Annotated in this window: 67 protein-coding genes, 1 pseudogene and 1 other annotated feature (2 of these 69 cut by a window edge); of the genes and pseudogenes, 44 read left to right on the top strand and 24 right to left on the bottom strand. The window is 52.1% G+C overall.

What is annotated here, in order from left to right:
- From oppA to ABIE11_RS03990, 6 genes are all read left to right on the top strand, one after another.
- Positions 1-957, top strand: partial view of an oligopeptide ABC transporter substrate-binding protein OppA gene (oppA, locus tag ABIE11_RS04015; RefSeq protein ID WP_102103882.1) — the 3' portion only. It extends 678 nt beyond the left edge of the window; 957 of the gene's 1635 nt are visible here — the last part of the coding sequence; the start codon falls outside the window, past its left edge; its stop codon occupies positions 955-957.
- A gap of 124 nt (positions 958-1081) precedes the next feature.
- Entirely contained in the window at positions 1082-2002 is a 921-nt protein-coding gene (gene oppB, locus ABIE11_RS04010; protein WP_429184022.1) for an oligopeptide ABC transporter permease OppB, read from the top strand.
- Between the two features lie 14 nt (positions 2003-2016).
- A complete protein-coding gene (gene oppC / locus ABIE11_RS04005) occupies positions 2017-2925 on the top strand; it encodes an oligopeptide ABC transporter permease OppC (RefSeq protein ID WP_102103881.1) in 909 nt (302 codons plus the stop codon).
- A gap of 11 nt (positions 2926-2936) precedes the next feature.
- Positions 2937-3950 carry an ABC transporter ATP-binding protein gene (locus ABIE11_RS04000; RefSeq protein WP_429184021.1) on the top strand — a complete coding sequence of 338 codons (1014 nt, stop codon included), beginning with the start codon at positions 2937-2939 and terminating at the stop codon, positions 3948-3950.
- Positions 3947-4951, top strand: a complete 1005-nt coding sequence (oppF, locus tag ABIE11_RS03995) for a murein tripeptide/oligopeptide ABC transporter ATP binding protein OppF (RefSeq protein ID WP_100779943.1) — start codon at positions 3947-3949, stop codon at positions 4949-4951. Before ABIE11_RS04000 ends, oppF begins: the two co-directional genes overlap by 4 nt.
- Positions 4952-4999: 48 nt before the next feature.
- Entirely contained in the window at positions 5000-5836 is an 837-nt protein-coding gene (locus ABIE11_RS03990) for an ion transporter (protein ID WP_123427706.1), read from the top strand.
- Between the two features lie 30 nt (positions 5837-5866).
- Here the strand turns inward: ABIE11_RS03990 and ABIE11_RS03985 are convergent, their stop codons facing one another.
- Both ABIE11_RS03985 and cls read right to left on the bottom strand, forming a co-directional pair.
- Positions 5867-6196 (bottom strand): HI1450 family dsDNA-mimic protein, encoded by a 330-nt coding sequence (locus ABIE11_RS03985; protein ID WP_100779945.1) that lies wholly within the window; start codon positions 6194-6196, stop codon positions 5867-5869.
- Between the two features lie 34 nt (positions 6197-6230).
- Entirely contained in the window at positions 6231-7691 is a 1461-nt protein-coding gene (gene cls / locus ABIE11_RS03980) for a cardiolipin synthase (RefSeq protein WP_100779946.1), read from the bottom strand.
- Positions 7692-7834: 143 nt separating this feature from the next.
- Here cls and ABIE11_RS03975 point away from each other — a divergent pair, with 143 nt between their 5' ends.
- The 5 genes from ABIE11_RS03975 to ABIE11_RS03955 all read left to right on the top strand — a co-directional run bounded on the left by ABIE11_RS03975 (position 7835) and on the right by ABIE11_RS03955 (position 9839).
- Positions 7835-8008, top strand: coding sequence for a YciY family protein (locus ABIE11_RS03975; protein WP_087892605.1), 174 nt, complete (start codon positions 7835-7837; stop codon positions 8006-8008).
- Positions 8009-8130: 122 nt separating this feature from the next.
- Positions 8131-8259 (top strand): KPN_01571 family protein, encoded by a 129-nt coding sequence (locus ABIE11_RS03970; RefSeq protein ID WP_429184020.1) that lies wholly within the window; start codon positions 8131-8133, stop codon positions 8257-8259.
- A 17-nt stretch (positions 8260-8276) separates the two neighbouring features.
- On the top strand, positions 8277-8687 hold the full coding sequence (locus ABIE11_RS03965) for an Exc2 family lipoprotein (protein ID WP_429184019.1): 411 nt from the start codon (positions 8277-8279) through the stop codon (positions 8685-8687).
- A gap of 66 nt (positions 8688-8753) precedes the next feature.
- Complete coding sequence (gene leuE, locus ABIE11_RS03960) at positions 8754-9389, top strand: leucine efflux protein LeuE (protein WP_100779948.1); 636 nt, start codon at positions 8754-8756, stop codon at positions 9387-9389.
- A 57-nt stretch (positions 9390-9446) separates the two neighbouring features.
- Complete coding sequence (locus ABIE11_RS03955; RefSeq protein ID WP_429184018.1) at positions 9447-9839, top strand: cell envelope integrity TolA C-terminal domain-containing protein; 393 nt, start codon at positions 9447-9449, stop codon at positions 9837-9839.
- Between the two features lie 139 nt (positions 9840-9978).
- On the opposite strand, the gene ABIE11_RS03950 is transcribed toward ABIE11_RS03955, so the two are convergent.
- Positions 9979-10275 (bottom strand): YciI family protein, encoded by a 297-nt coding sequence (locus ABIE11_RS03950; RefSeq protein ID WP_100779949.1) that lies wholly within the window; start codon positions 10273-10275, stop codon positions 9979-9981.
- A 221-nt stretch (positions 10276-10496) separates the two neighbouring features.
- Here ABIE11_RS03950 and tonB point away from each other — a divergent pair, with 221 nt between their 5' ends.
- The gene (tonB, locus tag ABIE11_RS03945; protein ID WP_429184266.1) at positions 10497-11222 is read left to right on the top strand and encodes a TonB system transport protein TonB; all 726 of its coding nucleotides are present in this window, start codon (positions 10497-10499) and stop codon (positions 11220-11222) included.
- 29 nt (positions 11223-11251) lie between these two features.
- Here the strand turns inward: tonB and yciA are convergent, their stop codons facing one another.
- The 4 genes and pseudogenes from yciA to ABIE11_RS03925 all read right to left on the bottom strand — a co-directional run.
- Complete coding sequence (yciA, locus tag ABIE11_RS03940) at positions 11252-11650, bottom strand: acyl-CoA thioester hydrolase YciA (protein ID WP_312068961.1); 399 nt, start codon at positions 11648-11650, stop codon at positions 11252-11254.
- Positions 11651-11777: 127 nt separating this feature from the next.
- The gene (locus tag ABIE11_RS03935; protein WP_100779952.1) at positions 11778-12317 is read right to left on the bottom strand and encodes a septation protein A; all 540 of its coding nucleotides are present in this window, start codon (positions 12315-12317) and stop codon (positions 11778-11780) included.
- A 31-nt stretch (positions 12318-12348) separates the two neighbouring features.
- Positions 12349-13092: a YciC family protein gene (locus ABIE11_RS03930; RefSeq protein ID WP_100779953.1), complete on the bottom strand. Its 744-nt coding sequence runs from the start codon at positions 13090-13092 to the stop codon at positions 12349-12351.
- Between the two features lie 25 nt (positions 13093-13117).
- Positions 13118-13204 (bottom strand): annotated as a pseudogene (locus tag ABIE11_RS03925) (YkgJ family cysteine cluster protein); the annotation flags it as partial.
- A gap of 174 nt (positions 13205-13378) precedes the next feature.
- Here ABIE11_RS03925 and ompW point away from each other — a divergent pair.
- Positions 13379-14014, top strand: a complete 636-nt coding sequence (gene ompW / locus ABIE11_RS03920) for an outer membrane protein OmpW (RefSeq protein ID WP_429184017.1) — start codon at positions 13379-13381, stop codon at positions 14012-14014.
- A 57-nt stretch (positions 14015-14071) separates the two neighbouring features.
- On the opposite strand, the gene ABIE11_RS03915 is transcribed toward ompW, so the two are convergent.
- From ABIE11_RS03915 to ABIE11_RS03900, 4 genes are all read right to left on the bottom strand, one after another.
- Entirely contained in the window at positions 14072-14386 is a 315-nt protein-coding gene (locus tag ABIE11_RS03915) for a PTS sugar transporter subunit IIB (RefSeq protein ID WP_107703440.1), read from the bottom strand.
- A gap of 141 nt (positions 14387-14527) precedes the next feature.
- Positions 14528-14761, bottom strand: a complete 234-nt coding sequence (gene yedF / locus ABIE11_RS03910) for a sulfurtransferase-like selenium metabolism protein YedF (protein ID WP_100779956.1) — start codon at positions 14759-14761, stop codon at positions 14528-14530.
- Complete coding sequence (gene yedE, locus ABIE11_RS03905; protein WP_429184016.1) at positions 14758-15969, bottom strand: selenium metabolism membrane protein YedE/FdhT; 1212 nt, start codon at positions 15967-15969, stop codon at positions 14758-14760. The genes yedF and yedE overlap by 4 nt, the downstream gene beginning before the upstream one ends.
- Positions 15970-16130: 161 nt before the next feature.
- A complete protein-coding gene (locus tag ABIE11_RS03900) occupies positions 16131-17078 on the bottom strand; it encodes a quinone oxidoreductase family protein (protein WP_429184015.1) in 948 nt (315 codons plus the stop codon).
- Between the two features lie 73 nt (positions 17079-17151).
- Here ABIE11_RS03900 and ABIE11_RS03895 point away from each other — a divergent pair, with 73 nt between their 5' ends.
- Entirely contained in the window at positions 17152-17604 is a 453-nt protein-coding gene (locus tag ABIE11_RS03895) for a MarR family winged helix-turn-helix transcriptional regulator (protein WP_100779959.1), read from the top strand.
- Between the two features lie 32 nt (positions 17605-17636).
- On the opposite strand, the gene trpA is transcribed toward ABIE11_RS03895, so the two are convergent.
- The 6 genes from trpA to trpL form a co-directional block, all read right to left on the bottom strand.
- The gene (trpA, locus tag ABIE11_RS03890) at positions 17637-18446 is read right to left on the bottom strand and encodes a tryptophan synthase subunit alpha (protein WP_194512346.1); all 810 of its coding nucleotides are present in this window, start codon (positions 18444-18446) and stop codon (positions 17637-17639) included.
- Positions 18446-19639: a tryptophan synthase subunit beta gene (gene trpB, locus ABIE11_RS03885; protein ID WP_102103873.1), complete on the bottom strand. Its 1194-nt coding sequence runs from the start codon at positions 19637-19639 to the stop codon at positions 18446-18448. The genes trpA and trpB overlap by 1 nt, the downstream gene beginning before the upstream one ends.
- Positions 19640-19649: 10 nt before the next feature.
- Positions 19650-21011: a bifunctional indole-3-glycerol-phosphate synthase TrpC/phosphoribosylanthranilate isomerase TrpF gene (gene trpCF, locus ABIE11_RS03880; RefSeq protein ID WP_429184014.1), complete on the bottom strand. Its 1362-nt coding sequence runs from the start codon at positions 21009-21011 to the stop codon at positions 19650-19652.
- Positions 21012-22607: a bifunctional anthranilate synthase glutamate amidotransferase component TrpG/anthranilate phosphoribosyltransferase TrpD gene (trpD, locus tag ABIE11_RS03875; RefSeq protein WP_100779962.1), complete on the bottom strand. Its 1596-nt coding sequence runs from the start codon at positions 22605-22607 to the stop codon at positions 21012-21014. It lies immediately after the preceding gene.
- Entirely contained in the window at positions 22607-24169 is a 1563-nt protein-coding gene (locus ABIE11_RS03870; RefSeq protein WP_429184265.1) for an anthranilate synthase component 1, read from the bottom strand. Before ABIE11_RS03870 ends, trpD begins: the two co-directional genes overlap by 1 nt.
- A gap of 25 nt (positions 24170-24194) precedes the next feature.
- Positions 24195-24289, bottom strand: a sequence feature (Trp leader region).
- On the bottom strand, positions 24266-24310 hold the full coding sequence (gene trpL / locus ABIE11_RS03865) for a trp operon leader peptide (protein ID WP_107704263.1): 45 nt from the start codon (positions 24308-24310) through the stop codon (positions 24266-24268). It overlaps the preceding feature by 24 nt.
- Before the next feature lie 138 nt (positions 24311-24448).
- Here trpL and rnm point away from each other — a divergent pair, with 138 nt between their 5' ends.
- From rnm to ABIE11_RS03830, 7 genes are all read left to right on the top strand, one after another.
- A complete protein-coding gene (rnm, locus tag ABIE11_RS03860; RefSeq protein ID WP_312154116.1) occupies positions 24449-25333 on the top strand; it encodes an RNase RNM in 885 nt (294 codons plus the stop codon).
- Positions 25330-25950 (top strand): L-threonylcarbamoyladenylate synthase, encoded by a 621-nt coding sequence (locus ABIE11_RS03855; RefSeq protein WP_095282224.1) that lies wholly within the window; start codon positions 25330-25332, stop codon positions 25948-25950. Before rnm ends, ABIE11_RS03855 begins: the two co-directional genes overlap by 4 nt.
- 330 nt (positions 25951-26280) lie before the next feature.
- Positions 26281-26847 carry a hypothetical protein gene (locus ABIE11_RS03850; RefSeq protein ID WP_223537276.1) on the top strand — a complete coding sequence of 189 codons (567 nt, stop codon included), beginning with the start codon at positions 26281-26283 and terminating at the stop codon, positions 26845-26847.
- Positions 26848-26870: 23 nt separating this feature from the next.
- Entirely contained in the window at positions 26871-27368 is a 498-nt protein-coding gene (locus ABIE11_RS03845; RefSeq protein WP_429184013.1) for a hypothetical protein, read from the top strand.
- A gap of 271 nt (positions 27369-27639) precedes the next feature.
- Positions 27640-28062, top strand: a complete 423-nt coding sequence (locus ABIE11_RS03840) for a hypothetical protein (protein ID WP_328705357.1) — start codon at positions 27640-27642, stop codon at positions 28060-28062.
- 49 nt (positions 28063-28111) lie between these two features.
- Positions 28112-28522 carry a hypothetical protein gene (locus tag ABIE11_RS03835; protein WP_248176283.1) on the top strand — a complete coding sequence of 137 codons (411 nt, stop codon included), beginning with the start codon at positions 28112-28114 and terminating at the stop codon, positions 28520-28522.
- A gap of 10 nt (positions 28523-28532) precedes the next feature.
- Positions 28533-28823, top strand: coding sequence for a hypothetical protein (locus ABIE11_RS03830; RefSeq protein WP_248176281.1), 291 nt, complete (start codon positions 28533-28535; stop codon positions 28821-28823).
- A 48-nt stretch (positions 28824-28871) separates the two neighbouring features.
- Here the strand turns inward: ABIE11_RS03830 and ABIE11_RS03825 are convergent, their stop codons facing one another.
- Both ABIE11_RS03825 and ABIE11_RS03820 read right to left on the bottom strand, forming a co-directional pair.
- Positions 28872-29084: a hypothetical protein gene (locus ABIE11_RS03825; protein ID WP_328705356.1), complete on the bottom strand. Its 213-nt coding sequence runs from the start codon at positions 29082-29084 to the stop codon at positions 28872-28874.
- A 10-nt stretch (positions 29085-29094) separates the two neighbouring features.
- On the bottom strand, positions 29095-29655 hold the full coding sequence (locus ABIE11_RS03820) for a tyrosine-type recombinase/integrase (RefSeq protein ID WP_328705355.1): 561 nt from the start codon (positions 29653-29655) through the stop codon (positions 29095-29097).
- 1795 nt (positions 29656-31450) lie between these two features.
- Between ABIE11_RS03820 and ABIE11_RS03815 the strand changes: the two genes are divergently transcribed.
- From ABIE11_RS03815 to ABIE11_RS03760, 12 genes are all read left to right on the top strand, one after another.
- Complete coding sequence (locus tag ABIE11_RS03815; RefSeq protein ID WP_025203984.1) at positions 31451-31636, top strand: hypothetical protein; 186 nt, start codon at positions 31451-31453, stop codon at positions 31634-31636.
- 18 nt (positions 31637-31654) lie between these two features.
- Complete coding sequence (locus ABIE11_RS03810; RefSeq protein WP_335257656.1) at positions 31655-31822, top strand: hypothetical protein; 168 nt, start codon at positions 31655-31657, stop codon at positions 31820-31822.
- 101 nt (positions 31823-31923) lie between these two features.
- On the top strand, positions 31924-32691 hold the full coding sequence (locus ABIE11_RS03805) for a hypothetical protein (protein ID WP_335257657.1): 768 nt from the start codon (positions 31924-31926) through the stop codon (positions 32689-32691).
- A gap of 12 nt (positions 32692-32703) precedes the next feature.
- Entirely contained in the window at positions 32704-32985 is a 282-nt protein-coding gene (locus ABIE11_RS03800; protein ID WP_335257659.1) for a hypothetical protein, read from the top strand.
- Between the two features lie 108 nt (positions 32986-33093).
- Complete coding sequence (locus ABIE11_RS03795; protein WP_429184012.1) at positions 33094-33477, top strand: hypothetical protein; 384 nt, start codon at positions 33094-33096, stop codon at positions 33475-33477.
- Entirely contained in the window at positions 33470-33814 is a 345-nt protein-coding gene (locus tag ABIE11_RS03790; RefSeq protein WP_328705351.1) for a hypothetical protein, read from the top strand. The genes ABIE11_RS03795 and ABIE11_RS03790 overlap by 8 nt, the downstream gene beginning before the upstream one ends.
- Before the next feature lie 744 nt (positions 33815-34558).
- Positions 34559-34774: a hypothetical protein gene (locus ABIE11_RS03785; protein WP_241703011.1), complete on the top strand. Its 216-nt coding sequence runs from the start codon at positions 34559-34561 to the stop codon at positions 34772-34774.
- Positions 34771-35130 carry a hypothetical protein gene (locus tag ABIE11_RS03780; RefSeq protein WP_063134503.1) on the top strand — a complete coding sequence of 120 codons (360 nt, stop codon included), beginning with the start codon at positions 34771-34773 and terminating at the stop codon, positions 35128-35130. Before ABIE11_RS03785 ends, ABIE11_RS03780 begins: the two co-directional genes overlap by 4 nt.
- A 16-nt stretch (positions 35131-35146) precedes the next feature.
- On the top strand, positions 35147-36181 hold the full coding sequence (locus ABIE11_RS03775) for a major capsid protein (RefSeq protein ID WP_417323408.1): 1035 nt from the start codon (positions 35147-35149) through the stop codon (positions 36179-36181).
- Between the two features lie 121 nt (positions 36182-36302).
- The gene (locus ABIE11_RS03770; protein WP_025203992.1) at positions 36303-36494 is read left to right on the top strand and encodes a hypothetical protein; all 192 of its coding nucleotides are present in this window, start codon (positions 36303-36305) and stop codon (positions 36492-36494) included.
- Entirely contained in the window at positions 36494-38359 is a 1866-nt protein-coding gene (locus ABIE11_RS03765; RefSeq protein WP_328705350.1) for a hypothetical protein, read from the top strand. Before ABIE11_RS03770 ends, ABIE11_RS03765 begins: the two co-directional genes overlap by 1 nt.
- Before the next feature lie 145 nt (positions 38360-38504).
- Positions 38505-38633: a hypothetical protein gene (locus ABIE11_RS03760; RefSeq protein WP_275426076.1), complete on the top strand. Its 129-nt coding sequence runs from the start codon at positions 38505-38507 to the stop codon at positions 38631-38633.
- Positions 38634-38688: 55 nt separating this feature from the next.
- Here the strand turns inward: ABIE11_RS03760 and ABIE11_RS03755 are convergent, their stop codons facing one another.
- On the bottom strand, positions 38689-40221 hold the full coding sequence (locus ABIE11_RS03755; protein ID WP_335257664.1) for a tyrosine-type recombinase/integrase: 1533 nt from the start codon (positions 40219-40221) through the stop codon (positions 38689-38691).
- Positions 40222-40475: 254 nt separating this feature from the next.
- Between ABIE11_RS03755 and rluB the strand changes: the two genes are divergently transcribed.
- Positions 40476-41351 (top strand): 23S rRNA pseudouridine(2605) synthase RluB, encoded by an 876-nt coding sequence (gene rluB / locus ABIE11_RS03750; RefSeq protein WP_100779964.1) that lies wholly within the window; start codon positions 40476-40478, stop codon positions 41349-41351.
- A gap of 33 nt (positions 41352-41384) precedes the next feature.
- Here rluB and cobO read toward each other — a convergent pair whose 3' ends face one another.
- Together cobO and ABIE11_RS03740 are read right to left on the bottom strand one after the other, a co-directional pair.
- Entirely contained in the window at positions 41385-41975 is a 591-nt protein-coding gene (cobO, locus tag ABIE11_RS03745; RefSeq protein WP_100779965.1) for a cob(I)yrinic acid a,c-diamide adenosyltransferase, read from the bottom strand.
- Positions 41972-42733, bottom strand: coding sequence for a YciK family oxidoreductase (locus ABIE11_RS03740; RefSeq protein ID WP_102103869.1), 762 nt, complete (start codon positions 42731-42733; stop codon positions 41972-41974). Before ABIE11_RS03740 ends, cobO begins: the two co-directional genes overlap by 4 nt.
- Before the next feature lie 254 nt (positions 42734-42987).
- On the opposite strand from ABIE11_RS03740, the gene sohB reads away from it, so the two are divergent.
- On the top strand, positions 42988-44031 hold the full coding sequence (gene sohB, locus ABIE11_RS03735; RefSeq protein WP_231275724.1) for a protease SohB: 1044 nt from the start codon (positions 42988-42990) through the stop codon (positions 44029-44031).
- Between the two features lie 34 nt (positions 44032-44065).
- Here the strand turns inward: sohB and ABIE11_RS03730 are convergent, their stop codons facing one another.
- The gene (locus ABIE11_RS03730; RefSeq protein WP_100779968.1) at positions 44066-44317 is read right to left on the bottom strand and encodes a YciN family protein; all 252 of its coding nucleotides are present in this window, start codon (positions 44315-44317) and stop codon (positions 44066-44068) included.
- Positions 44318-44716: 399 nt separating this feature from the next.
- Between ABIE11_RS03730 and topA the strand changes: the two genes are divergently transcribed.
- From topA to acnA, 6 genes are all read left to right on the top strand, one after another.
- Positions 44717-47314, top strand: a complete 2598-nt coding sequence (gene topA, locus ABIE11_RS03725; protein WP_429184011.1) for a type I DNA topoisomerase — start codon at positions 44717-44719, stop codon at positions 47312-47314.
- A 184-nt stretch (positions 47315-47498) separates the two neighbouring features.
- Positions 47499-48473, top strand: a complete 975-nt coding sequence (cysB, locus tag ABIE11_RS03720; RefSeq protein ID WP_095282217.1) for an HTH-type transcriptional regulator CysB — start codon at positions 47499-47501, stop codon at positions 48471-48473.
- 336 nt (positions 48474-48809) lie between these two features.
- Positions 48810-48950, top strand: coding sequence for a YmiA family putative membrane protein (locus ABIE11_RS03715; protein WP_213015984.1), 141 nt, complete (start codon positions 48810-48812; stop codon positions 48948-48950).
- A gap of 14 nt (positions 48951-48964) precedes the next feature.
- Positions 48965-49123 (top strand): hypothetical protein, encoded by a 159-nt coding sequence (locus tag ABIE11_RS03710; RefSeq protein ID WP_164971785.1) that lies wholly within the window; start codon positions 48965-48967, stop codon positions 49121-49123.
- 133 nt (positions 49124-49256) lie between these two features.
- On the top strand, positions 49257-49355 hold the full coding sequence (ymiC, locus tag ABIE11_RS03705) for a small membrane protein YmiC (RefSeq protein ID WP_331251887.1): 99 nt from the start codon (positions 49257-49259) through the stop codon (positions 49353-49355).
- Between the two features lie 164 nt (positions 49356-49519).
- Positions 49520-52195 carry an aconitate hydratase AcnA gene (gene acnA / locus ABIE11_RS03700; protein ID WP_429184010.1) on the top strand — a complete coding sequence of 892 codons (2676 nt, stop codon included), beginning with the start codon at positions 49520-49522 and terminating at the stop codon, positions 52193-52195.
- 33 nt (positions 52196-52228) lie between these two features.
- On the opposite strand, the gene ribA is transcribed toward acnA, so the two are convergent.
- Positions 52229-52819, bottom strand: a complete 591-nt coding sequence (ribA, locus tag ABIE11_RS03695; RefSeq protein WP_100779972.1) for a GTP cyclohydrolase II — start codon at positions 52817-52819, stop codon at positions 52229-52231.
- Positions 52820-53014: 195 nt separating this feature from the next.
- Between ribA and pgpB the strand changes: the two genes are divergently transcribed.
- From pgpB to lapB, 3 genes are all read left to right on the top strand, one after another.
- Positions 53015-53782 carry a phosphatidylglycerophosphatase B gene (gene pgpB / locus ABIE11_RS03690; RefSeq protein WP_100779973.1) on the top strand — a complete coding sequence of 256 codons (768 nt, stop codon included), beginning with the start codon at positions 53015-53017 and terminating at the stop codon, positions 53780-53782.
- Positions 53783-53930: 148 nt separating this feature from the next.
- Positions 53931-54239, top strand: a complete 309-nt coding sequence (locus tag ABIE11_RS03685; protein ID WP_100779974.1) for a LapA family protein — start codon at positions 53931-53933, stop codon at positions 54237-54239.
- 6 nt (positions 54240-54245) lie between these two features.
- Positions 54246-55016, top strand: the 5' portion of a protein-coding gene (lapB, locus tag ABIE11_RS03680) for a lipopolysaccharide assembly protein LapB (RefSeq protein ID WP_100779975.1). 399 nt of this gene lie beyond the right edge of the window; the window shows 771 of its 1170 coding nt (coding positions 1-771); the start codon lies at positions 54246-54248; its stop codon lies off the right edge, out of view.

The following is a 55016-nucleotide window of genomic DNA, read 5'->3' as shown; positions in this document are numbered from 1 at the left end:
GAGCGTATCGTGATGGAGCGTAATACCAACTACTGGGATAACGCGAAAACCATCGTCGATCAGATTACCTATTTGCCGATCTCGTCTGAAGTCACCGACGTAAACCGCTACCGCAGCGGTGAGATCGACATGACCTATAACAACCTGCCGATCGAACTGTTCCAGAAACTGAAAAAAGAGATCCCGACCGAAGTTCACGTTGACCCGTATCTGTGTACTTATTACTACGAAATCAACAACCAGAAAGCGCCATTCAATGACGCTCGCGTACGTACCGCGCTGAAACTGGGTCTGGATCGCGACATCATCGTGAACAAAGTAAAAGCGCAGGGCGATCTGCCTGCGTTCGGCTACACCCCGCCATATACTGACGGTGCGAAACTGACCAAACCAGAGTGGTTCTCCTGGACTCAGGAAAAACGTAACGAAGAAGCGAAAAAACTGCTGGCTGAAGCTGGCTACACTGCTGATAAACCGTTGACGTTTAACCTGCTGTACAACACCTCCGATCTGCACAAAAAACTGGCCATCGCGGCTTCCTCCATCTGGAAGAAAAACCTGGGTGTGGATGTGAAGCTGGTGAACCAGGAGTGGAAAACCTTCCTGGATACCCGTCATCAGGGCAACTATGACGTGGCGCGTGCGGGCTGGTGTGCGGACTACAACGAACCGACTTCCTTCCTGAACACCATGCTGTCTGACAGCTCCATGAACACCGCGCACTATAAGAGCCCGGCCTTTGACGCGATCATGAAAGATACGCTGAAAGTGACTGACGAAGCGCAGCGTACTGCACTGTACGACAAAGCGGAACAGCAGTTGGGTCAGGATTCTGCGATTGTACCGGTTTACTACTATGTAAACGCACGTCTGGTGAAACCATGGGTTGGCGGTTATACCGGCAAAGATCCGATGGATAACATCTACACCAAAGATCTGTACATCATTAAGCATTAATGGCAAACCGTGGGGCAAAGTCATTTGCCCCACCGTGTCTTAATTCATCGCACAATATACACGGCATCATTCAGGAACGACTGAACGAGCTTGTGTAAAAGGCACACGCCAGAAGGTACGGGCAATGTTGAAATTTATCCTACGTCGCTGTCTTGAAGCGATACCGACGCTTTTTATTCTCATTACGATTTCATTCTTCATGATGCGTCTCGCACCAGGTAGTCCGTTTACCAGCGAGCGCGCACTGCCGCCAGAAGTCATGGCGAACATCGAAGCCAAATACCATTTAAACGATCCTATCTCCACGCAGTACTTCAATTATCTGAAGCAGCTGGCGCAGGGCGATTTTGGTCCTTCTTTTAAATATAAAGACTATTCCGTTAACGACCTCGTCGCATCGAGCTTCCCCGTGTCGGCTAAGATAGGCGCAGCGGCGTTTATTCTGGCCGTCGTCCTGGGGGTCACCGCAGGCGTCATCGCCGCGCTGAAACAAAACACCCGATGGGACTACACGGTAATGGGGATCGCCATGACCGGGGTAGTTATCCCGAGCTTTGTGGTGGCACCATTACTGGTGATGATATTTGCCATCACGCTCAAATGGCTGCCCGGAGGCGGCTGGAACGGCGGGGCGCTAAAATTCATGATTCTGCCGATGGTGGCGCTGTCTCTGGCTTATATCGCCAGTATCGCGCGTATTACCCGTGGTTCGATGATTGAAGTGCTCCACTCCAACTTTATTCGTACCGCGCGGGCGAAAGGCCTGCCGATGCACCGCATCATTCTCCGTCATGCGTTAAAACCTGCGCTGTTACCTGTGCTCTCCTATATGGGCCCTGCGTTCGTTGGGATCATCACGGGTTCCATGGTCATTGAAACCATTTACGGCCTGCCGGGTATCGGTCAGCTGTTTGTGAATGGCGCCCTGAACCGTGACTACTCGCTGGTGCTCAGCCTTACGATCCTGGTCGGTGCACTGACCATTCTCTTTAACGCCATTGTCGATGTGCTGTATGCCGTTATCGACCCGAAAATTCGCTACTAGCGCTGGAGCACGCCATGATGTTGAGTAAGAAAAACAGCGAGGCGCTGGAAAACTTCACTGAGAAGCTTGAAGTCGAAGGGCGCAGCCTGTGGCAGGACGCCCGCCGTCGCTTTATGCATAACCGTGCGGCCGTCGCCAGTCTGGTCGTGTTGATCTGTATTGCCCTGTTCGTGGCCTTGGCCCCGATGCTGTCGCAGTTCACCTATTTCGATACTGACTGGGGCATGATGTCCAGTGCACCGGATATGGTTTCCGGCCACTACTTTGGTACGGACTCCTCCGGGCGCGACCTGCTGGTGCGCGTGGCGATCGGTGGCCGTATCTCTCTGATGGTCGGTATCGCTGCGGCGCTGGTAGCGGTGATCGTCGGCACACTTTACGGCTCGCTTTCCGGCTACCTCGGCGGCAAAGTGGATTCCGTGATGATGCGTCTGCTGGAGATCCTGAACTCCTTCCCATTTATGTTCTTCGTTATTCTGCTGGTGACCTTCTTTGGACAAAACATCCTGCTGATCTTCGTGGCTATCGGGATGGTTTCCTGGCTGGATATGGCGCGTATCGTGCGCGGCCAGACCCTGAGCCTGAAGCGTAAAGAATTTATCGAAGCAGCACAGGTGGGCGGTGTCTCCGTCAGCGGGATTGTGGTGCGCCATATCGTGCCAAACGTGCTCGGCGTGGTCGTGGTGTACGCATCACTGCTGGTACCCAGCATGATCCTGTTTGAATCCTTCCTGAGCTTCCTCGGTCTGGGTACCCAGGAGCCGCTGAGCAGCTGGGGCGCATTGTTAAGCGATGGCGCAAACTCCATGGAAGTCTCTCCGTGGCTGCTGCTGTTCCCGGCTGGTTTCCTGGTGGTAACCCTGTTCTGTTTCAACTTTATCGGCGATGGCCTGCGTGATGCCCTCGACCCGAAAGACCGTTAAGGAGTGCCGCGATGACTATTATTGAAACGGCAGCTGCGCCACAGGCGCAAAAGCAGCAAAACGTGCTGCTGGATGTCAAAGATCTGCGCGTCACCTTTAAAACCCCGGATGGCGACGTTACTGCCGTCAACGATCTGAATTTCGATCTGCGGGCCGGTGAAACGCTGGGTATCGTCGGTGAATCCGGCTCCGGTAAATCGCAAACCGCCTTTGCGCTGATGGGGCTGCTGGCACCGAATGGCCGCATCGGGGGAACCGCTTCCTTTAACGGCAAAAACATTCTGAATCTGCCTGAGCACGAGCTGAACAAGCTGCGCGCAGAACAGATTTCGATGATTTTCCAGGACCCAATGACCTCGCTGAACCCGTACATGCGTGTGGGCGAGCAGCTGATGGAAGTCCTGATGCTGCATAAAGGCATGAACAAAGCAGAAGCGTTCGACGAGTCGGTGAGAATGCTGGATGCAGTCAAAATGCCAGAAGCGCGGAAACGCATGCGCATGTTCCCGCACGAGTTTTCCGGTGGGATGCGCCAGCGTGTGATGATCGCCATGGCGCTGCTGTGCCGGCCAAAACTGCTGATCGCCGATGAACCCACTACCGCGCTGGACGTGACCGTTCAGGCACAGATCATGACCCTGCTGAACGAACTGAAGCGTGAGTTCAACACCGCCATCATCATGATTACCCACGATCTCGGCGTCGTGGCCGGCATCTGTGACAAAGTGCTGGTGATGTATGCCGGTCGTACCATGGAGTACGGCAGGGCGCGCGATGTGTTCTATCATCCTGCGCACCCGTACTCTATCGGTCTGCTGAATGCAGTTCCGCGTCTCGATGCGGAAGGCGAATCCCTGCTGACCATTCCCGGCAACCCGCCAAACCTGCTGCGTCTGCCGAAAGGCTGCCCGTTCCAGCCTCGCTGCCAGTACGCGATGGAAATCTGCAACAGCGCCCCCCCGCTGGAAGAGTTTGCACCAGGCCGCCTGCGCGCCTGCTTTAAGCCGCATGAGGAGCTGGTATGAACGCCATTGACGAAAAAAGAAATGTCCTGCTCGAAATCGCTGACTTAAAAGTGCATTTCGACATCAAAGACGGCAAGCAGTGGTTCTGGCAGCCGTCGAAAACCCTGAAAGCCGTCGATGGCGTCACCCTGCGTCTTTACGAAGGGGAGACCCTGGGCGTGGTCGGCGAGTCTGGCTGCGGAAAGTCGACCTTTGCCCGCGCCATTATCGGCCTGGTCAAAGCGACGGACGGTAAAGTGGCCTGGCTTGGCAAAGACCTGCTGGGAATGAAACAGGAAGAGTGGCGCGCGGTGCGCAGTGACATCCAGATGATTTTCCAGGATCCACTGGCCTCCCTGAACCCGCGTATGAACATCGGCGATATCATTGCTGAGCCGCTTCGCACCTATCATCCGAAAATGCCGCGTCAGGAAGTTCGCGATCGCGTGAAAGCGATGATGATGAAAGTGGGCCTGCTGCCGAACCTTATCAACCGCTATCCGCACGAGTTTTCTGGCGGCCAGTGTCAGCGTATCGGTATTGCCCGTGCGCTGATTCTGGAGCCAAAGCTGATTATCTGTGATGAACCGGTTTCAGCACTGGACGTGTCGATTCAGGCGCAGGTGGTGAACCTGCTGCAGAAATTGCAGCGTGAAATGGGGCTGTCGCTGATTTTCATCGCCCACGACCTGGCGGTGGTGAAACACATCTCCGACCGCGTGCTGGTGATGTATCTTGGCCATGCGGTGGAGCTGGGCACCTATGATGAGGTCTATCACAACCCGCTGCACCCGTACACCAAAGCGCTGATGTCTGCGGTGCCGGTGCCCGACCCGGATCTGGAAAAAAATAAAGTGATCCAGCTTCTGGAAGGGGAGCTGCCTTCGCCGATCAACCCGCCGTCTGGCTGCGTGTTCCGCACGCGTTGCCCAATGGCGGGGCCGGAATGTGCGCAAACCCGGCCTGTTCTGGAAGGAAGTTTCCGACATGCAGTTTCCTGCCTGAAAGTAGACCCGTTATAATCGCAAGGGCTGACATGATGTCAGCCCTTCTTCTTTTGCGAGGTTAATGTGTCGATATCCGTTTCTTCTGTACGGCGTAAGACCTATCGCCTGCTATTCGATCCTAACACCCGCTCCGGGCGTCGCTTCGAAGGATTGTGCGGCCTGTTTGCGCTTCTCAGCGTATTCATCATCTTTATTGAGTCCGGTCTGGGGACGCAGTATCACCTTACGCTTGATGAATGGCATCTGTTCGTCTGGCTTGAGCTTTTTGTCACCCTGATATTTACCCTGGAGTATTTCCTGCGCCTGTTCAGCTGGGCGAATCCGGCGAAATATGTGTTCAGCTTCTGGGGGATTATTGATTTAGCGACGATTCTGCCGCTGTATGTGATGTGGCTGTGGCCTGAAATCAGCATCAATTATGTTTTTGCATGGCGAGCAATGCGCGCCATCCGCGTGCTGCGCGTCCTGAAACTGCTGCGTTTTATGCCGTCTTTGCGCGTGTTCTGGAAAGCCATTTATAGCGCCCGCCATCAGCTGATCCTGTTCTATTCGTTTATCGCGATTGTGATGGTGGTTTTCGGCGCGCTGATGTATCTGATTGAAGGGCCGACTTACGGTTTCACCACGCTGAATGCGTCGGTGTACTGGGCGATTGTCACCGTTACGACCGTGGGCTACGGGGATATTACCCCCCACACGCCGCTCGGCAGGATCGTGGCGTCAGTGCTGATTTTGATTGGTTACTCGGTGATTGCTATCCCGACCGGTCTGATTACCACTCACATGAGCGCGGCTTTTCAGAATCGTCAGCAGCAGCGTAAGTGCCCGAGATGCCAGCAGGCGAGCCATGAGCATAGCGCGCGGTTTTGTAATCGCTGTGGGAGTGAACTACCGGACTAAATAAAAAAGGCTGCCATCGCAGCCTTTTTGTTATTCGCGCCAGAGGATGTGGCACAGTTTGTGATCTTTTTCCCTGCATAACAGCACGCGGGCAAAAATATCGTTAATCTCGCCGCCGTCAGTATCGGCCAGCCCAATCACCACTTCGGCGAAGAAGTCCGGGTTGAGGTCGAAATCGACGTGCTCGGCCCAGTCTTCGGACGGGTCAAACAGCTCTGCGCCGCCGCGCTCTTCAAATTGCAGATTGAAGAGGATCACGTCTGCGGGATCGAGATTGTCCATCGCCAGTTCGAGAAAAATGTCGTAGGCCTGCTCAAGGGTTTCGTCTTCAGTCAGGCGATTGTTCAGATCCATTTCCATGATGATTACCTGTTAAAACATCGTTGGGCACGTTTTACAGCAACGGACTAAAGAAGTAAAACAGTCGTTCGGTGATCCGCTGCCACAGTGGGCGTTTCATCCACAGATGCGCATCCAACAGGCGCGAGCGGGAGATATAATCGTCCTGCACCGCCGCCAGATCGCCACCAAAACCGACGTCATCAATCACCAGTGTAATTTCAAAATTGAGCCACAGGCTGCGCATATCCAGATTCACCGTACCGACCAGGCTCAGTTCGCCGTCGACCAGCACACTCTTGGTATGCAGCAAGCCCCCTTCAAACTGATAAATTTTGACACCCGCTGCCAGCAGCTCGCTAAAGAAGGCCCGGCTGGCCCAGCCCACCAGAACCGAATCGTTTTTACGCGGCATAATAATGCTGACATCCACACCGCGCTGGGCGGCGGTGCAAATCGCATGGAGCAGGTCGTCGCTCGGGACAAAGTAGGGCGTGGTCATGATCAGATATTCACGCGCTGAATACGCTGCCGTGAGCAGCGCCTGGTGGATTAAATCCTCAGGAAATCCAGGCCCGGAAGCGATGGTGTGAATGGTATGGCCGCTCTCTTGCTCAAACGGCATGATGTTTGCGTCGGGCGGTGGCGGCAGAATGCGTTTGCCGGTTTCGATTTCCCAGTCGCAGGAGTAAACAATCCCCATCGCTGTGGCAACCGGGCCTTCCATACGCGCCATTAAATCGACCCACTGACCCACGCCAGAGTCCTGTTTAAAGAAGCGCGGATCGACCATGTTCATGCTGCCGGTGTAGGCAATATAGTTGTCGATCATGATCATCTTGCGATGCTGGCGTAAATCCATGCGGCGCAGGAACACACGCAGCAGATTTACCTTCAGCGCTTCGACAACTTCAATGCCGGCATTACGCATCATGGTCGCCCAGGGGCTACGGAAGAACGCTACGCTGCCGGCGGAGTCGAGCATCAGACGACAGTGAATACCCCGGCGCGATGCCGCCATCAGCGATTCCGCCACCTGGTCGGCCATTCCGCCGGGCTGCCAGATATAGAACACCATTTCGATATTATGTCGGGCGAGCTGTATATCGCGGATCAGCGCCTGCATCACATCGTCAGAGGTAGTGAGTAACTGCAGCTGGTTGCCTTTGACGCCGCCAATTCCCTGACGACGTTCACAAAGTTTGAACAGGGACGAGGCGACGCTGCTGTTCTCCTGGGCGAAAATATGTTTGCAGGATTTCAGGTCGTTCAGCCATTTTGCCGTCGACGGCCACATGGCGCGCGCGCGCTCGGCGCGGCGCTTACCCAGATGCAATTCACCAAAGGAGAGATATGCGATAATTCCTACCAGCGGCAGGATGTAGATGATCAAAAGCCAGGCCATGGCAGAAGGGACGGCCCGGCGTTTCATCAGGATGCGAAGTGTCACACCTGCGATCAGCAGCCAGTATCCCAGAATGACCAGCCAACTCACCACGGTGTAGAAGGTTGTCATAAATAAAAAATCCTTTTGAAAGCGTATTGTTATGAGTGTACGCATCAGAATTGATCTGGCAAATAAAAAGGGTGGGTAAAAGCGCTGGTTTACCGTGGGCAGGGGTTTATAATGGCGTCTCTGTTAAGGAAAGAGTTGTAGACATGAAGCGCAGCAGAACGGAAGTAGGGCGCTGGCGCATGTTGCGACAAATGAGTCGTCGTAAAGCCCGCTGGCTTGAGGCTCAGTCCCGCCGCAATATGCGTATCCACGCCATCAGAAAATGTGGACTTAGCCATCACCGTAATGCACTGGTGTTTGCCGTTCGCGATCTCTGAGTACCCTGAAGGCACCGTGACAGGTGCCTGATGTTTCCCGCATAACTATCAATTTTCGCAGTATCCTTCGCCCCCTGTTGTTCAGATATAATTCACCTACATAACGCATTGAATAAAAACAGATGAATCCATTCCTGTGGGTATTGGTTGTGCTTTTTGCGCTGGATGCGCTCAGGGAAAGTTTGGGATTGTCATCATTTTCAGGGCTGGTTGATTTTGCCGGTGCCTGGATGATGCAGTGGAACATATAAAAGGGAAATAAAAAGGGATGAACAGTAAATACCTCGCCGCACTCATGGCCGTGACGGTCCTCGTCGGATGCGCCAACAGCAAAACCGCACCTGAAAGACACGCTTATTACTTCGTTTCTCATCAATCGAATTTTGTCGGTGGAAATTTCGCCAATAGCCAACAGCTCAATTATCGTCTGAATGTGCCGCAGTTTCGCGAGCTCTACGAGCAGGGCAAAACGGACCGCAAAGCGGGGCGCACCCTGGTGGAAGCCAATGAGTATGCGCAAAGTATCCGCGATGAGGTGCTGAAAGGCGTCAAAACTAATAACAGCTTTATGGGTAATAAGAGCGATCAGTGGTCATCTGATATGGAAGAGAAAGATGCGAAGCTGTTCGGGAATGAGCTGGCAGCGTCTTATCTTGACGGGTATAACGGCGTACAATAGCGAAAGTTAACCCTGAAATGCCGCTTAGCTGCGGCATTTTCATTTATTTGATAAAAGGAGCGGGTGGTGTTTGCGGAGTTTGGTGTTCTCAATTTCTGGACTTATGTTGTGGGTGCTTTCTTTATTGTGCTGGTGCCTGGTCCGAATACGTTGTTTGTTTTAAAAACTGGCATCGGCCACGGGGTGAAAAAAGGTTATCTCGCCGCCACGGGGGTTTTCATCGGTGATGCGGTACTGATGTTTCTGGCGTGGGCAGGTGTGGCTGCGCTGATCCAAACCACACCGGTGTTATTCAACATCGTCCGCTATCTCGGTGCGCTCTATCTGCTGTGGCTGGGTGGCAAAATGCTCTGGTCAGTGATGACGCATAAAAATAGCGCGCAAGCCGGAGGAACGGAACCCGCGAGCATGATCATGAAGCGCTCGCTGGTATTGAGCCTGACCAATCCTAAAGCGATTCTGTTCTACGTCTCATTCTTCGTGCAGTTCATCGACGTCAGCGCGAAAAACACCGGGACCTCTTTCCTGATCCTCGCGACCACTCTTGAGCTTATCAGCTTTATGTACATGAGTTTCCTGATCTTCTCCGGCGCGTTTGTCACCCGCTACCTGAAAACCAAAAAGAAACTGGCGAAGCTGGGAAATGGCTTGATCGGTTTGCTGTTTGTGGGCTTTGCGGCGCGACTCGCGTCATTACATTGAGAACCATCGTCCCGCCAAACGTGAAAGCGGTTGGCAGGACGATATTAAAGGTTTTACATGAATAAGATTCTTATGCTCGCCATTCTGATAAGCCTGGTCTCAGGTTGCGCGCCGTTACATCCGTCCGGATGCCATAAAACCACCGCAACGGGTGATTGCAGTTCCGGCCGCTGGGATGACAAGGATGAGTGGGGCGCCCAGGCGCGAGCCATCAGAGATGCCATCAATAACCAACTTATTGATCCTCAGCGCTGGAAAGGAAAACAATGCAGGTTGCACATCCAGTTTGCAGAGGATGGCACGGCGTTAAACATATCGACCAGCGACGGCAATAAAGCCTATTGCGAGGCACTCAAATCCGCAGCCCAGAAAGCTAAGTTCCCGGCATTCACCAATCCCGAAGTATATCGAGACTTCCGAAGAGCCGGTTTTAGTATGCGCGGGGAGTGAATGAGGTGATGGGTATTACTTTTTTCCTGCACTGTTGCGTCATGTAAAAATAAAAGCCCCGCACTGGCGGGGCTTTTGGTATCAATGCAATCGTGATGACGATATAGGAAAAGCGCCTGCGGGAGCCTTCCCCCTTACCTCAAAACACTTTCTTGAACGGTCTGACGGTCACTTTCTCATAAACCCCTGCCGCGACGTACGGGTCTGCTTCGGCCCAGGACTGTGCAGCTTCCAGCGATTCAAACTCCGCAATGACCGTAGAACCGCTAAAGCCAGCCGCACCGGGATCGTTGCTATCCACTGCGGGCATCGGGCCGGCGGTCAGTAATTTTCCTTCGTCATGTAACAGTTGCAGACGCGCGAGATGGGCAGGGCGCACGGAAAGTCGTTTTTCCAGAGAATCGGCAACATCTTCAGCGTAAATCACGTAAAGCACGGCGGAGCTCCTTAGCCATAAAAAGTGTCAATTACGTTATGTGAAAGCATCGATGACTGCAATGTAAAGATAACGACCTTGTTAAAACCATAACAAAGATGCGCCTTTTTTGGCCTCGCGCGCAGTTAAATCGCGAGAAGATGGAGTGTCTTATTGAATATGATTGCTATTTGCATTTAAAATCAGGGTCTGGTTTTTTAACTGTAACGATTATGACTTCGATGACCCTCGATTTACCTCGCCGCTTTCCCTGGCCGACGCTACTGTCCGTTGTGATCCACGGCGCTGTCGTGGCGGCGCTGCTCTACACTTCGGTTCATCAGGTTATTGAAATGCCAGCACCTGCGCAGCCGATTTCTGTGACGATGGTGTCGCCGGCAGACCTGGAGCCGCAGGTGGTTCCGCCTCCGCCGGAGCCGGTTGTCGAGCCTGAGCCAGAACCAGAACCTGAAATTGTTCCGGAACCGCCGAAAGAAGCGCCCGTGGTGATCCACAAGCCGGAGCCAAAACCTAAGCCGAAGCCCAAACCGAAGCCGGTGAAAAAGGTCGAGGAGCGTCCGAAGCGTGAAGAGCGTCCGGTCGAACCCCGTGCGGTACAGTCAACCCAGAATACCGCACCCGTGAAACCGGTCATGAATAGTTCGCCGACGACGACGAAGCCGGTGGTGTCTGCTCCTTCCGGCCCGCGCGCGATGAGCCGTAATCAGCCGCAGTATCCTGCGCGTGCACAGGCCCTGCGTATTGAGGGGCGTCTGCGTGTGAAGTTTGACGTGACCGCGGATGGCCGTGTCGATAACGTCGAAGTGCTCTCGGCGCAACCAGCAAACATGTTCGAGCGAGAAGTGAAAGCCGCGATGCGTAAATGGCGCTACGAGCCTGGCAAGCCGGGGAATGGACTTATCGTTAACATCGTCTTCCGCCTGAACGGCGGGGCGCAAATGGAATAAACAAAAAAGCCTCCAGATGGAGGCTTTTTTTATATCTGTGGCAGTGGGCGAGGTTTGCCCTGATTGTCCACCGCGACATAGATAAACAGCGCTTCAGTCGCCTTGTAGCGCTGGCCAATCGGCTCGGAAGAGACCTTCTTCACCCAGACTTCAATGTTGATCGATATCGACGTGTTACCGCGTTTGACGCAGCGTGCGTAGCAGCACACGACATCACCCACTGCGACCGGACGTAAAAACGTCATCCCGTCGACTCTGACCGTCACCACGCGGCCATGTGCGATCTCTTTTGCGAGGATCGCTCCACCCATGTCCATCTGGGCCATTAACCACCCGCCAAAGATGTCACCGTTCGCATTGGTGTCGGCAGGCATAGCAAGTGTGCGTAAAACCAGTTCGCCCTGAGGGGCGTCATTCGTTGTTGTCATTGTTTCTTAAGCTCGTTACGGAAGACGACAGGCGGGATGCTACTATGATTTACAGCTGGTGGGAAATACGAAAAGCAGACGGTCGGGAAGAGAAAAGGCCAGACAGCACGCTGCCTGGCCTTCAATTTTAGTGCTTATCGTCCTGAGGCATATGGCGATAGATATACACACCGCTGAGCAGCGTGAAAATCAGCGTCAACGCCGTCAGGCCAAAGACCTTGAAGTTGACCCAGATATTCTGCGGCAGCCAGAACGCAATGTAGATATTCGCCAGCCCGCAGAGGATAAAGAACAGCGCCCAGGCGATATTCAGGCGCGACCACACTTCCTGAGGAAGGGTGATCTCTTTGCCCAGCATGCGCTGAATCAGCGGTTTATTCATCACCCACTGGCTGAACAGCAGCGCACCCGCGAACAGCGCGTAAATGACCGTCACTTTCCATTTGATAAATTCATCGTTATGGAAGAACAGGGTTAATCCCCCAAACACCGCCACCAGTACAAAGGTGATCAGCGCCATTTTTTCGACTTTACGGTAACGCACCCAGCTGTAAATCAGCACCACGGCCGTCGCGACGATCAACGCGGCTGTGCCGGCATAAATATCGTAGAGCTTGTAAAACGCGAAAAACACGACCAGCGGTAAAAAATCAAGAAACTGCTTCATTCTTCGATTCCATTATCTGCTTTCAGGGAAACTATTGGCGAATCAACATATACAGGCGGAATAAATAGACCAGCAACACAGCTGAAATCAGGTTACTCAGCGTGTTTGCAACCACCGCACCGACGTTTGGCGTTAATACCGCAAAGTTCGGTGCAAACAGCAGCAGCAGGGTTTTGGCCAGCAGCCAGCTGATCACCGCCGGAGCCACCAGGCGCATATTTGCCCATGCCAGTTTTACACTGCTGCGCATGGCTGTAAATATTCCCATCTTGTCCTGCACCAGCATCACCGGGGCGAACGAGAGGATAATTGCCAGCAATACACCCGGCACGACCACCAGCATCACCCCAATCTGCACCAGCATGGTGGTCAAAAAGATCAGGATGAACAGTTTAGGCAGTACAGGTGCGCTGGCACCGATGGCGCGCAGGGCGCTGACGCGATGTCCCGCAGAAATGAGCTGAACCATCAGCAAGACACCGCCCGCCAGAATCGCATTACCGATCAACCCCGAGAAGGTCGATGCCGCAGAGGCGCGCAGCAAAATCTGCTGCTGTTCTGGCGTCATATTCTGAACCAGATCAAACAACCCGCCGCTGCCGGCGAGATGATCGCCCTGGCTCAGGGTGGCAATTTGATCATCACTCGGCGAAAACGCATGGCCAAGCACCACCGTGATAAACGCGCAAAGCAAGGCGATCAGTAAAAAAGTAATGAACTGATTGCGGAAGAAATTCCCCGTGTCACGGTAGACGGACTTCGCCGTGATAGACATGCACTCTCCTTGAGTATTGCAGGTATTAATAAGCGGGCAATTGTACCCTGGATAACTCTGTCGTGGCAGCACCATGACTTGTATGGAAAAGCATATCTTTGTAAAGCCTCGGTCATTTTGCAAAATTGACCTGAGACGAGGATATGCGTGTCGGTTTGCACGGCAAAAATTAATCTGGATCAATGAATGTTAAATTACCAGACCAAGTGTGATCTAAGTTAGATCACTTGTTACTTATTTATGAGTATATTCACCGCGCCAATAAAACCACAACGATGGAGCGGATATGAAAAAGTTAGCAGTGGCAGCCCTGATCTTAAGCAGTATTTCTGGCGGTGCGTACGCACATGAAGCGGGCGAGTTCTTTATTCGTGCGGGTTCGGCAACGGTTCGCCCGACAGAGGGATCGGATAATGTGCTGGGGAGTCTGGGCGGCTTTAACGTCAGCAACAATACCCAACTGGGCCTGACGTTCACCTATATGGCAACGGAAAATGTCGGTATTGAACTTCTGGCGGCAACGCCATTCCGCCATAAAGTCGGCACCGGTCCGACGGGAAATATTGCAACGGTTCATCAGCTCCCGCCAACCCTGATGGCGCAGTGGTACTTCGGTGATGCCAGCAGCAAAGTGCGTCCGTATATCGGTGCAGGTGTGAACTACACCACTTTCTTCGACGAGAAGTTTAACGATACGGGTAAAGAGGCCGGTCTTTCCGATCTGAGTCTGAAAGATTCCTGGGGTGCTGCGGGACAGGTCGGGCTGGATTATCTGATCAATCGCGACTGGCTGCTGAACATGTCCGTCTGGTATATGGATATCGACACCGACGTGCGCTTCAAGGCTGGTGGCGAACAGCAGAGCGTCCATACGCGCCTGGACCCATGGGTGTTTATGTTCTCGGCGGGTTATCGTTTCTGATTGCTTCGACGCTTATAAAAAACTGGTCGTACTGCGGCCAGTTTTCATTGATCAACGCTATGCCACCAGCTCCGGCATATGCTTAAGTACAAATTCCAGCACCTTCTCACCGTCCAGTGAGGCAAACGGATAGCTTTCGATAACCGTGATCGGCTGGCCTTCGCCAATCACTGCCCGTAATTCTTCAAGCTTATATTGGATATGCGGCGCGACTAGAAAGGCGTCAAAAGCCGGGGCGACGCTGGCGAAATTATCCAGCCCGACGGCGCTTATCAGCAGTTTCATTCCGCGCGCATCAGCAGCATGCTGCATTTTCCTGGCAAGCGACTGGGCGGTATTGCCGAACAGACAACATATCAGTAACTTTTTCATCAGATTATCCTCATGGAAACTGTGGATACAGTATTCTTCGCGATAAAAAGAAAATGAGAGCTAACGCAACGTGTTGGTTGTTTTTTCATCGGCAATGCGCAGGGAACAACGTTCCCGCTGGGGAACGTTGTCAGAGGGGCGTTACTTCTGAATCAAATAGCGAATGGTCGGGCCGTCCTGCTGAATATCTAACACGGTATAGCCGTGATTTTTGGCATCCAGTGGAATGTTATTGATCGACTGAGGACAATCGCTCACCACCTCCAGAATTTCCCCTTTCTTCAGTTGCGGCAGGGCTTCGAGGGTGGCGACGGCCGGGTACGGACAAGGTTCGCCAACCATATCGAGGCGATAATCAGGGACAATTTGCGTCATGCCACATTCTCCTGTGCTTGAGTGTTACGCGCGGTGCGACGAAAGAATCGTTTCTCCTGGGCGATAACCAGTAAAAAGGCGATCAACAGCAGGGCGTAGGTGACCAGTAGCCCGCCCAACGGACCAAAGGTGTTCAGCAGATTGACCTTATCCCAGCTGGTGGCGAGTGCAGGCGAGAGATCGTCCCAGTAATAGGCCAGAATAGTCGAGCCGATGACGTTACCGAGACCCACCCACCAGTAGTGCACCTGTCCTTCTACAGCACGGTACATCCAGCCGGTTTCGCATCCGCCCGCCAGCACAATACCGAAGCCAAACAGCAAACCGCCAATCACTGCATTCGGGCCGGCCCACATGATTTTTGGCTCCACTCCCAGCTGCACATAGCTGAAAATCCCGATGGCGCTGACCGCCATCCCGGCAATGATCGCTTTTGCCATCATGGTGCGCCCGGTGATCCACATATCACGGAACGCCGAGGTAAAGCAGATTTGCGCGCGTTCAATCAGCAGCCCAAAGCCAACGCCAAACAGCATCGCCAGCCCCAGTTTTGGCTGATGAAATGCGGTACACAGTGCCCACGCAATCATCGCGAAAAAGACCAGCATCCCCAGACGGAAACGGCGTTTTGCCTGATCCGGTTTTTGTGTGAGCGGTGAGGCGGCGCTGACTTTGGTCATTTTGACCGGAATGCGAAAGATAGGTAGCAGCGTGAAACGCGCGCCAAAGTAAGAACCGATGGCGGTCGCCACGGCGAAAAACCAGGCATGCAGGGAAAACTGAGGAATACCCGTGAAGAAGGCCGCCAGGTTGCACCCCATCGCCAGACGCGCGCCAAACCCGGCGATAATTCCGCCCGCGATGGCCTGCGCAATACGAATACGGCTGCGGGGCATACGCAGTTTGACGTTATTGGCCCACAGCGCCGCCGCAAAACAGCCGCCGAACATACCGATAATCATCATCCCGTCGATGCGGGTGAGCGGGGTGCCCTCCAGATGAATCAGCTTAAAATAACCCCACTCTTCGGCATGCACGCCAGCCAGCTGCAAAAGCTGTCCACCCCAGCGGGTAAATTCACCCGTGACCGCCCAGAAGGTGCCGGTAATGCCAAAATAGTAGGTAGAGAGAATACCCGCAGCGATGACTGCAGGAACAGGGGACCAGAACTTAATCAGATAAGCCTGTTTGAAGTGTTGCCATGACATGTGTAAACCTCTGAACTCAGAAGGATTTAAAACGGCAGTGAGCCGAAAAGAATGGGGATCATACTCTTACGATCCTATTTGAAAAGTGTCGTCCACCCAAAAGCTCGACCCGATCAATTTTGTCCTCACCCTTAAGGCGTAGAGGCTCTGCCGTTTTCCTTTCAGTTCATCACAAACACCGTGCGTTTTTTACTGTCGTCCTGTGACCACGCCTGAGCGACATCTTCCAGCCGTGCCCTGGTGGTGGCGATCGAGAATCCACCGGGAACCGCCGCCTGAAACATCTCACCCGTGGCCTGAATGAGCTGTGCCAGCGACAGGCTGCCAATCCCGCTGCCCATTAACTGGACTGGAGAGGCGCGCAGTACCGCGCTCGGCAGCACAATCTCCGCGCCGGAAAGTGAGCCGACCTGAATAAAACGCACCGGCGTCAGCCCTGGCGTATGTTTTGCCAGGGCGTTGAGAATAGCGAGCGCGCTCTGCCCCCACAGATAGTCGATCACCACATCAATCTGCTGGGCCGCCTGTTCAGCAAACGCCTGTGCGATGCGCGCGTTATCGTCATTCAGCAGTATGCTCACATCCGCATTAAGGCGGAACAGTGCCTGCGGATTGCGGCCCGTGACGATGATCTTCCCGGCGCCACGGTAGCGGGCAATTTGCACCGCAAGCTGCCCGGCACTGCCCGTGGCCCCGTTGATGAGTACGGTCTCACCTAGCTTAAACTGCGCGCGCGTCACCAGTGCGGCCCACGCCGACATCCCCGGATTCGCCATCGCGGCGGCGGTGGCATCGTCCAGCCCCTCAGGTAAGGGAATACAGAGATTCATATCGACTGGGGCAAACTCCGCCATGCTGCCCCAGGGGGACGGCGGAAACGCAAAATAGACGCGCTGACCTGCTTCGGTGACGCCCGTTCCGTCGATCCCGGCGATAAAGGGCAGTGTGCCGTCAAAACTGTAGTGCTTACCGGAGGCCCGGCTTTTCACCACATGGCTGATTGCCGAGGCGGTAACGCGAACGAGGTGCTGGCCTGGCTCAGCGTGGGGTGTTGCGAAATCGGCGTAAACCGGCCCAGCGAGCGGATCATAAACAACGGCTGCTTTCATACACTTTCTCCTGTTGTGGAATATGTGTAAAATGCACATATCTTTTAGAGCACTATACTCGCCAGGAAAATATATGCAATATGCACATAAATACGATGTCACGGATTTTCACGGCGCGCTGCTGGATATCATGGGCGTGATGAATCAGCCGCAACGCGACAATACCCTGCTGTCGGAGGCGGGCGTTTCGCTGGATCAAATTTTGTTCCCGTTGCTCATCACCATTGACCGCTACGGCCCGCTGGGCGTGGTCGAGCTTGCCGACAGGCTGGGGCGCGATTACACCACTGTCAGTCGCCAGGTTAAACGGCTGGAGGCACAAGCGCTGGTGCAGAAAAAGCCAGGCGCGACGGATAAACGGGTTTCCGAAGTATCCACCTCGGCGCAAGGAAAAGCGTTAACGATGAAAATCGCGCAGGCGCGTATGACGCTGATGAACCAGATTTTCAGCGACTGGCAGGAAGACGAGGTGGGGAGTCTGTTTCGGCTGGTGCGCAAATACGCGGACAGTATTAAAGGGGAATAACCGTCTGGCGGGTTGCCAGACGGTCAGAAGACTCAGGCCTTGCGCGTCGCCGCTTTCATCGCGGTGACGAAGTCGCGCAGTTCAGTCAGCATCTGCTCTGGCTTATCGACGTTGCGCTCGATAATTTTCACAATCGCCGATCCGGAGATAGCGCCTGCGGCATTGGCATCAATCGCTGCGGTGACCTGCTCTGGCGATGAAATTCCGAAGCCCTGCAGCGGAGGGGCAGCGTGATACTCGGCCAGTTTTTCCACCAGATGATGCAGGGGAAGCGCCGCTTTGTTTTCCGCACCGGTAACGCCCGCGCGCGACAGCAGATAGGTATACCCGCGACCGTAAGAGGCAATCTGGCGCAGCAGTTCGTCATCGGCGTTTGGCGGGCAGATGAAGATCGGCGCGACGTTGTGACGCATCGCTGCCTGACGGAACGGTGCAGACTCTTCTACCGGCACATCGGCGACCAGCACTGAATCAACGCCCACGCGTGCACATTCGGCGTAGAAATTATCGATACCTTTGCTGAAGACCAGGTTGGCATACATCAGCAGGCCAATCGGAATGGTCGGATGCTTCTGGCGGATAGCCGCCAGCATCTCAAAGCACTGGGTCGGGGTAACGCCTGCGGCAAACGCGCGCAGGGTGGCGTTCTGAATGGTCGGGCCATCCGCCAGTGGATCGGAGAACGGGATCCCTAGCTCCAGCGCATCGGCACCCGCAGCAATTAAGGTGTCGATAATTTTCAGCGACTGCTCCGGGCCTGGATCGCCCAGCGTGACGAAGGGAACAAACGCGCCTTCCTTGCGGGCTTTCAGTTCAGCAAATGCGTTATCGTAGCGTTCCATCAGATTTCCCCTCGTGCTTTCAGAATATCGTGAACGGTGAAGATATCTTTGTCACCGCGACCGGAAAGGTTAACCACCAGCAGCTGCTCTTTTTCCGGGTTTTCTTTAATCATCTTCAGCGCATGAGCCAGCGCGTGAGAAGACTCCAGCGCCGGGATAATCCCTTCGTTGCGGCACAGAGTTTTAAACGCTTCCAGCGCTTCATCATCGGTAATCGAGACATAATCCGCGCGGCCGATGCTGTTCAGATGCGCGTGCTGCGGCCCGACGGAAGGGAAATCCAGCCCGGCGGAGATAGAGTAAGACTCCTCAATCTGGCCTTCGTCGGTTTGCATCATCGGCGACTTCATGCCGAAGTAAATCCCTACGCGGCCATGTTTCAACGGCGCACCGTGCTCGCCGGTTTCAATGCCGTGCCCCGCAGGTTCGACACCGATCAGGCCCACACTTTCGTCATCAATAAAATCAGCAAACATGCCGATGGCGTTGGAACCACCGCCGACGCAGGCGATAACCGCATCCGGCAGACGCCCCTCTTTTTCGAGGATCTGCGCTTTGGTCTCTTCCCCGATCATGCGCTGGAATTCACGCACGATGGTCGGGAACGGATGTGGACCCGCAGCGGTACCAAGCATGTAGTGCGCGGTATCGTAGCTGCCAGACCAGTCGCGCAGCGCTTCGTTACAGGCATCTTTTAGCGTGGCAGAGCCGCTGTGTACCGGGATCACTTCGGCACCCATCAGACGCATACGGAACACGTTCGGCGACTGACGTTCTACATCCTTCGCACCCATATAAATACGGCATTTCAGGCCGAGCAGGGCGCTGGCGAGCGCTGATGCCACGCCGTGCTGGCCTGCACCGGTCTCGGCGATGATTTCGGTTTTGCCCATCCGCTTAGCAAGCAGCGCCTGGCCCAGCACCTGGTTGGTTTTGTGCGCGCCGCCGTGGAGCAGATCTTCACGCTTAAGGTACAGGGTGGTGTTTGTGCCTTCGGTCAGGTTACGGCATTTGGTCAGCGCCGTCGGGCGGCCCGCGTAGTTTTTCAGCAGGTCGGTAAATTCCGCCTGGAAGGCCGGATCTTTCTGCGCGCTGACAAACGCTTCTTCAAGCTGGCGCAGGGCAGGCATCAAAATCTGCGGCACGTACATGCCACCAAACTCACCAAAATAGGGATTTAATAAAGTTGTCATTTGCTCTTCCTTAATATGCACGCAGCGTCTTGAATACCGAGGCCAGCTTACTGGCATCTTTGATACCCGGCTGAGACTCCACGCCAGAATTGAAATCGAGACCCGCACAGCCTGCTTTCGCGGCTTCTACGCAGTTATCAGGGCTTAATCCACCCGCCAGCAGGACGTTGTCCAGCTTTTCACCGTTCAGCAGGGACCAGTCGAAGCGAACGCCGGTTCCGCCCTGGCCGTTGTCCAGCACATATTTATCGACATGCTGGAGATTGCGGGGAGGCAGCGTGTCGCTCACGCTTTGCGCTTTCCAGATTTGCACCTGCGGTGCCAGTGCCTGGCGAAGTTCATTGATGTACGCCTGATCTTCGTTGCCGTGCAGCTGCACGGCAGCCAGCGATAAGTTTTCAGCTTTGGCGGCGACCTCAGAAACTGGCGCATCGCGGAACACGCCAACATAGCTCAGCGGTGCAGCGGCAATCACGTCGCGGGCCTGATCTTCCGTTACCACTCGCGCAGACGAGTCGACAAAAATCAGCCCGCCGTAGACGGCACCCGCCTCGAGGGCGGCGGCGGCGTCCTGAGGGCGCGTCAGCCCACAGACTTTGTTCTCACCCAACAGCACGCGGCGGACGGCGGCATTCAAATCGTCGTGAGACATCAGCGCCGAGCCAATCAAAAAGCCGTTTGCGAAATGGCTCAGCTCGCGAACCTGGGCATAAGTATTAATGCCCGATTCGCTGATAACGGTGACCCCAGCCCCGAGACGTGGCGCCAGCTGGCGCGTGCGGTTCAGGTCGATGGAGAGATCGCGCAGGTCGCGGTTATTGATGCCGACGACTTTGGCTTTCAGCGCAATGGCGCGTTCCAGCTCCTCTTCGTTGCTCACTTCCGTCAGCACACCCATATTCAGGCTGTGGGCGACGGCGGCCAGCTGACGATACTGCTCGTCATCCAGCACGGAGAGCATCAGCAGGCAGGCATCGGCCTGATAAAAACGTGCGAGCCAGATTTGGTACGCATCAATAATGAAGTCTTTGCACAGAATCGGTTGCGGGGCGATCTGGCTGACAATCGGCAGAAAATCAAAACTGCCCTGGAAATATTTCTCATCCGTCAGCACCGAAATGGCTGACGCATGGTGTTTGTAGACCCCGGCAATACGCGCAGGATCGAAGTCGTCGCGGATCACGCCTTTCGATGGCGAGGCCTTTTTGCACTCCAGGATAAACGCGGTGCGCGCGCCCTGCAGGGCATCATAAAAACGGCGCTGGCTGGGAACCACGTCATTCTGGAAACTGGCCAGTGGCTGCTGCTCTTTGCGCGCTTCTACCCAGATGGCCTTATCGGCGACGATTTTCGCTAAAACGGTCTGCATCATTTACCCTCTTGCCGCAAGTGCGGTAACGCGGTCGTAAGCTGCGCCGGAGCGCAATACGGCCATGACTTTTTGTGCGTTAGCCTGTAAGTCTTCTTCGCCGTGCAAACGCATCAACATCGCAACGTTGGCGGCGACAGCGGCCTCATGGGCGGCTTCACCTTTACCTTGTAGCAAGCGTGTCAGAATGTCACGGTTTTCTTCCGGGGTGCCGCCTGCCAGCTGTTCCTGATGATAGGGCGTCAGGCCAAAGTCGGCAGCGTCCAGCTGATAGCTCTGAATTTCGCCGTCGCGCAGCTCGGCAACCAGCGTTGGCGCATGGAGCGACACTTCATCCATTCCGCCGCTATGGACCACGGCCGCACGCTGATAGCCCAGCACGCGCAGGGTTTCCGCAATCGGCAGTACCAGTTCCGGGCTGTAGACGCCAATCAAAGCCAGCGGCGGATGCGCCGGGTTGATCAACGGCCCCAGCACGTTAAACAGGGTGCGGGTTTTCAGCTGCTGACGGACCGGCATCGCGTGGCGGAAACCGGTGTGATATTTCGGCGCGAACAGAAAGCAGACACCCAGATCGTCCAGCGCTTCACGGGAACGTTCAGCATTCATGTCGAGGTTAATCCCGAACGCGGCCAGCAGATCGGAAGAGCCTGAGCGGCTGGAGACGCTGCGGTTACCGTGTTTCGCCACTTTCATGCCGCAGGCCGCCGCCACGAAGGCGCTGGCGGTAGAGATATTAATGCTGTTGCTGCCGTCACCGCCGGTGCCGACGATATCCGCGAACGCATAATCCGGACGCGGGAACGGGGCGGCGTTTTCCAGCAGGGCGGTCGCCGCACCGGCAATTTCCTGTGGCTGCTCACCGCGCACTTTCATGCTGACCAGCGCGGCGGCCAGCTGTTCTGGCTTCAGTTCACCGCGAACCACCGCAGAGAAAAGCTGGTGGCTCTCCTGCTGGGTCATCGTCTGGGCCTGATAGAGTTTTTCCAGAATCGGCTGCAGCGTGTTGGTTTGCTCCAGCTTCTGCAGCGCCCAGTTGAGGGTCTGCTCCAGCAGGCGTGCGCCGTTAGAGGTCAGAATCGATTCCGGGTGGAACTGCAGGCCGCAGACGCGATCGGCGTCGTGACGCACGGCCATGACCATTCCTTCAAAAGAGGCGTTGATCGTCAGCCCCGCCGGAATATTGCTGCCGACCAGCGAATGATAACGCGCGACCGGCAGCGGGTTTGGCAGCCCAGCAAACATCGCCTGGCCGTCGTGTTCAATGCTGGAGGCTTTACCGTGCAGAATTTCACCCGCCTGGCCGACGTATCCGCCGTACGCTTCAACAATCGCCTGATGCCCAAGGCAGATGCCGATAATTGGCAGTTTGCCACGCATACGGGTCAGCAGCTCAGGCATACAGCCCGCTTCGCTCGGTGCACCCGGGCCTGGAGAGAGCATCAGCACCGGGTTTTGCATGGTTTCCAGACGCTCAATCAGGGTTTGCGCCGGAACATGATTGCGGTAAATCACCACGTTGTGCCCGTTTGCACGCAGCTGGTCTGCCAGGTTGTAAGTAAAGGAGTCGATATTATCGAGCAGCAGAATGTCAGCCATCAGAAAATCTCCTGTGCGTGGTGTGCGGTGGCAATGGCGCGCAATACCGCGCGAGCTTTACTGCGAGTTTCGTCAGCTTCAGACTGCGGAACAGAATCGAGAACAATGCCTGCGCCTGCCTGGACGGTGGCAATGCCATCTTCCACGTAGGCGGAGCGGATGACGATACAGGTGTCCAGATCGCCGTGTGCGGTGAAGTACCCCACGGCACCACCGTAGCTGCCGCGACGACGGCCTTCGGCTCCGGCAATCAGCTGCATCGCACGGACTTTCGGCGCGCCGCTCAGGGTGCCCATATTCATGCAGGCACGATAGGCGTGCAGCGCGTCGAGGTCATGGCGCAGCTCGCCGACCACACGGGACACCAGGTGCATCACGAAGGAGTAACGGTCGACTTTGGTCAGATCCGCGACATAACGAGTGCCTGGCGTACAAATGCGTGCCAGATCGTTACGCGCCAGGTCGACCAGCATTAGGTGTTCGGATAACTCTTTATGATCCGTACGCATCTCAAGCTCAATGCGGCTGTCGAGATCGCGATCCAGGGAGCCATCCGCACGGCGACCGCGCGGACGTGTACCGGCAATCGGGTAAATTTCAATCTGGCGGCTCGGCGCGTCATATTTCAGCGAGCTTTCTGGTGACGCCCCGAACAGGGTGAAATCGTTGTCCTGCATAAAGAACATGTACGGGCTTGGGTTGCTCTTCTTTAGCACGTCATACGCGGCCAGCGGAGACGGGCACGGCAGTGAGAAGCGGCGCGATGGCACCACCTGGAAAATCTCACCGGCGCGAATTGCTTTCTGCATCTGACGTACAACGGCGCCGTACTGGTCATCTGTCTGGTTCGTTTCACACTGCATATGATCAATACGCTGGACCGGCAGCGCTGTCGGCTCTTCGGTCATCTGCTGCTGAAGCTGTTCGATACGCTGCGCCAGACGCTGTTTTTCCGAAACCGAAGGGGTGAACAGGCTCGCCTGAATGCGGGTGTACTTTTTCTGATGGTCAATCACCATCAGCGTTTCCGCCAGATAGAAGCAGTAATCCGGGCAGCGATTGCCTTGTTCGGTTTCAGGCAGGTCTTCAAAACCGGCCACCAGGTCATAGGCAAACAGCCCGCCGAAGAACATCGCTTCGCGCTCATTCTCTGGCACTTCGACCAGGTTTTGCAGCAGGCGGAAGGCGTCAAATACGGAGAGGGAGCAGAGACGCGCGTCTTCGTCCAGCAGCTGGCTGACTGGCGGGAAATGCAAAATGCGTGTTTCCGGGCGCTGTTCGTTTTCGATACCCGTTGGCAGTGCCGCATCAAGCAGCGGCAGCAGGGCAGCGCCGTTCTCAGACAGTGCTTTAATAGTGACAGTGTCACCTAATGCGGTAATGCGCAGTGCGCTATCAACCAGCAGCAGGCTTTTCAGATCGTCTTTGCTGTCGATGTCAGCAGACTCGAGCAGCAGGGTGGCCGGGCGTGCACCGCACACCTGGTGGAATAAGGCGGTAGGGTTGTGGCGATACACGGCTTCGCAGGTCAGCAACTCAAGGTGTGTTTTAGCGGTTTGCATATTGTTGTTCTCATTAATTCTGTTCATAAAAAAGCCCGCATCGTGGCGGGCCTGGTATCTGTTTGCAATTTGCAGACGAGTGACACTGCCCGAGGATCAGGAAGTGCGCCACCAACCGTGCAGAGAGAAATGTGCTTTCATTTTCAGATACCTTCTTGAGTGAACTTGCGTACTAGTTAACTAGTTCGATGGCGTATTGTCAACCCCTGATTTCAGAATTTGCGCTTAAGCCGTTATCATAGACCTCTGTTATACGACAAACCTGTGATGGAAACCGCTTTGAGCGAGACAAAATACGCCGTGATTTATGATTTACACAGCCACACCCAGGCCTCTGATGGCCTGCTGACGCCCGAAGCGCTGGTTCACCGCGCGGTAGAAATGCGTGTAGGTACGCTGGCAATAACCGATCACGACACCACGGACGCCATTCCGGCGGCACGCGCGGAGATTGCCCGCAGCGCGCTGCCTTTGACGCTGGTATCCGGCGTAGAAATTTCCACGGTCTGGGAAAATCACGAAATTCATATTGTCGGCCTGAATATTGATATCGAACACCCGGCCCTGTGTGCGTTCCTCGAAGAGCAGAAAGCGCGCCGCAATCAACGCGCGGAACTGATTGGCGAGCGGCTGGAGAAAGCGCAGATTCCCGGCGCGCTGGAAGGGGCACGACGCCTTGCCAACGGCGGTGCCGTGACGCGCGGCCACTTCGCCCGTTTTCTGGTCGAAGCGGGAAAAGCGAATAATTTTGCCGATGTCTTCAAAAAATATCTGGCACGCGGTAAAACCGGTTACGTTCCGCCACAGTGGTGTACAATAAAACAAGCTATTGATGTCATTCATCATTCTGGCGGCAAGGCGGTGCTGGCCCATCCAGGGCGGTATAACCTTTCGGCTAAGTGGCTGAAAAGACTGCTGGCGCACTTCGCCGAACAGGGTGGAGAAGCGATGGAAGTTTCCCAGTGCCAGCAGGCACCCAATGAGCGTAGTCAGCTGGCGACGTATGCGCGTCAGTATGGTCTGCTTGCGTCGCAAGGCTCGGATTTCCATCAGCCTTGTGCATGGATTGAGCTGGGGCGTAAGCTCTGGTTACCCGCAGGCGTGGAACCCGTCTGGGCACTTTGGGAGCAGTCGCAGCAACATATTGAAGAGAGGGAAGCATGAGTCAATTTTTCTATATTCACCCGGATAACCCGCAGGCGCGCCTGATCAATCAGGCGGTAGAGATCGTTCGCAAGGGCGGTGTGATTGTTTATCCGACCGATTCCGGCTATGCGCTGGGCTGCAAAATCGAAGACAAAGGGGCGATGGAGCGTATTTGCCGCATCCGTCATCTGCCGGACGGGCATAACTTTACCCTGATGTGCCGCGATCTTTCGGAAATCTCGACTTACGCCTACGTGGATAACGTCGCCTTCCGTTTAATCAAAAATAACACGCCGGGCAACTATACTTTCATTCTGAAAGGGACCAAGGAAGTGCCGCGCCGTCTGTTGCAGGAAAAACGCAAAACTATCGGGATGCGCGTGCCGTCGAACCCGATTGCGCAAATGCTGCTTGAGACCCTCGGCGAACCGATGCTGTCGACCTCCCTGATGCTGCCAGGCAGCGATTTCACCGAGTCCGACCCGGAGGAGATCAAAGACCGTCTGGAGAAACAGGTAGACCTGATTATTCACGGTGGCTACCTCGGCCAGCAGCCGACGACGGTCGTCGATTTGACGGAAGATGCACCAGAAGTGATTCGTGAAGGCGTGGGTGACGTAAAGCCTTTCTTGTAAAGGTATAAGCGGCTATACTACGCGGCCATCAAAACAGCGGTAGACCGCTATTTTGACCCTAATTCGACGCCTGTGAAGGCGCACAAGATAAATATTAAATCATTTATAATCAATGATTTAATGTTTTTCAGTTAATGGCTGTTACTAACTTGTGTGACAGCCATTAGCCACATCGCGACTCTCATCATGTATGTACACCTTTCCCTACTGTTAATGTCTTCCTTGGTATAGTCCCCGTATTCGGTATTACCACCAACGGGCTTATTGGCTACTATTCCCTTAATTTAGGTATGGTATCATGTAGAGAAAATCTTAAAAGAAGGGTGGTTTATGGGCTGGTCTTCGTTGGTTAGGATAACCATTGGTACATTTCTATTGGCTGGGTTGTCATTCTCTGCACACGCTAAGAACTGCAAGAAAGGTATTCCATGCGGTAATTCGTGCATTGCGGTTGGAAAAACGTGCCGGATTGGATCAGGCACATCATCTACGTATAAAAATTATTCATACTCTTACCCGTCATCTTCTCTTCATAGTTCAATCCCTAAATCCTCTCCCCCTTCCTCATCAGCTAAGGTTGACGGAAAAAATACGTCTTCAACTGCTAAAACGTATCTCTGTCAGTATGCTATTGCAGCGATACAGAATGGAAGAATCGGGGCTTTACGTGTGTTGGGTAGTGCCGAGGTAACATTGTATGTCGATAGCTTCAAAGCTAACCGTTTAAACGGTACATACCTGCTCTCGCCAAAGCTGAAAACTAACGGTAAGTTGATGATGGCAGATGATAAAAGCAAAGTGTACGCCTATGATCCGTCGCTGGGAAACTTTGCAATTAGTGACCGCATCGCAAGAAGCACTGAGCAATGGGATCATTGTAAACTGGTTCACAATTAATAAACTCAATTCGTGGGGATGTAATGAAAAAACTACTAATGGCTTTCGTGATTCTAACTTTACCTCTACTCTCATTCGCTAAGGGCATAGGGTATGGAAATACTACATGGGACATGAATCCGTCAGAAGTTGTTGCTGCTCAGGGCAATGGTGCACATCTCATCTCACCAGAAAAGTATAAGGATAACTTTGGAAAAGTGCGGATTGATAATGTATCGATTGGTAGCGGTCTGTATACAGTGACATTTTTGTTCGACGGCGCTGATCGGCTTGTTCAAACGAACGTAGCCAGCAATGAAAAGAAAAATGAAGGCATCGCTGCACATCAATTTGGCACATTAAATCAATTACTAACTCAGAAGTATGGAAAGCCTGAGTTTTCTGATCCAAGTAAAGTAATCTGGAAACTTCCTGACACAACGGTTGAGTTAAGTCAGATGGTCATTTCTGGGATTATGGCACAGACAATCGTTCGGTACATTCCAAACAGTAGGGTGGCAAGCGATACATCAAACCTTTAGCCTAAGATTCTTTTTAGCGGTTGTGAGATTGTTTCCATATAACCAGCCCAGCCAATACGAGAGCGCCGATAGTTAACTACCCTTGTCCAGGAACAATCTGACCGCTAAGATAGCTTGAAAAACAAACTATTGTCGGTGGATCATGTGTATTAAGGGATTATCTCTGTTCTTCTGTGCCGTTTGCGTTGGTTGTAGTGGGTACTCGCAGCGGCAAGAGCACTTAGATGTGCCTACCTACTCGGAGAGCTACGATCAAGCCCTGGGGTGGTTAGTGACTGCTCGTTACCGGGATTCAGAAAATGCAGAAATCGTTATGTCACTGGTTGGAGACTTTTGCAGGAGCAAAGGGAAGGAGGCGACTCTCTATAAGACGACTGCTGGCAACACATCCACTATTCAAGAAGTTTGGGCTTGTCAGACTCCCCCAATGCTAAATGATACTGACATACTTAGCGGGGTTTATTGCCATTTTATTGCTAACGCGCCTCGCTACTCTGCGGATTTTTCAAACCGTCAGAAGGAAGTAGCTGAGCAAAAATTTGTAACGGCTTTCTTGAAAAAAAGGATCGAATACCCTGTCGGCGGTTTTTACGATAAGTACCAGGGTAACTTTGCTTCTTGGGCTGTGGCCAAACATGATGAAAGCATCAGCACTGATAAAGTCCGCCAGTGGTTTGACAAGCATTGCCAGTAAAGAGTGCGATTGTTCCGTATATATTTTTAAGAATAGGAGGTTAGTCAGTATGGCAGGAGTATTAGCAAGTACGGCGGCAGCTATAGGGATTCTTGATAAAGCGGTAAGCATCACTCAGAAGCTGGCAAATAACAGCGATGAACTGGACAAGGCTACGCTCAAACTTGAGTTAGCCAATCTAATGGTCGAACTTGCTAACGCCAAGATCGAAGCGATAACAACACAAACCCTACTTTTCGACGCTGAACAGAAAAATAAGCAGCTTGAAGAGCAGTTAAAGGATAAGCACGCTTTTACGTTTAACAGTGGACTTTACTGGAAAGAAGGAGATAAAACACCCTTCTGCCCTGCCTGTAAAGAAAAAGATGAGAAATTCATACACTTGCATTACTTTGCTGGAGGCGGTAGTTACACTGCTGGTTGGTACTGTAAGGTATGCCGCAACGAATTTGAAGCATAGGGGATTTGGAATGGTTGATCACAAGACAGTAAATATTAGGTATAACTTCAAGGGTAAGCCTGCTGAATCAGCGTATCAGTTTGATGGGGTTGATTTGATCAACAGTGTCTTAGGTCACCTTGTTAACTTACATGTTGAACCGACTCATATTCCTGCTCAAGAACGTATGGAAAATGGCGGAATAAGAAACACTCAACGAAATGTTAATCTCATTGAACATGGGGTTGATGATGTATTTTACTTTGATGAAGAAAGTCAGGAATGGCTCGAAATCCCTTCAAAATGGTTAGTGAACGCATGAACGCATGAACGCATGAACGCATGAACGCATGAAGGCAGGGGGCAACCCCTATCTGTTTTTCTCCGAATCATCAGTGTCGAATGTCTTAGCATACGGGCAACTTTGAGTACTCGTAACGTAGGTGAACAAGTAAATGCTGTTCTGATACGTGCATAGCGTTTTTCCGTTCTCCGTCTGTTCCTCCTGCGGGTTGACCAGAGTTATCTGTCCGGCGTAAGCCTGTAAGCTCATGAGCGCCAGCGTTAGCACAAGATATTTCATGTTTACCTCCTTATAAATCCATCTCATTGATCACACGGCTAACGGCTTGCTTGTCTAAGTCCAGATAGCGCCTGGTGTCAGTGATGTTGCTGTGATTAAGCACGGTCATAGCTAAAGCGATGTTGTTTGCTGAACGCTTGTAGATGGCATTCCCGCCAGCTTTGCGGAAGCTGTGAGCCGATACAGTGCCATGAATCCCGATAGCTTTAGCAGCTTCTGCGATCTGCTTGCTCACTTCTTCGCGTCGTACAGGTGCCTGCTTGTTCATCGAGCGGTTACGCTGGCTTCTGAACACATGCACATCATGCGGATACTCAGCACGGCGACGTGCGATCATCTGCACCACTGGAGCCGGAAGGGTGAGGGCTTTACGCTTCCCTGTCTTCTGTTCTTCTATGTCTATCTCTCCGTTGAGCACTTCGTCGAAGCGCAAAGCTACGGCATCCCCCACACGCAGTACGGCGGCTTGCATCATTAATGTAACGTCAGCTATTAGGCTCTTGTTATGAGCGTTTAGCCACTCCCTGATCGCTTTGGCTTGCTGTTCATCTAACACCACTGCTCTGTTCAATTAACCCTCCTTCAAGATCACACATCTAAACTTATGGAATAAACAATATGATCAATTTCAGTAAGTTGCAACATAAATGATCAAAAAACGAACTGCGTTGTGTGTGGTGAATGGCGAGATTGCGTCCAGTGCTTAACGCGAAGATCAGGCACTCCCAGATCGAAATCTGCGTGATTTTTAAATATCTTTAATAAAATCATAATGTTGGCATTTATAAACATGTGTTTGAACATTGCCAAATCCTCAACTCTGCACGAAGAACAGCGGCAACAGCGGAACATCACACTACAGATGGTTGTGTGTGGTTATTATCTATCATATTGATTTAATGGTGATAAATGTTGAGTCGTCAGGCGAGGGCGGCGCTAACCAGCCTTTATGCACTGATTATGCGGAGTTTATGCACTTGAAAATGATTGCGTATGTAAATGATTAGAATACTAACTAACTGGCGGGTTTTGGCATGGAAAAATCAGCGGAGTGATCTTTCGAGAATACTCGTTCAACGAATCCGGCACGGGTGCAAAGTGGTTTTCATGGCAAACAGCGCTGTATCCCGCACTACACAACGGTTTAGCTAAACTGATCATTCTGACAATGAAAGTGAACAATCCACTTTGGCTTACATCTACACCGATTATTTACCTGCCATTTAATATAGGTTTTGACGTTATTAATGTATGATTTTGATAGATATAACCTAAGGATTGCCTCTGGCTGTTCTTAGGATTGTTGCATGTGCGATTCGTGGTGAGCAGGGCGACGATATACATCAAAATGATGCATGGGCGACGGTCTACCGTTGCATGAAGTGACGTTTTTCGCTCTCTTATCGGTAGGGTAGCTCACGGTGACACAGGGGGTAGGTCTGAGTGATACAGGGGGGTGGGTCAGGCTGACCTGGGGGGTAGGTCACGGTGACACACAATAAGATTAACTATAATATTAATAATAAGATCAGTTATTAGATCAGTGTTTTTGCGCTTGTCGCAAAGATCTTTGCTGGCGGGTGTTCCCGTCACTCCTGGCAAGCAGCCTTACTCCGCTACCTTTCGGGCTACGTTGGCTGGCCTCGTTCCGCTCTCGACGCAGCAAAGCGTTATCTGTACATTCTGGATTGTGCAATGGCTTTGCCACCTGGAACAGGTTGCACAAGCGATATTACGCCACGGCGTAAATCTCCTTTGCGCTGTGCGCGGTATGTAACCATGTACCCAACCATCTGACGATGATTGACCACATGCTAACTCTACCTACCTCCTATTACCCTTCCTACATCCTTTCGTATGTAGTTGTGCTAATCCTCGAAGGTAGAGCAATATGGCTAAAGCTCACTTACCCTCGTAACTCGTGCAAGTTCACTAAGCCTCAATCCAAGACCACTAACTACTATCCTGATAACTAACGTTATACCTCAGTAGTTGTGCTATTGGTTTCGGGAGTAAGTGCCAGAGGGCGTCAGCAATGCAAACAGAGCGCCTCAGATGCGCTGTAAGCGATTTTAAGAGGGTAGGGAGAAAGGCCGCTACTGATGTAACACAAGCCCTCAGAACGCGATATAGGATGTTTAAGCGGTGTCTCTGATATTAATCATGAGCGTTGACTTCAAACGGCGGTGTGTGGTATTGTTTGTGATGGGAGAATATATTAAAAATATCTTGACAAGTGTCGCCTTATAGTGTAATATGAGTTATATAGGGTAAAGAAAACATTCCCACCTACAATCCAAATCACAATGCACTTCGAAACCGTCAGGTTTGCGAGGTGTTTTATTTTATATTTGAAAAGGACATTAATGAAATACTTCGATATTGATACTACTGTGCTATCCCTCATTAAAGGGGAAGTGACACGCCACCAGATTAAATCACTACGTAACTCCAATCGTAAGCAGGGCTATTCAGAACGCGCCGAGTTTTTCACGGAAGTACTACGCCGCTTCGATTTAATCAGAAACGCAACAAAAGAAACCAACGAATAAACCAGAAGGAGAAACCATATGATCGATAAGAAAACCAAATTACCACCGTCCACATCATTAATGATCCCTGATGCGACATTTCAGATTCTGTTCAAAGAAGCGAAGCGCCGAAAAATGAGCGTAAGCGCACTCCTTCTTGAAGAATGTCAAAACCTGGCGGTTAAATATTCGAAAGCTGACGCGTAATATCCACGAGACAGCATTAACAACAATCCACGAATGAGAAGCGGAGAAAACCAAATGAAGAGCATTCGTAACTTACTGAGCATACACAGGAGCAAACAACAATGGCAAAAACCCTCGCCCAGATTCAGGCAAAACACGAGCACACATATCAAGATGAAGACGGAAAAACTGTAACATCGCAAACCTTCATAAAGGACTTCACCTTCTTCGAAGACATTGAATACCTTTATTCAAAAGATTGCCCCGATGGGATAAAAATCGACAGCCATCACGTTGGTTTGTATTGCCGCTTTATGAGCTATCAAGCGAACGGTAGTCATTGCTACGAGAGTCACGCTACGTTAGCGAGAAAACATAAAACATCATCTTCAACGGTAAAAAGACGTATTGAAGACCTAAGAAAGTTAGGGCTGGTTATAACGAACGAACACCCGGATCCCAATATTTCATCACTGCTTTATACTGCATTACCACTTACTGATGCTCATGTTATCCCACCAGATCAACTACCAGCAGCCCCCATTATCATTTCTGACGTAGTGCCTGAGCCAGACACCGCAGAGGAAAAGCCGGATGATGCGCCGAACTGGGATGAATCAGCACCAACAGATTATGCGACGGCAAAGCCTGAGCCTTTAGGACTGCCTGAGACGATTACCGATGAAATGAAAATAGATGCAGTGTGCGATCTGCTATCAAAAACGGAGAGTTTACGGCAACAAAGCAGGGGGGACACATTTATAAACTACGCTCGTCGCGTTTTGAACTTTAACAATAAGAGATTACCTTCCAGATTAGAGGAAAAGTTAGAGGAGAGTTTTGAAAGTAGATTCCCTCACTTTTACTCAAGATTTGGAATACCATTTTAACCAGGAGACACATTGAACAAGCTATACCTACTGAACGAATCTACACATCATCAAATCGAATGTAACACCATTTGCCAACGTCTTTATCAACACCTTGCATCTCTAATACGTGAACACGGAAAGATCCGTTCCACGGTGAAACATATTGCTGATGGTGTAGGAATAAGTGAGAGCGGGGCGCGGTATTGGTTATTAATAATGAATGATGCAGCGGTTATTACAATGGAACGCCACGGCAAGTATTACGACATTACCGTAAACGAAGCGGTGAGCTTCATTACGACAACCAACTAAGAAACAATACGGGAAACTTTTATGATCATCGCTATCTATTGGCTGTTTGTTTTTTACGCAGTATGGACATTAACGAGAAAATACGGAAGTTTCCCTCTACGAGGATAAATGAGTACAAGACAAAGAAACAACTTAGTGCGTATTGAGAAAGCAGTACGCGCCAGCAAACGTAAATACAGCCGTCAGTTGAAAGAACAAGCAACTGAATCCATCTCTGGGGAGTGGATCACCGAAATAATAGAATACCCTGCAACGGTGCCAACCGGATCAGAGTTTGAACTATTGCAGGATGTTTTAGCCTCTTCGGATAACGTCTTCTATAAACCACGCCGCCGCCGTGAATACCATGTTGATTCATCGAACCTTAAGAAGTGGCAGTTATACGCAGAAAACTATATTGACTGGCGGGAATATATCCGCACTAACGGCTTATCCCACCATACACAAGACTTTGATATTCCCTTTGACGATAAGGAAATCACACATGAGTAATACATACAGCACCATTGAAACTATGATTCTGGGTTTTGAAGATGATTGGCATTTGCCAACATTATCTTTAGTGAATCAGGCGCATGTATCAGGAACGCCCTCCGCGCTCCTGGAAGCGGTGCAACATACTGAACAGGCAATCACCGCCCTTGAACATCTGCAAACGTCTGTAGCTCGTTTGGTGCAGCGTGACGGCAGTACGATCACACCAGAAGAAGCCTGGCGTGTAGCTAATGACCTTGAAGAGCTGGCTTGCAGCCTCCAGTGGATCACCGCTGAACTGGGAGAGCTTAGCCTCGACATTGCCAAGGTTTATAGCATGATTCAGTATGAATAAATATTCACTAATGGTGCATAAAATTCTTGACATGTGCATAACTTTTATGTTACTATGTAAGTATAGGGTAAGTATTCGAATCACTTCCCCCTCGTTTGAAAATACGACTTGCAAACATTATCCCATAGTGTGAGCACTCCGAGAGCATCATTCCCATAGATGGTGCTTTCTTCTCTATTAGCTCTTTAGAGCTTCCTCTGAAAACTTCTGGTTGTTTTCTTCTTTGTTTAGTTCCGAAGGAATGCGCGGGATATAATGCCTTGTTGTGTTGGCATTATATGCACTCACCCGCGCATCTCCATTCTTAATAATGGAATAGACGTTTTCAGAGGGAGCTTTTTTAAGCTTCCAGCTATCTATTAGAACTTAGGTAGCGTCAGACTGAACATATTTAAAGAGATTCTTTGGTTTGTTTAGCTGGTATTTATTAAGGAGCACCCCACGAACGTGCAACTAAATAGATAATGTAATGAATATCTGTTACGGCCAGCGTGAGGGCTTCACGTGTAACAGATGCAAAGCACCCCCGATCTTTTTAAATCTCCTAAGATAATAAAACGGGGGTTCTTTTTATTAGAGAGTATTGTTAACTTCATTTTTCCTGCTAATCGAATGACGTTAAAAATGCTTTCTAACAAGGGCATACTCTCCAGGGGCTTAATCGCCCCTTTTTAACAATCTGCATGTAACACTTCCGTTATTAATGGAAGGATAAACGCAGTTACAACGCGAAGGAACAACACAATGTTTCTATTAAACAATCGCGACCGAATCCTAAAATACAAATCCGAAGTGATTCAAGTTAATCCTGAGCTAATAGCTAAAGTGGCTGAAATGGCAGGATGTACCGTTGAAGAAATAGAAAAAGCTGTAGAACAGTATTTCCCTTCTGAGGACAAACCTCAACTTAGTATGCAGGAACGGATCGCAATCAAATCAAAGGAAATAAAACAACAATGATTGTAGACCTAACCGAGCTTTTCCCCATTCGTAAAAGTTTCACCGACGTAGTGAGCTACGCCACGGATTCTTTTGCAGCCGTAGAAGGCCGTGTTTTCGACCTGCCAGCAGATATTGAATGCGGCGATGTTATCGGCGCTGATGGCGCTCTATACACCTCCGGCGATGATGCCTTTGTGGTGGTAAGTGATTTCGTCAGTACTGGCGACGGTAAAACGGTGAATGTCCTACGTGCGCCTAATGTTGGTAGCTTCGTAGCACTGAAAGCCGACAACCTGCACGCAGCTAACCACGCCGCAGCTATCACCACGCTCGAATCCAAAGGGTTCGTATGCCGTCCATTCTTCACCTCTTAATCAAGGAAGATAAATAATGAGTAAAATCGCAATTGGGCGTGAGATGGTCGATTTAGCGCCAATCTTCCAGGCTCTGCCGGAACGTAACTATCTTATGAATGCCCTCGACCTATTCGACGGGGTAGGTGTTCAGAATCCGAAAGTGGTGGTGACACAGCTTCTGGATGATAACTACAGCCTGTTTAACACCCCGCAGAGCCGTTATTCATCAAACCACGACACTACCGCGCGTCAGAATGGCAAAGAATACCTTATCGAGATTCCTTGGTTTGCAAGGGAAGATGAGTTTAAACCTGTAGACGTACAAGGCCGCAGAGTGCAAGGAACGGACTACGAGCAAACCGTTACCGACCTGTACATCGAGTACACTGGGAAACATAAGATTGCCTATCTTCGTACCCGTGAATCCTACCTGGCCCGCTGCCTCTTCAAAGGTGAAGTTTTTACTCCTGCAACAGATGACCTACTGATCTCTTATGCTGAACTGTTCGGCGTAGCGCCAATGACAGCCAGCGTGAGTGCAGCGACAGCGGCACAGGATTTTGATGCCATCTTAGACAAAGTTCAGGCTGCCGCAGGTGGATTGGCTGGTCAGATTGAACGAGTGATCGTATTCGCTAAACCTGCTGCATTTAGCCAGATTCGCTTCTCTGACAGTATGTCTAAGGCGTTCCAGTATGTAGCGCCATATGACGACCGTAACCTGTTCTACCAGCGTCACGAGCTTCTCCCTGGTGTTAGTACGTTTAGTCTGCCTGGTGCGCCTATCGACATTGTTAAAGTGACAGATCCGCTGATCTTGGCACAGATGCCAGATGATGCTGACATGGTGGCGGTGCCTGTGTTTAGCAAAGGCAACTCAAATCCTTATCAGAACATTTACGGCGCTGCCTCTGGCAACTTCGCACTGATCGATGCTGCACCTGCTGAATACTACTCTTGGGGCTACCTGAGCGAGCGCGGCGATGCTTACCACGTTATGCACGAAAACAGCGCATTACCAGTGAACCATGCGTTAGGTATGCAGGTGAAGATCACCATCACTGCTTAATGAGCAAGCGGGAGCCTGACCCGCTGGAAATAATCAGGCTTTTGAATAGGGCGTGTGAACGTTGGGAACATCTCCCCAGTGTTCCCGCCCTTTTTTATTTCCAGAATAATGAGGAAAGATAATGCAAGTGATTTTAAAAAGCGCGGGGCTTCACCTCGCCGTAAATGCTGAAACAGCAGAAGAGTTATTAAACTTGGCGGGGGTGTGTCGTGTGCTTGAAATAGATCACGGTCATCTGCGTCAGTTATTACACCGTGGGCGTAGTGTATCTGAGGCACTCAACTACCTGGTGAGTAAGAAAGGCGGTGAATAATGCTTGATCTGAATGTTAGCACCCTAAAAAATACAGTCACCTTCGTTGTGGACAAGCAAAGTATTGCAGAGGCTAAGGCCGCAGCGGATAACCTTCAAAAGCACTTCCAGAAAATAGCCGATCCCAAGATTCGCTTCCAGACTCAGAAGCAGCGCAGAGCTAAAGCGCGTGAACAAGTAGCAGATGCTAAGGTGGCTCCCTCTAAGAGCGCCAGTGATTTAAAACAACAGCGTCAGGCTGAGAAAGCGGCAAAAGTTCAGGCTCGTGAGGCTGACAAGCTACGCCGTCGCAATGAAACCGCCGATCTAAAGTTTCGTAGCGCTAATCTCCAGATGAAAGGTGTAGCTGGTAAATACGGTATTGATCCACTAAAACAACTGGAATTTGCACGCTTTGCTAAGGAACAGACAGAGCTTTTCCGTAACGGCCAGATCAGTAGCCAGAAGATGAACTATGAGCTACGCGAACGCATTGCTCTTATGCGTCGTGAGGCAGCGTTACAGGCAAAAGTAACTGCGTCCACTCAGGCACAGGCGGCAGCACTCAGAAATGCTAAGAAAACCGACTATACAGGGGCTGCAAAGGGTATTAAAGAAAAAGGGCTGAATGTTATCGGTGGCGGTGCTGGCTTTGTTGGTGCTACTGCTGCATTAGCTGGCGGGGCAGGAGTCTTGTCTCGTATCAAGCAGCAAGGAGATGAAAATCTTGAGCTTGTCCGTATGTCGGAACGTACCAAACTGAATCCTAACTCTGTTAAAGCGATAGTCTCTTGGGGGCAGCAACACGGTGTTCAGAGCGCCAGCGTTGACAAGATCACGGACGGCTTCGGGAAAGATACCCGCGAAAAAATCAGTGAAACCCTGATGAACAGCCAATTCGATAAGAAGTCTGGTGGCTATAAGGGCGGTAACGCCAACATTGAAGAAATCCTTAACAAGTTTGGTTGGAACAAGTCGCAGCTTTCACAGTACGAAGACAACCCGCTCGATTTTCTCCAGGCAACTGTTAATGAGGGACAGCGGCGCGGATATTCAGATGGAGAGCTTGCTCACTTGCTGGAAAACATTTTCGATGATGGGGCGCACTATGTAGACCTGTTCAAGAATAACGGTGAGCAGTTTATATCAACACTGAGAAAACTTGTCGATTCCGGTCAAACTCTTAACGATGAGCAGATCAAGCAAACTCTTGCATATGGTGATCTGAGTGTAGCGATGGGTAATCTCATGAATGGCGTTGATAACAACATGTTTACAGGCTTTATGAAAGGCTTCGCTGATAGTGGTGATGAGCTTGTGAAAAATACACAGGCAATCAATCAGAGTGCAGGGCTATTAGGTGAGGGATTAGGTAATCTCTCGAAAGAAATCACCAGGTTTGTGGGTGAGATTTCCACTGTTGTGAGTGATATCAATGCAGGGCTTCGCGCTCGTTTCCCTGAATGGTTTGCTGAAAAAGATAAACCAGCGGCCCAGGCTCTCTATGATGGTGCTGTTACAGGCTCTGCCAATGATGCTGCGCAGTGGATCGCTGATAAGACGGGCTTCGATACCCGTTCAGTGGCTCCGGCTATCAAAGATTGGCTGGGCTTCGGTAATCAGCAAGCAGGGACTGCGGCGAATCAATATAACCTTGCAGGTGATTCTCTGCGTGATTCTGCAATGTCACTCAGCAGCAACGAGCCAGCGTACAACCTTGCACCTGTATTCAATCTAAATCTTGAAGCGTCTGTTCCGCTCACTATTGCCAGTGATAGCTCAAGATTGAGCGATTACATTGATTTTCAGGCGAGAGCCTCCCAAGCCAGCTTCACACAGTCGCTAACGCTGCAAATGTCATCCGGTCAATCATCAACAGGCGGGTGATAGAGGGTATTATTCCGCTATATGTTGTATGGTATTTTGTGATCTATGTGCATATATTGTGTTTTTGCTTTGACGCCGCTTCGCTTATTACCTACTCTTAAAAAGGTTAAGTAGTTCTATCCTTCATTTAAGATGAGGTGTTTTCATGCCTAAACAAAAAGTAGTTCGTGATGCGGGTACTGGTCAGTTTGTTAAGCCGGAAGAGGCTAAGAAACGTCCAGGGACAACTGTTACGGAAACTGTAAAAATCCCCTCTAAAAAAGGGAAAAAGTAAAAACATCTCGAAACATTACAGCGATATTGGTAGAAAGGGGCTTATGCCCCTTTTCTCATTTCTGAAAGTCAACGACACATAACAGGTCTTTAAGCGGTGGGCGGTGCGTGTAAATGGACGTTACACCTAAACTTTGAGTTCGAGAGTGTCCGACTACAAACTGCATCAAAGGTAAAGACACGCCCCCAGATGCAAGGCAATGGCTTACGAAGGTGTGACGAAGACTATGTATGCGCCTTTTTAACCCAAACTCATCATAATCAGGGACACCTGTTTCATTCATCAACTTAGCCCATTCGACTGTTGCTGTGGTGTAGTTAGGTAAGTCACTGAAAATCAGATCGCCATCGTTAAGAGTTTCGACAAGGTTGAGCAAACCTGACTCTAAAACCTTATTGAGTGGTATCTGGCGTTGGGCATGTTCGGTTTTCCCATCTTCTATATAAATGTACCAGCGTGAAGTTTCTTCATCTAAACGGATGTCCCGCTTTCTGATAGAGGCAATCTCGCCACGTCGAGCACCAGTATAAATGAGGGTGAGGAAGTACCATTTGCGCCAATCGTTATTTTCCAGTGAGAACAGCTTGGTTTTAAGCTTACTCAACTCAGCGTTGCTGAAATGACCTCTCCGATTGGGCTTCACCTCATATGTGATTCCATCGGTAGGGGATTTCTCTAACTGGTCTTTGGTGTCAACGAGGTAAGTTTTAAAAAGTGAGCGCCAGATCTTGAGATGTTTTTCAACATGCTGACTACTGATCAGATCTTCCTCTGGAACGTCATAATCAATGCATTCAGGCAAAGATAGACGTTTGTATGGCAGCTTAGTCCGAGTCGGTAAGTTTTCGGTCACTTTCAGCGCTTCACGAATATCTTGCTTAGTAACCCGATCAATCGGTTTATCACCAATAACGTAAATCAGCACATCAAAGAAACGCTGGTTCTCGTTAGCGATGCTTGCACGCCATTTTTGACCTTTTTCTGCAACATACTGCGTCCATGCTTCGGAAAGTTTGATTGCCTGACTTGGGGCTTCTTTAACTTCCGTTGAAAAAGCCTGGCTTGTTTCAACAATACTTTGTGGTGAAGATTTCAGTTTCTGCTCTTCTAACTGATCTTGCAGTATTGCAATGAGTTGGCGATATCGCAGCAAATCTTTCGAATAGAATGCGTCATAGGCTTGCGCGACGGTCGCGCGGCTCATATCAAGTGCAGCACCTACTTGATTCGCAAAGGGCAAATCCTCCTTGGAAAGTTCAAGTTTCTTCATATGAAGACTTGCAAGCACTTCGTTTGCTGTCTGATCGCTACCATTAACCATGCGTTGGAAGTGAGCTTCCGAATAGCCTTGTGCGGCTTCAACCGTATCAGAAGCAGATAATGGAGAATCAGGGTTTATGTTTCTGTGCCACTGTCCTAACTCCGGCAGACGCTCCACCTCGGCAACATCCCTCTCAAGTGCATGTAGAAGATAGTTGTCAAAGTCCTGCTTAGTGGCGGCTCGGTAGCCTTGCATTTTGCGTTTGAACTCTTCGAGGCTCATTGTTCCATTCTGCACAAGGGGAATGAAAGGGCGGATCTGATTCATGATTACTTCTGCTTGCTTTCGGCTATCAGTACCGAGACTCAGACGCACAAAACTTGTTGAATCATTTAGTCTAAAGTTAGTGTAGTATGTGCGCCCACGAATCATTGTGTGTGACAGCTTGTGTGACACGTTGTTTGCCATGCTGTGTACCATGAAAGAGTTACAGATCAGTGAGTTAAGTTGATGTTTTGGCTAACTCGTTGTTTTAGAAAGTATACCAGACGCCTGTGAAGGCGACACCTGAAGGATGCTCAATGAGCGAAAAATTACAGAAAGTGCTGGCGCGTGCTGGCCACGGTTCACGCCGTGAAATCGAAACGATTATCGAAGCGGGTCGCGTCAGCGTTGACGGCAAAATTGCCAAGCTGGGTGACCGAGTTGAAGTCGTTCCGGGGATGAAGATCCGTCTCGACGGTCATGTGATCTCCGTGAAAGAGTCTGCTGAACAGATTTGCCGCGTGCTGGCTTACTACAAGCCAGAAGGCGAGCTGTGTACACGTAACGACCCGGAAGGCCGCCCAACCGTCTTTGACCGTCTGCCAAAACTGCGCGGCGCGCGCTGGATTGCGGTAGGACGTCTGGATGTGAACACCTGCGGTCTGCTGCTGTTCACCACCGACGGTGAACTGGCGAACCGCCTGATGCACCCAAGCCGTGAAGTTGAACGTGAATACGCTGTGCGTGTATTCGGCCAGGTTGATGAGAATAAACTGCGTGACCTGTCGCGCGGCGTTCAGCTTGAAGATGGTCCTGCGGCGTTCAAAACCATTAAATTCACCGGTGGTGAAGGGATCAACCAGTGGTATAACGTCACGCTGACGGAAGGTCGTAACCGTGAGGTTCGTCGTCTGTGGGAAGCGGTTGGCGTGCAGGTGAGTCGTCTGATTCGCGTGCGCTACGGTGACATTCTGCTGCCGAAGGGGATTCCGCGCGGTGGTTACACCGAACTGGATTTGACCCAGACCAACTACCTGCGTGAACTGGTGGAACTGCAGCCAGAAACCACGACCAAAGTGGCGGTTGAAAAAGACCGTCGTCGCGTGAAAGCGAATCAGATTCGTCGCGCGGTGAAACGCCACAGCCAGGTGAGCACCTCTCGCCGCTCTGGCAGCCGTAACAACAACGGCTAAAAATAAACCCGGCGGCTGCCGGGTTTTTCTTTTCTAGTAGTCGATACCGATTTGCGCTTTTATTCCGGCGTCAAACGCATGTTTGACCGGGCGCAGTTCGCTGACCGTATCGGCCAGCTCCAGAATATCCCGATGGCAGCCGCGTCCGGTCACAATGACCGTCTGGTGGACAGGGCGATTTTTCAACGCGTCCAGCACCTCTTCGAGGGGCAGATAGTCATATGCCACCATGTAGGTAATCTCATCGAGCAGGACCATATTCAGCGTCGGATCGGCCAGCATCCGTTTTGCGTGTTCCCACACGGCGAGGCAGGCGGCGGTATCGCTTTCACGGTTTTGCGTGTCCCAGGTAAAACCGGTCGCCATCACCTGAAATTCCACGCCGTGCGGCTCCAGCAGATTACGCTCACCGTTTGGCCATTCGCCTTTGATAAACTGGATCACACCCACTTTCTGACCGTGACCGACAGCGCGCGTGGCGGTGCCAAAGGCTGCCGTGGTTTTGCCTTTTCCGTTGCCGGTAAACACGATAACAATGCCGCGTTCTTCCTGCGCGGCGGCGACTCGGGCATCGACCTGTTCTTTCAGACGCTGCTGGCGCTGCTGATGGCGTTCTTCACTCATTGCGAAATCCCTGGCTTACGGCCCGGCTGGGCATCAAATGTCATACCGGTTTTACGGCGGCTGTCGTCGCCCATCAGCCACAGATAGAGCGGCATAATCTCGGCGGGGGTTTTGAGCTTTTGCGGATCTTCCGTCGGAAACGCGCTGGCGCGCATGCCCGTGCGCGTGCCGCCTGGATTAATGCAGTTGACGCGCAGATGGCGGGTCTGATACTCCTCGGCCAGCACCTGCATCATCCCTTCGGTGGCAAACTTCGACGCGGCGTAAGCGCCCCAGTTGGCTCGCCCCTGACGCCCGACGCTCGACGAGGTGAATACCAGCGATCCGGATTCAGATTTGAGTAATAAAGGAAGCAGCGCCTGGGTGAGGAAAAAGGTGCCGTTAACGTTAACCTGCATCACCTGCTGCCAGATCTGCGGGTCCTGCTCATCCATCGGACGCACTTCTCCGAGCAGACCGGCATTGTGCAGCACACCGTCCAGGCGCGGATAGTGCGCGGCGATACGCTGTGCAAGCTCCGTGCAGGAGTCCGGCGTACAGGTCAGTAAATCGAGGATATACCAGCGCGGCGTCTCTCCGCTGGCGTCACTAATCTCTTGCGCCACGCGGCGCAGCTTTTCTTCATTCCGACCGAGTAGCACTACCTGTGCGCCGTGGCGGGAGTAGGTGAGTGCCGCTTCGCGGCCAATGCCGTCGCTGGCACCGGTCACCAGGATGATGCGGTTTTGCAGTAGATCTTTTTGTGGTTGATAGTGCACGAATACTCCTGTGGCGCATGACGGGCCTGCGGCGCCTGCTTTTCTTTCACTTTTTGGCTTTATGCCCGAAACGGCGGGTGATTTCAATCAGTCTACAGGAGAGAGGGCTTCTGAATTAACAATTTGCAACGATTTCAGCCACAAGAAGACATTCTGGAAAGCGCCTCGCAGCGGTATTGTCGTATGCGAGACGCCTGGCAAAGGCTGTTGTACACTGGTCGTGAAAGATTCGTGGTTAAATCAAGGTGGAACACGTGGAATTACTTTCTGAGTACGGTCTGTTTTTGGCCAAAATCGCGACAGTGGTGATCGCTATAGCGGTGATTGCAGTGCTGATCGTGAACCTGACGCAGCGTAAGCGTCAGCGTGGTGAACTGCGCATTACCCGCTTAAGCGAGCAGTATAAGGAGATGCAGGAAGACATGTCGGTGGCATTGCTGGATGGACATCAGCAGAAACAGTGGCATAAGGCGCAAAAGAAAAAGCTAAAGCTTGAAGCCAAAGCGGCAAAAGCGAAGGCGAAACAGGATCATCAGGAAACAACGAAACCACGGGTCTATGTGCTGGATTTTAAAGGCAGTATGGATGCCCATGAAGTTACTTCACTTCGCGAAGAGGTCACGGCGGTACTGGCGGTCGCAAAACCTCAGGACCAGGTCGTTCTGCGCCTTGAAAGCCCGGGGGGAGTGGTGCATGGCTACGGTCTGGCCGCCTCACAGCTCCAGCGCCTGCGTGAAAAACAGATTCCACTAACGGTTGCAGTGGATAAAGTCGCAGCCAGCGGTGGCTATATGATGGCCTGTGTGGCCGATAAAATCGTGGCCGCGCCCTTCGCCATTCTCGGCTCGATTGGGGTGGTGGCGCAGATCCCTAACTTTAATCGTTTTTTAAAAAATAAAGAGATCGACATCGAGCTGCACACCGCCGGGCAGTATAAGCGCACCCTGACCCTGCTGGGCGAGAACACGGAAGAGGGCCGACAGAAATTCCGTGAAGATCTCAACGAAACGCATCATCTGTTTAAGGACTTCGTTAAACGGATGCGTCCGTCGCTGGACATCGAGCAGGTAGCGACCGGTGAACACTGGTATGGCCTTCAGGCGCAGGAAAAAGGGCTGGTAGATGAAGTGGGTACCAGCGATGACCTGCTGTTGAGCCTGATGGAGGGGCGTGAGCTGGTGGGCGTACGCTATACTCAACGTAAGAGAATGCTCGACCGCTTCACAAACAGCGCCGCCGAGAGCGCGGACCGCTTGCTGTTGCGTTGGCTACAACGCGGACAAAAACCGCTGCTGTAAACAAAAACGCGAGGCATTTGCCTCGCGTTTCGCGTTAATCGACCAGGTGATATTTCTCTGAGAGCGCATGGGCCAGGTATTTAAACATGTTAAATACCGCCGTGCTCTTAGGGGTGGGTAACCCTTGCTCATCGAGATAGTATTCGCCGCTGAACACCAGTACGCCGTTACGTTGCTCAACGCCGGTGGCTTCGATACCGGCCAGGGTATCTTCGTGTTCACGGATCAGTTTGTTGGCTTCGACAAGCAAAGTCTCACGATCGATAGGTTGGGTATTTTGCTGCATATTCCACTCCTTAAACAGTGGCAATAGTCTACGCCGGACGCGCACCCTGGGCAAATTTTCCCTGTTTTTCGCGGGGCTACGTGCCTGGTGCAAAGCTGGCACGATTTGCTTTTGCATGCTAATAAAGTTGCGTAACAGATTTTATCAGGTAGAGTGTGCGCTTTCGTCATTCTGGCAACAGAATTGCTTGACATTCGACCGAAAGCTCGTCGCATAGTCATTTTGATAAGAGTGAAATGCCCGATAACTCAATCACCTGGACAGGTTCTGCTGTTGTCCGGTAGGAAGAAAGGGGTTGATATCCCCTGGCGTCGTCGCAATATCAACAACGCGTCGCCAGCGGAAGGGAAATCAACATGCGGCGTATTCCTGGAAGAATTAAATTAGGTAAAGGTGAATATGGGTAAAGCTCTCGTCATCGTTGAGTCCCCGGCAAAAGCCAAAACGATCAATAAGTATCTGGGTAATGACTATGTGGTTAAATCCAGTGTTGGTCACATCCGCGATTTGCCGACCAGTGGCTCAGCCAGTAAAAAGAGCGCAGACTCTACCTCCACCAAAGGGGCTAAGAAGCCTAAAAAGGATGAACGTAGCGCGCTCGTCAACCGTATGGGTGTCGATCCCTGGCACGAGTGGGAAGCACAGTACGAAGTGCTGCCCGGCAAAGAGAAAGTCGTTAATGAGCTGAAGCAGCTCGCCGAAAAAGCTGACCACATCTATCTCGCAACCGACCTTGACCGCGAAGGGGAAGCCATTGCATGGCACCTGCGGGAAATCATTGGTGGTGATGAATCACGATACAGCCGTGTCGTGTTTAACGAGATTACAAAGAATGCGATTCGTCAGGCGTTTGAAAAGCCGGGCGAACTGAATATCGATCGTGTAAACGCTCAACAGGCGCGTCGTTTTATGGACCGCGTGGTGGGCTATATGGTTTCGCCACTGCTGTGGAAGAAAATCGCGCGTGGCCTTTCCGCTGGACGTGTTCAGTCCGTAGCGGTGCGTCTGGTCGTCGAGCGTGAGCGCGAAATCAAAGCGTTTGTGCCGGAAGAGTTCTGGGAAATCGACGCGAATGTCGCAACGCCAGGCGGTGATGTACTGCCGCTGCAGGTGACCCACGAAAAAGACAAACCGTTCCGTCCGGTTAATCGCGATCAAACCATGGCGGCGGTTGCGCTGCTGGAAAAAGCCCGTTATCAGGTGCTGGATCGTGAAGACAAACCGACGAGCAGTAAACCGGGCGCGCCTTTCATTACCTCCACGCTTCAGCAGGCGGCCAGTACGCGTCTGGGCTTTGGCGTGAAGAAAACCATGATGATGGCGCAGCGCTTGTATGAAGCGGGTTACATCACTTATATGCGTACCGACTCAACGAACCTGAGCCAGGACGCCGTAAGCATGGTGCGCGACTACATTAGCGATAATTTTGGCAAGAAATACCTGCCGGAAAGCGCTATCCAGTATGCGAGCAAAGAAAACTCTCAGGAAGCGCACGAAGCGATCCGTCCGTCCGATGTGGCTGTCGAGTCCGAAGCCCTGAAAGACATGGAAACCGATGCCCAGAAGCTGTATCAGCTGATCTGGCGTCAGTTCGTGGCCTGCCAGATGAACCCGGCGAAATACGACTCTACAACACTGACCGTAGGCGCAGGCGATTTCCGTCTGAAAGCGCGCGGTCGTATCCTGCGCTTTGACGGCTGGACGAAAGTCATGCCAGCCCTGCGTAAAGGTGATGAAGATCGTACGCTGCCAGCCGTTAACAAGGGCGATGAGCTTACGCTGACGGAACTGATCCCGGCCCAACACTTTACCAAGCCGCCTGCGCGTTTCAGCGAAGCGTCACTGGTGAAAGAGCTGGAAAAACGCGGTATCGGCCGCCCGTCCACCTATGCGTCGATCATTTCGACCATTCAGGATCGTGGCTACGTTCGCGCTGAAAACCGTCGTTTCTACGCTGAAAAAATGGGTGAGATCGTGACAGATCGTCTGGAAGATAACTTCCGCGAGCTGATGAACTACGATTTCACCGCGCAGATGGAAGACCGCCTCGACCAGGTGGCTAATCATCAGGCTGAATGGAAGAAGGTGCTCGACAGCTTCTTCGGCGATTTCACCCAACAACTGGAGAAAGCTGAAAAAGCGCCAGAAGAGGGCGGAATGCAGCCGAACCAGATGGTCCTGACCAGCATCGAATGTCCGACCTGTAGCCGCCAAATGGGTATCCGTACCGCGACTACCGGCGTGTTCCTCGGCTGTTCTGGCTATGCCTTAACGCCAAAAGAGCGCTGCAAAACCACCATCAACCTGGTGCCTGAGAACGAAGTTCTCAACGTGCTGGAGGGTGACGATGCAGAAACCAACGCGCTGCGTGCGAAACGCCGTTGCCAGAAATGCGGCACGGCGATGGACAGCTACCTGATCGATCCGAAGCGTAAATTGCATGTCTGCGGTAACAACCCGACCTGCGATGGCTACGAAATCGAAGAGGGCGAGTTCCGCATCAAAGGCTACGACGGCCCGATTGTGGAGTGCGAGAAGTGTGGTTCTGAAATGCACCTGAAAATGGGGCGTTTCGGTAAGTACATGGCGTGTACCAACGACGAATGTAAGAACACGCGTAAGATCCTGCGTAACGGCGAAGTGGCTCCTCCGAAGGAAGATCCGGTTCCGTTGCCAGAACTGCCGTGTGAAAAGTCTGACGCATACTTCGTGCTGCGTGACGGTGCTGCGGGCGTGTTCCTCGCCGCCAACACCTTCCCGAAATCGCGTGAAACCCGTGCGCCGCTGGTGGAAGAGCTGTACCGCTTCCGCGACCGTCTGCCAGAGAAACTGCGTTATCTGGCCGATGCGCCGCAGCAGGATCCGGAAGGCAATAAGACCGTTGTCCGCTTTAGCCGTAAAACGAAGCAGCAGTACGTCGCTGCCGAGAAAGAGGGTAAAGCGACCGGCTGGTCTGCATTCTTCGTGGATGGTAAATGGGTTGAAGGTAAGAAATAATCTTTTCTTCCTGTGACTTACCTGAAAGGGCCGGACTTCCGGCCCTTTTTTATTGGTCGTTATTATTTTTTGTTCCGTACTATACACTCGGGCTATAAATGATATAGTGGTTATAGTTAACCCCTTTCTTATTATTAAATCGTCTTAAGCGATTATCCCTGTGCGCTAAATCGGATGGTCAGGCATGAAACTACAACAGCTTCGTTATATCGTTGAGGTGGTCAACCACAACCTTAACGTCTCTTCGACCGCAGAAGGTCTTTATACGTCTCAGCCCGGCATCAGTAAGCAGGTGCGTATGCTGGAAGATGAACTGGGTATTCAGATTTTTGCCCGCAGCGGTAAGCATCTGACGCAGGTCACTCCGGCCGGTCAGGAGATTATTCGTATCGCCCGCGAAGTGCTGTCGAAGGTTGATGCAATTAAATCCGTTGCCGGGGAACACACCTGGCCCGATAAAGGCTCACTTTATATCGCCACCACCCATACGCAGGCACGTTACGCGCTGCCAGGGGTGATTAAGGGCTTTATTGAGCGTTACCCGCGCGTCTCGCTGCATATGCATCAGGGCTCGCCGACACAAATCGCGGAAGCAGTCTCAAAAGGTAACGCCGATTTTGCGATTGCAACCGAAGCGCTGCACCTCTATGACGATCTGGTGATGTTGCCTTGCTACCACTGGAATCGTTCGATTGTGGTCACGCCGGAACATCCGCTGGCAGGAAAGGGATCGGTCACCATTGAAGAGCTGGCACAGTACCCGCTGGTGACTTACACCTTTGGCTTTACCGGACGTTCTGAGCTCGACACCGCGTTTAATCGTGCAGGGCTGACGCCGCGCATCGTCTTCACCGCCACCGACGCCGACGTTATCAAGACTTATGTGCGTCTGGGATTAGGCGTGGGAGTGATTGCGAGTATGGCCGTAGACCCGGTCTCTGACCCGGATCTGGTACGCCTCGACGCCCATGATGTCTTTAGCCACAGCACCACCAAAATCGGTTTCCGTCGCAGCACCTTCCTGCGAAGCTATATGTATGATTTCATTCAACGCTTCGCGCCGCACTTAACCCGTGATGTGGTGGATACCGCGGTAGCGTTACGCTCGAATGAAGATATTGAAGCGATGTTCCAGGACATTAAGCTTCCGGAAAAATAATCACACCCGGTATCTTTCCTTCCGGAAAGATACCGAAATAATGTCTTAAAGCTAAATTAGAATTATCATCATCCCCATTCTCTGCCGCATATAACCGCATAAACGTTATAAGTTTAGGGTTAAACTGTCGCAAATTTGCGACAAAAGTAGAAAGTAAATTCCCGCTACGCAAATTCCTCGTTTCAATTATTTATTTCTGGTCAAAAGATTAATTAATTCCCTGGAAACGATCGTAAATTCACTGGCTTTTCGACTAAAGTTTCTTTAGGATTTATCTCAACTCATGATTACTTGTACCGATTGTTTGGTATCGAAATGATAAGCGAAGTCGATTGTATGAGGTTAGCAATGCCGTCAGGAAGTGAAGATCCGCAAAGGGACCCAGCGCTTAAGCGTAAAGCCTGGCTGGCGGTATTTCTTGGCTCCGCCCTGTTCTGGGTGGTGGTAGCGTTACTGGTCTGGAAATATTGGGGATAGCGATGGCAGTTCACATGCGTACTGAACCGGTTAAAAAGATGTGTCAGCCAGGTGACAACGGCCATAAAGCACGTAAAGAGCCTGTAACGGTCGTTCCGGCATCCTGGAAGCTCTCCGCACAGCAGCAAGCCTTTATTGATACGTTCGCAGAAGACGAACCCAAAAAACAATAATTGATAATACGGTTAGCCTGCGAATATCAGGTGAGAACCGTGTACTTTTGTACTCTTTAATAAATACACATCAGCAATAAAGAACGGGGAGCACCCCAAGTTACCACAGAAATATAAAGCCTGGTGTCAGATGATGAATACCCTACAAAACATGAAATACTGGTCCTGGATGGGGGCTTTTACCGTATCCGTCCTGTTCTGGGCGCAGCTAATCTGGCTGGCCTTAAACTAAATAGCAAAACCTCGCACCGGCGAGGTTTTTTGTTTTCATCCCTCTTCATCGATAATCCCGATTTATCAATTCGGGTTGTTATCAAAACGTTACGACATCTTTGTGTTATCTTTAATTACAGCCCCGATGATTGTCGGGGTATCCCTGTCATTAAGGAGGAGCTTATGTCGTTAACCCTACGCGAAGCCAGTAAGGACACGTTGCAAGCCGAGAATAAGACCTATCACTACTACAGCTTGCCGCTGGCCGCCAGGACACTTGGGGACATCGCGCGCTTACCCAAGTCACTGAAAGTTTTACTGGAAAATCTCTTACGCTGGCAGGATGACGAGTCTGTCACTGCCGATGATATCCACGCGCTGGCGGGGTGGCTGAAAAACGCCCACGCCGACCGTGAAATCGCCTATCGTCCGGCGAGGGTATTGATGCAGGACTTCACCGGCGTACCGGCGGTGGTGGATCTGGCGGCGATGCGCGAAGCCGTTAAACGTCTCGGCGGCGATACCGCCAAAGTGAACCCGCTTTCTCCCGTCGATCTGGTGATTGACCACTCTGTCACCGTTGACCGTTTTGGCGATGACGACGCCTTCGAAGAGAACGTGCGTCTGGAGATGGAGCGCAACCACGAACGCTATGTATTTTTGAAATGGGGCCAACAGGCCTTTAGCCGCTTCAGCGTCGTACCACCCGGCACCGGGATTTGCCATCAGGTGAACCTGGAGTATCTGGGCAAAGCGGTGTGGAGCGAGCTGCAGGACAAAGAGTGGATCGCTTATCCAGACACGCTGGTCGGGACCGACTCGCACACCACGATGATTAACGGACTCGGGGTTCTGGGGTGGGGTGTCGGAGGCATTGAAGCCGAAGCTGCGATGCTTGGACAGCCCGTCTCGATGCTGATCCCGGATGTAGTGGGCTTTAAGCTGCTGGGCAAGTTGCGCGAAGGGATTACCGCCACAGACCTGGTGCTGACCGTCACCCAGATGCTGCGTAAACATGGCGTGGTTGGCAAGTTTGTTGAATTCTACGGCGATGGTCTGGACTCTCTACCGCTGGCCGATCGTGCGACCATCGCCAACATGGCACCTGAATACGGCGCGACGTGCGGCTTCTTCCCAATCGATGGCGTGACGCTGGAATATATGCGCCTGAGCGGGCGTAGCGACGAGCAAGTGGCGCTGGTCGAGGCCTATGCCAAAGCGCAGGGGATGTGGCGTAATACGGGCGATGAGCCGGTCTTCACCAGCACGCTTGAGCTGGATATGAATGAAGTCGAGGCGAGCCTCGCCGGACCAAAACGCCCGCAGGATCGCGTCGCGTTGCAAAACGTGCCGAAAGCCTTTGCCGCCAGTAACGAGCTGGAACTTAATAACGCGCAAAAAGACCGTCACCCGGTCGATTATGTTATGAACGGGCATCAGTATCAGCTGCCTGACGGTGCTGTGGTGATTGCGGCTATTACCTCCTGTACCAATACCTCCAACCCGAGCGTGCTGATGGCGGCGGGTCTGCTGGCGAAAAAAGCAGTAACGATCGGGTTGAAACGTCAGCCGTGGGTCAAAGCGTCGTTAGCGCCGGGGTCGAAAGTTGTTTCGGACTATCTGGCGAAAGCCAAACTGACGCCATACCTCGACGAGCTGGGCTTTAACCTGGTGGGGTATGGATGCACGACCTGTATCGGTAACTCAGGACCGCTGCCGGATCCCATCGAGCAGGCGATCAAGCAGGGCGATCTCACGGTGGGTGCCGTGCTTTCGGGTAACCGTAACTTTGAAGGCCGTATTCATCCGCTGGTGAAAACCAACTGGCTGGCCTCTCCGCCGCTGGTGGTCGCCTACGCCCTGGCGGGCAACATGAACATTAATCTGGCCAGCGATCCTCTCGGCCACGATCGGAAAGGCGATCCGGTATATCTGAAAGATATCTGGCCGTCGGGGCAAGAAATTGCCCGCGCCGTGGAGCAGGTTTCCACCGAGATGTTCCGCAAGGAGTATGCCGAGGTGTTTGAAGGTACGCCGGAGTGGAAAACCATCGAAGTGGAACGGTCTGACACCTACGGCTGGCAGAGTGACTCCACCTATATCCGACTGTCGCCATTCTTCGATGACATGGAAGCCCAGCCGAAACCGCTGGTCGACATCCAGGGCGCGCGCATTCTGGCGATGCTGGGGGACTCCGTCACCACCGACCACATCTCTCCGGCGGGCAGTATTAAACCCGACAGCCCGGCAGGGCGTTACCTGCAGGGGCGTGGCGTTGAGCGTCGCGACTTTAACTCCTACGGCTCCCGTCGCGGCAACCACGAAGTGATGATGCGCGGTACGTTCGCCAACATCCGTATCCGCAACGAAATGGTGCCGGGTGTTGAGGGCGGAATGACGCGCCACCTTCCTGGTAGCGAAGTTGTGTCGATCTACGATGCAGCGATGAAATACCAGCAGGAAGGCACGCCGCTGGCGGTCATTGCCGGTAAAGAGTATGGCTCTGGCTCAAGCCGTGACTGGGCAGCGAAAGGACCGCGTCTGCTGGGCGTGCGGGTGGTGATTTCGGAATCCTTTGAACGTATTCACCGTTCGAATCTGATTGGAATGGGGATCCTGCCGCTGGAGTTCCCGCAGGGGGTGACGCGTAAAACGCTGGGGTTAACGGGGGAAGAGCGGATTGATGTTCGCGATCTGCAGAACCTGAAACCGGGGGCGACCGTTCCGGTACAGCTCACACGCGCGGATGGTAAAACGGAAGTGCTCGATTGCCGCTGTCGTATCGACACGGCGACGGAACTGACCTACTACCAGAATGACGGCATCCTGCACTATGTGATTCGTAATATGCTGAACTAACGGCACAGGCCCGGCGTAAGCCGGGCCATATTTTTACTCGCTGAGAAGATGACCCATCTTCGCGGCTTTAGTATCGAGGTAATGCGCATTTTTCGGGTTACGGCCCACAATCAGCGGCACTCGTTCCACAATATTGATCCCGGCTTCGGTAAGGATCTCCACTTTGCGCGGGTTGTTCGTCAGCAGACGCACTTCGTCCACGCCCAGCAGTTTGAACATATCCGCACACAGAGTAAAATCGCGTTCATCAGCGGCAAAGCCGAGCTGATGGTTGGCTTCGACGGTATCGTAGCCCTGATCCTGCAGCGCATAGGCGCGGATTTTGTTCAGCAGACCAATGTTACGACCTTCCTGGCGATGGTAGAGCAGCACGCCACGGCCTTCTTCGGCGATATGAGAAAGCGCCGCTTCGAGCTGGAAACCGCAATCACAGCGCAGGCTGAACAAGGCATCACCCGTCAGACACTCGGAATGGACACGAGCCAGTACCGGTGTTTGCCCTGAAATGTCGCCAAACACCAGTGCGACGTGGTCCTGTCCGGTTGCCAGTTCTTCAAAACCCACCATCAGGAAATCGCCCCATGGGGTTGGCAGATTGGCTTCTGCCACGCGTTTAAGCTGCATGTGATTCTCCAGAGTATGCTGACACGTTTCGTGTCAGTCGCCCTTCGGCTTTAGTATCTCGCTATTTTGCCACAAGCCGACGGCGTTCACCTAGCTGAGGGCATACTATACGGACGTTAAACGCACAATCCGACATTTTCACGAATTGCGATAAATTCAGTTATGATTGTTGAGCTTAGCGAAAAAGGAGAGAACATGCTTTCAATTGCCCGCCGCACGGCTGCCGGTGCCGCCATTTTACTCATTATGCCCGTCGCGGTATGGATTTCGGGCTGGGCCTGGCAACCGGGACATAACAGCGCGTGGCTGAAAGCGCTGTACTGGCTGACGGAAACCGTTACCCAGCCGTGGGGGATCATTACCCACGGGATCCTCTGTGCGTGGTTTTTATGGTGCCTGCGTTTTCGCCTGCGTCCGGCGATCATGCTGTTTGTCATTCTGGGTGGGGCAATCGTCGTTGGCCAGGGAATAAAGTCGTGGGTCAAAGATCACGTCCAGGAGCCGCGCCCCTTTGTAGTCTGGCTTGAAAAAACGCATCATATTCCGGTAGATACCTTCTACAATTTAAAGCGTAAAGAGCGCGGGCATTTGGTGAAAGATCAGCTGGCTGAAGCGCAGGAAATTCCGAAATTTTTACGCAAACACTGGCAAAAAGAGACCGGTTTCGCGTTCCCTTCCGGGCATACCATGTTTGCGGCCAGTTGGGCGCTGTTAGCCGTGGGTTTACTCTGGCCGCGTCGTCGTACCGTGACCATTGCGATTTTACTGGTCTGGGCGACGGGCGTAATGGGCAGCCGTCTGCTGCTGGGGATGCACTGGCCGCGGGATTTGGTGGTGGCAACGCTTATTTCATGGCTGCTGGTGACGTTCGCGACCTGGCTTGCGCAACGGCTCTGTGGACCACTGACGCCACCGCCGGAAGAGAACAAAGAGATCGCACAAAGAGAGCAGGAAGAGGGCTGATGGTTGAAATTCGCCGTTTAGCCCACAAATCATCATGGACCCTATCACTTTTTCCGTTTCGCGCTTGCGGCTAAAATGGTAGTTTATAAGGCTGATTGCGGCGAGTTGAACAGACTTTATTCGCTTAAACCACATAACGGGACGTCATGTGAAATATCTACTCATATTCTTACTGGTGTTAGCGATTTTTGTTATTTCGGTCACGCTGGGTGCGCAAAACGATCAACTGGTGACATTCAACTACCTGCTGGCGCAGGGCGAGTATCGTGTATCGAGCTTGCTTGCTGTTTTATTCGCCGCGGGTTTTATCATCGGCTGGCTGGTTTGTGGTCTGTTCTGGCTGAAAGTTCGTGTTTCTCTGGCGCGCGCCGAACGTAAAATCAAACGTCTTGAAAATCAAATTGCGCCTGTGAGCGACGTGCCGGTAAATACTGGTGTGCCGGTCGTGAAGGAATAAACGAATATGCTGGAGTTGTTGTTTCTGCTTTTGCCTGTAGCCGCAGCCTATGGCTGGTATATGGGCCGCAGAAGTGCGCAACAAAATAAGCAGGACGAGGCAAACCGGCTTTCCCGTGACTATGTTGCGGGGGTTAACTTCCTTCTGAGCAATCAACAGGATAAAGCGGTAGACCTGTTCCTCGACATGTTAAAAGAGGACACCGGTACCGTTGAGGCGCATCTCACCCTCGGAAACCTGTTCCGCTCGCGTGGCGAGGTCGATCGCGCCATTCGCATCCACCAGACATTGATGGAAAGCGCCTCTCTCACCTACGATCAACGTCTGCTGGCAGTCCAACAGCTGGGCCGTGATTACATGGCCGCCGGCCTTTACGATCGCGCTGAAGACATGTTCAGCCAGCTGGTGGATGAAACCGATTTTCGCATCAGCGCTTTACAGCAACTCCTGCAAATTTATCAGGCAACCAGCGACTGGCAAAAAGCCATCGATACCGCAGAACGTCTGGTGAAGCTCGGCAAAGACAACCAGCGCGTTGAAATCGCCCATTTCTACTGTGAGCTGGCCTTACAGCAGATGGGTAGCGATGATATGGACAAAGCCATGTCGCTGCTGAAAAAGGGCGCGTCTGCCGATCGTAACAGCGCACGTATCTCCATTATGATGGGGCGCGTGTTCATGGCGAAAGGCGAGTTTGGCAAAGCCGTCGAATGCCTTTTGCGGGTGATCGATCAGGATAAAGAACTGGTCAGTGAAACCCTGGAAATGCTGCAAACC

Source organism: Lelliottia sp. 489 (genome assembly GCF_050435885.1).
GTDB classification, from domain to species: Bacteria; Pseudomonadota; Gammaproteobacteria; order Enterobacterales; family Enterobacteriaceae; genus Enterobacter; species Enterobacter nimipressuralis.
Note: the sequence above shows the minus strand (reverse complement) of the source record. Positions and strands in the feature narration are given on the sequence as shown.

Bases quoted from the DNA above. Each gene is read 5' to 3' on its own strand.
- oppB (WP_429184022.1), top strand. From the start codon at position 1,082: ATGTTGAAATTTATCCTACGTCGCTGTCTTGAAGCGATACCGACGCTT.
- oppC (WP_102103881.1), top strand. From the start codon at position 2,017: ATGATGTTGAGTAAGAAAAACAGCGAGGCGCTGGAAAACTTCACTGAG.
- ABIE11_RS04000 (WP_429184021.1), top strand. From the start codon at position 2,937: ATGACTATTATTGAAACGGCAGCTGCGCCACAGGCGCAAAAGCAGCAA.
- oppF (WP_100779943.1), top strand. From the start codon at position 3,947: ATGAACGCCATTGACGAAAAAAGAAATGTCCTGCTCGAAATCGCTGAC.
- ABIE11_RS03985 (WP_100779945.1), bottom strand. From the start codon at position 6,196: ATGGAAATGGATCTGAACAATCGCCTGACTGAAGACGAAACCCTTGAG.
- cls (WP_100779946.1), bottom strand. From the start codon at position 7,691: ATGACAACCTTCTACACCGTGGTGAGTTGGCTGGTCATTCTGGGATAC.
- ABIE11_RS03975 (WP_087892605.1), top strand. From the start codon at position 7,835: ATGAAGCGCAGCAGAACGGAAGTAGGGCGCTGGCGCATGTTGCGACAA.
- ABIE11_RS03970 (WP_429184020.1), top strand. From the start codon at position 8,131: ATGAATCCATTCCTGTGGGTATTGGTTGTGCTTTTTGCGCTGGATGCG.
- ABIE11_RS03965 (WP_429184019.1), top strand. From the start codon at position 8,277: ATGAACAGTAAATACCTCGCCGCACTCATGGCCGTGACGGTCCTCGTC.
- ABIE11_RS03955 (WP_429184018.1), top strand. From the start codon at position 9,447: ATGAATAAGATTCTTATGCTCGCCATTCTGATAAGCCTGGTCTCAGGT.
- tonB (WP_429184266.1), top strand. From the start codon at position 10,497: ATGACCCTCGATTTACCTCGCCGCTTTCCCTGGCCGACGCTACTGTCC.
- yciA (WP_312068961.1), bottom strand. From the start codon at position 11,650: ATGACAACAACGAATGACGCCCCTCAGGGCGAACTGGTTTTACGCACA.
- ABIE11_RS03935 (WP_100779952.1), bottom strand. From the start codon at position 12,317: ATGAAGCAGTTTCTTGATTTTTTACCGCTGGTCGTGTTTTTCGCGTTT.
- ABIE11_RS03930 (WP_100779953.1), bottom strand. From the start codon at position 13,092: ATGTCTATCACGGCGAAGTCCGTCTACCGTGACACGGGGAATTTCTTC.
- ompW (WP_429184017.1), top strand. From the start codon at position 13,379: ATGAAAAAGTTAGCAGTGGCAGCCCTGATCTTAAGCAGTATTTCTGGC.
- ABIE11_RS03915 (WP_107703440.1), bottom strand. From the start codon at position 14,386: ATGAAAAAGTTACTGATATGTTGTCTGTTCGGCAATACCGCCCAGTCG.
- yedF (WP_100779956.1), bottom strand. From the start codon at position 14,761: ATGACGCAAATTGTCCCTGATTATCGCCTCGATATGGTTGGCGAACCT.
- yedE (WP_429184016.1), bottom strand. From the start codon at position 15,969: ATGTCATGGCAACACTTCAAACAGGCTTATCTGATTAAGTTCTGGTCC.
- ABIE11_RS03900 (WP_429184015.1), bottom strand. From the start codon at position 17,078: ATGAAAGCAGCCGTTGTTTATGATCCGCTCGCTGGGCCGGTTTACGCC.
- ABIE11_RS03895 (WP_100779959.1), top strand. From the start codon at position 17,152: ATGCAATATGCACATAAATACGATGTCACGGATTTTCACGGCGCGCTG.
- trpA (WP_194512346.1), bottom strand. From the start codon at position 18,446: ATGGAACGCTACGATAACGCATTTGCTGAACTGAAAGCCCGCAAGGAA.
- trpB (WP_102103873.1), bottom strand. From the start codon at position 19,639: ATGACAACTTTATTAAATCCCTATTTTGGTGAGTTTGGTGGCATGTAC.
- trpCF (WP_429184014.1), bottom strand. From the start codon at position 21,011: ATGATGCAGACCGTTTTAGCGAAAATCGTCGCCGATAAGGCCATCTGG.
- trpD (WP_100779962.1), bottom strand. From the start codon at position 22,607: ATGGCTGACATTCTGCTGCTCGATAATATCGACTCCTTTACTTACAAC.
- ABIE11_RS03870 (WP_429184265.1), bottom strand. From the start codon at position 24,169: ATGCAAACCGCTAAAACACACCTTGAGTTGCTGACCTGCGAAGCCGTG.
- ABIE11_RS03855 (WP_095282224.1), top strand. From the start codon at position 25,330: ATGAGTCAATTTTTCTATATTCACCCGGATAACCCGCAGGCGCGCCTG.
- ABIE11_RS03850 (WP_223537276.1), top strand. From the start codon at position 26,281: ATGGGCTGGTCTTCGTTGGTTAGGATAACCATTGGTACATTTCTATTG.
- ABIE11_RS03845 (WP_429184013.1), top strand. From the start codon at position 26,871: ATGAAAAAACTACTAATGGCTTTCGTGATTCTAACTTTACCTCTACTC.
- ABIE11_RS03835 (WP_248176283.1), top strand. From the start codon at position 28,112: ATGGCAGGAGTATTAGCAAGTACGGCGGCAGCTATAGGGATTCTTGAT.
- ABIE11_RS03830 (WP_248176281.1), top strand. From the start codon at position 28,533: ATGGTTGATCACAAGACAGTAAATATTAGGTATAACTTCAAGGGTAAG.
- ABIE11_RS03825 (WP_328705356.1), bottom strand. From the start codon at position 29,084: ATGAAATATCTTGTGCTAACGCTGGCGCTCATGAGCTTACAGGCTTAC.
- ABIE11_RS03815 (WP_025203984.1), top strand. From the start codon at position 31,451: ATGAAATACTTCGATATTGATACTACTGTGCTATCCCTCATTAAAGGG.
- ABIE11_RS03810 (WP_335257656.1), top strand. From the start codon at position 31,655: ATGATCGATAAGAAAACCAAATTACCACCGTCCACATCATTAATGATC.
- ABIE11_RS03805 (WP_335257657.1), top strand. From the start codon at position 31,924: ATGGCAAAAACCCTCGCCCAGATTCAGGCAAAACACGAGCACACATAT.
- ABIE11_RS03795 (WP_429184012.1), top strand. From the start codon at position 33,094: ATGAGTACAAGACAAAGAAACAACTTAGTGCGTATTGAGAAAGCAGTA.
- ABIE11_RS03790 (WP_328705351.1), top strand. From the start codon at position 33,470: ATGAGTAATACATACAGCACCATTGAAACTATGATTCTGGGTTTTGAA.
- ABIE11_RS03785 (WP_241703011.1), top strand. From the start codon at position 34,559: ATGTTTCTATTAAACAATCGCGACCGAATCCTAAAATACAAATCCGAA.
- ABIE11_RS03780 (WP_063134503.1), top strand. From the start codon at position 34,771: ATGATTGTAGACCTAACCGAGCTTTTCCCCATTCGTAAAAGTTTCACC.
- ABIE11_RS03775 (WP_417323408.1), top strand. From the start codon at position 35,147: ATGAGTAAAATCGCAATTGGGCGTGAGATGGTCGATTTAGCGCCAATC.
- ABIE11_RS03770 (WP_025203992.1), top strand. From the start codon at position 36,303: ATGCAAGTGATTTTAAAAAGCGCGGGGCTTCACCTCGCCGTAAATGCT.
- ABIE11_RS03765 (WP_328705350.1), top strand. From the start codon at position 36,494: ATGCTTGATCTGAATGTTAGCACCCTAAAAAATACAGTCACCTTCGTT.
- ABIE11_RS03760 (WP_275426076.1), top strand. From the start codon at position 38,505: ATGCCTAAACAAAAAGTAGTTCGTGATGCGGGTACTGGTCAGTTTGTT.
- ABIE11_RS03755 (WP_335257664.1), bottom strand. From the start codon at position 40,221: ATGAATCAGATCCGCCCTTTCATTCCCCTTGTGCAGAATGGAACAATG.
- rluB (WP_100779964.1), top strand. From the start codon at position 40,476: ATGAGCGAAAAATTACAGAAAGTGCTGGCGCGTGCTGGCCACGGTTCA.
- cobO (WP_100779965.1), bottom strand. From the start codon at position 41,975: ATGAGTGAAGAACGCCATCAGCAGCGCCAGCAGCGTCTGAAAGAACAG.
- ABIE11_RS03730 (WP_100779968.1), bottom strand. From the start codon at position 44,317: ATGCAGCAAAATACCCAACCTATCGATCGTGAGACTTTGCTTGTCGAA.
- topA (WP_429184011.1), top strand. From the start codon at position 44,717: ATGGGTAAAGCTCTCGTCATCGTTGAGTCCCCGGCAAAAGCCAAAACG.
- cysB (WP_095282217.1), top strand. From the start codon at position 47,499: ATGAAACTACAACAGCTTCGTTATATCGTTGAGGTGGTCAACCACAAC.
- ABIE11_RS03715 (WP_213015984.1), top strand. From the start codon at position 48,810: ATGAGGTTAGCAATGCCGTCAGGAAGTGAAGATCCGCAAAGGGACCCA.
- ABIE11_RS03710 (WP_164971785.1), top strand. From the start codon at position 48,965: ATGCGTACTGAACCGGTTAAAAAGATGTGTCAGCCAGGTGACAACGGC.
- ymiC (WP_331251887.1), top strand. From the start codon at position 49,257: ATGAATACCCTACAAAACATGAAATACTGGTCCTGGATGGGGGCTTTT.
- acnA (WP_429184010.1), top strand. From the start codon at position 49,520: ATGTCGTTAACCCTACGCGAAGCCAGTAAGGACACGTTGCAAGCCGAG.
- ribA (WP_100779972.1), bottom strand. From the start codon at position 52,819: ATGCAGCTTAAACGCGTGGCAGAAGCCAATCTGCCAACCCCATGGGGC.
- pgpB (WP_100779973.1), top strand. From the start codon at position 53,015: ATGCTTTCAATTGCCCGCCGCACGGCTGCCGGTGCCGCCATTTTACTC.